The 56,468-nt window shown below is 72.5% G+C and carries 56 protein-coding genes and 1 tRNA gene (1 of these 57 running past the window's edge); 26 read left to right on the top strand and 31 right to left on the bottom strand.

The genetic code is table 11. The features are described from left to right. The first annotated feature begins 265 nt into the window (after window positions 1–265). On the top strand, window positions 266–1,249 hold the full coding sequence (locus TOK_RS31620) for a DUF6236 family protein (protein ID WP_141566342.1): 984 nt from the start codon (window positions 266–268) through the stop codon (window positions 1,247–1,249). 97 nt (window positions 1,250–1,346) lie between these two features. Here the strand turns inward: TOK_RS31620 and TOK_RS10535 are convergent. Next, window positions 1,347–1,434 (bottom strand) — tRNA-Ser (locus tag TOK_RS10535). Window positions 1,435–1,444: 10 nt separating this feature from the next. Beyond that, window positions 1,445–1,933 (bottom strand): MarR family winged helix-turn-helix transcriptional regulator, encoded by a 489-nt coding sequence (locus tag TOK_RS10540; protein ID WP_098957647.1) that lies wholly within the window; start codon window positions 1,931–1,933, stop codon window positions 1,445–1,447. A 99-nt stretch (window positions 1,934–2,032) separates the two neighbouring features. Here TOK_RS10540 and TOK_RS10545 point away from each other — a divergent pair, with 99 nt between their 5' ends. Together TOK_RS10545 and TOK_RS10550 are read left to right on the top strand one after the other, a co-directional pair. Continuing rightward, on the top strand, window positions 2,033–2,983 hold the full coding sequence (locus tag TOK_RS10545) for a neutral zinc metallopeptidase (RefSeq protein ID WP_098957648.1): 951 nt from the start codon (window positions 2,033–2,035) through the stop codon (window positions 2,981–2,983). An 89-nt stretch (window positions 2,984–3,072) separates the two neighbouring features. After that, window positions 3,073–3,411, top strand: coding sequence for a hypothetical protein (locus TOK_RS10550; RefSeq protein WP_098957649.1), 339 nt, complete (start codon window positions 3,073–3,075; stop codon window positions 3,409–3,411). On the opposite strand, the gene TOK_RS10555 is transcribed toward TOK_RS10550, so the two are convergent. Further along, entirely contained in the window at window positions 3,366–4,034 is a 669-nt protein-coding gene (locus TOK_RS10555; protein WP_098957650.1) for a GNAT family N-acetyltransferase, read from the bottom strand. The genes TOK_RS10550 and TOK_RS10555 overlap by 46 nt on opposite strands. A gap of 45 nt (window positions 4,035–4,079) precedes the next feature. On the opposite strand from TOK_RS10555, the gene TOK_RS10560 reads away from it, so the two are divergent. From TOK_RS10560 to TOK_RS10580, 5 genes are all read left to right on the top strand, one after another. Continuing rightward, window positions 4,080–5,063, top strand: a complete 984-nt coding sequence (locus TOK_RS10560; RefSeq protein ID WP_098957651.1) for an NAD(P)H-quinone oxidoreductase — start codon at window positions 4,080–4,082, stop codon at window positions 5,061–5,063. 192 nt (window positions 5,064–5,255) lie between these two features. After that, on the top strand, window positions 5,256–5,810 hold the full coding sequence (locus TOK_RS10565; RefSeq protein ID WP_098957694.1) for a bacterial proteasome activator family protein: 555 nt from the start codon (window positions 5,256–5,258) through the stop codon (window positions 5,808–5,810). A gap of 126 nt (window positions 5,811–5,936) precedes the next feature. Further along, window positions 5,937–6,806 carry an ABC transporter permease gene (locus TOK_RS10570; protein WP_374754883.1) on the top strand — a complete coding sequence of 290 codons (870 nt, stop codon included), beginning with the start codon at window positions 5,937–5,939 and terminating at the stop codon, window positions 6,804–6,806. 4 nt (window positions 6,807–6,810) lie between these two features. Continuing rightward, entirely contained in the window at window positions 6,811–7,581 is a 771-nt protein-coding gene (locus TOK_RS10575) for an ABC transporter ATP-binding protein (RefSeq protein ID WP_098957652.1), read from the top strand. Continuing rightward, complete coding sequence (locus TOK_RS10580) at window positions 7,578–8,492, top strand: glycosyltransferase (RefSeq protein WP_098957653.1); 915 nt, start codon at window positions 7,578–7,580, stop codon at window positions 8,490–8,492. Before TOK_RS10575 ends, TOK_RS10580 begins: the two co-directional genes overlap by 4 nt. A 3-nt stretch (window positions 8,493–8,495) precedes the next feature. On the opposite strand, the gene TOK_RS10585 is transcribed toward TOK_RS10580, so the two are convergent. Next, the gene (locus tag TOK_RS10585; protein WP_098957696.1) at window positions 8,496–8,900 is read right to left on the bottom strand and encodes a GtrA family protein; all 405 of its coding nucleotides are present in this window, start codon (window positions 8,898–8,900) and stop codon (window positions 8,496–8,498) included. Between the two features lie 306 nt (window positions 8,901–9,206). On the opposite strand from TOK_RS10585, the gene TOK_RS10590 reads away from it, so the two are divergent. From TOK_RS10590 to TOK_RS10605, 4 genes are read left to right on the top strand one after another with little or no spacing between them, the layout of a single operon-like run. Beyond that, window positions 9,207–9,821, top strand: a complete 615-nt coding sequence (locus TOK_RS10590) for a hypothetical protein (RefSeq protein ID WP_098957654.1) — start codon at window positions 9,207–9,209, stop codon at window positions 9,819–9,821. Further along, complete coding sequence (locus TOK_RS10595; protein ID WP_098957655.1) at window positions 9,818–10,180, top strand: transcriptional regulator; 363 nt, start codon at window positions 9,818–9,820, stop codon at window positions 10,178–10,180. The genes TOK_RS10590 and TOK_RS10595 overlap by 4 nt, the downstream gene beginning before the upstream one ends. Continuing rightward, a complete protein-coding gene (locus TOK_RS10600) occupies window positions 10,177–11,085 on the top strand; it encodes an ABC transporter ATP-binding protein (protein ID WP_098957656.1) in 909 nt (302 codons plus the stop codon). Before TOK_RS10595 ends, TOK_RS10600 begins: the two co-directional genes overlap by 4 nt. Beyond that, window positions 11,082–11,831 carry an ABC transporter permease gene (locus tag TOK_RS10605; RefSeq protein ID WP_098957657.1) on the top strand — a complete coding sequence of 250 codons (750 nt, stop codon included), beginning with the start codon at window positions 11,082–11,084 and terminating at the stop codon, window positions 11,829–11,831. The genes TOK_RS10600 and TOK_RS10605 overlap by 4 nt, the downstream gene beginning before the upstream one ends. A gap of 47 nt (window positions 11,832–11,878) precedes the next feature. On the opposite strand, the gene TOK_RS10610 is transcribed toward TOK_RS10605, so the two are convergent. Both TOK_RS10610 and TOK_RS10615 read right to left on the bottom strand, forming a co-directional pair. After that, entirely contained in the window at window positions 11,879–12,487 is a 609-nt protein-coding gene (locus TOK_RS10610) for a DUF1707 domain-containing protein (RefSeq protein WP_098957658.1), read from the bottom strand. A 153-nt stretch (window positions 12,488–12,640) separates the two neighbouring features. Further along, entirely contained in the window at window positions 12,641–14,395 is a 1,755-nt protein-coding gene (locus tag TOK_RS10615) for a hypothetical protein (RefSeq protein ID WP_098957659.1), read from the bottom strand. A 262-nt stretch (window positions 14,396–14,657) separates the two neighbouring features. Here TOK_RS10615 and TOK_RS10620 point away from each other — a divergent pair, with 262 nt between their 5' ends. Continuing rightward, the gene (locus TOK_RS10620) at window positions 14,658–16,031 is read left to right on the top strand and encodes an FAD-binding oxidoreductase (RefSeq protein WP_098957660.1); all 1,374 of its coding nucleotides are present in this window, start codon (window positions 14,658–14,660) and stop codon (window positions 16,029–16,031) included. A 3-nt stretch (window positions 16,032–16,034) separates the two neighbouring features. Then, window positions 16,035–16,790 carry a decaprenylphospho-beta-D-erythro-pentofuranosid-2-ulose 2-reductase gene (locus tag TOK_RS10625; RefSeq protein ID WP_098957661.1) on the top strand — a complete coding sequence of 252 codons (756 nt, stop codon included), beginning with the start codon at window positions 16,035–16,037 and terminating at the stop codon, window positions 16,788–16,790. Between the two features lie 19 nt (window positions 16,791–16,809). Here the strand turns inward: TOK_RS10625 and TOK_RS10630 are convergent, their stop codons facing one another. The 4 genes from TOK_RS10630 to TOK_RS10645 all read right to left on the bottom strand — a co-directional run bounded on the left by TOK_RS10630 (window position 16,810) and on the right by TOK_RS10645 (window position 21,692). Next, on the bottom strand, window positions 16,810–18,819 hold the full coding sequence (locus TOK_RS10630; protein ID WP_098957662.1) for a hypothetical protein: 2,010 nt from the start codon (window positions 18,817–18,819) through the stop codon (window positions 16,810–16,812). A 101-nt stretch (window positions 18,820–18,920) separates the two neighbouring features. Next, the gene (locus tag TOK_RS10635) at window positions 18,921–19,574 is read right to left on the bottom strand and encodes a nitroreductase family protein (protein ID WP_098957663.1); all 654 of its coding nucleotides are present in this window, start codon (window positions 19,572–19,574) and stop codon (window positions 18,921–18,923) included. A gap of 7 nt (window positions 19,575–19,581) precedes the next feature. After that, window positions 19,582–20,235, bottom strand: a complete 654-nt coding sequence (locus tag TOK_RS10640) for a class I SAM-dependent methyltransferase (RefSeq protein ID WP_141566343.1) — start codon at window positions 20,233–20,235, stop codon at window positions 19,582–19,584. 50 nt (window positions 20,236–20,285) lie between these two features. Further along, window positions 20,286–21,692, bottom strand: coding sequence for an acyltransferase (locus TOK_RS10645; RefSeq protein ID WP_172457515.1), 1,407 nt, complete (start codon window positions 21,690–21,692; stop codon window positions 20,286–20,288). Window positions 21,693–21,909: 217 nt separating this feature from the next. On the opposite strand from TOK_RS10645, the gene TOK_RS10650 reads away from it, so the two are divergent. Both TOK_RS10650 and TOK_RS10655 read left to right on the top strand, forming a co-directional pair. Next, the gene (locus tag TOK_RS10650) at window positions 21,910–24,906 is read left to right on the top strand and encodes an arabinosyltransferase domain-containing protein (protein ID WP_098957666.1); all 2,997 of its coding nucleotides are present in this window, start codon (window positions 21,910–21,912) and stop codon (window positions 24,904–24,906) included. 61 nt (window positions 24,907–24,967) lie between these two features. Beyond that, complete coding sequence (locus TOK_RS10655) at window positions 24,968–26,908, top strand: glycosyltransferase (protein WP_253258308.1); 1,941 nt, start codon at window positions 24,968–24,970, stop codon at window positions 26,906–26,908. 76 nt (window positions 26,909–26,984) lie between these two features. Here the strand turns inward: TOK_RS10655 and TOK_RS10660 are convergent, their stop codons facing one another. From TOK_RS10660 to glf, 3 genes are all read right to left on the bottom strand, one after another. After that, the gene (locus tag TOK_RS10660; RefSeq protein ID WP_098957667.1) at window positions 26,985–28,973 is read right to left on the bottom strand and encodes a glycosyltransferase; all 1,989 of its coding nucleotides are present in this window, start codon (window positions 28,971–28,973) and stop codon (window positions 26,985–26,987) included. 120 nt (window positions 28,974–29,093) lie between these two features. After that, a complete protein-coding gene (locus tag TOK_RS10665) occupies window positions 29,094–30,812 on the bottom strand; it encodes a hypothetical protein (protein ID WP_098957668.1) in 1,719 nt (572 codons plus the stop codon). Window positions 30,813–30,966: 154 nt separating this feature from the next. Further along, window positions 30,967–32,160, bottom strand: a complete 1,194-nt coding sequence (gene glf, locus TOK_RS10670; protein ID WP_098957669.1) for a UDP-galactopyranose mutase — start codon at window positions 32,158–32,160, stop codon at window positions 30,967–30,969. 146 nt (window positions 32,161–32,306) lie between these two features. Between glf and TOK_RS32515 the strand changes: the two genes are divergently transcribed. From TOK_RS32515 to TOK_RS10680, 3 genes are read left to right on the top strand one after another with little or no spacing between them, the layout of a single operon-like run. Further along, window positions 32,307–34,367 carry a DUF6541 family protein gene (locus tag TOK_RS32515; protein ID WP_098957670.1) on the top strand — a complete coding sequence of 687 codons (2,061 nt, stop codon included), beginning with the start codon at window positions 32,307–32,309 and terminating at the stop codon, window positions 34,365–34,367. Between the two features lie 53 nt (window positions 34,368–34,420). Further along, a complete protein-coding gene (locus TOK_RS32520) occupies window positions 34,421–35,707 on the top strand; it encodes a hypothetical protein (RefSeq protein WP_172457516.1) in 1,287 nt (428 codons plus the stop codon). Then, window positions 35,704–36,714, top strand: coding sequence for a glycosyltransferase family 2 protein (locus TOK_RS10680; protein WP_172457517.1), 1,011 nt, complete (start codon window positions 35,704–35,706; stop codon window positions 36,712–36,714). The genes TOK_RS32520 and TOK_RS10680 overlap by 4 nt, the downstream gene beginning before the upstream one ends. A 9-nt stretch (window positions 36,715–36,723) precedes the next feature. Here TOK_RS10680 and TOK_RS10685 read toward each other — a convergent pair whose 3' ends face one another. From TOK_RS10685 to TOK_RS10695, 3 genes are read right to left on the bottom strand one after another with little or no spacing between them, the layout of a single operon-like run. Next, on the bottom strand, window positions 36,724–37,143 hold the full coding sequence (locus tag TOK_RS10685) for a DUF2304 domain-containing protein (RefSeq protein WP_098957672.1): 420 nt from the start codon (window positions 37,141–37,143) through the stop codon (window positions 36,724–36,726). Continuing rightward, window positions 37,143–37,877, bottom strand: a complete 735-nt coding sequence (locus tag TOK_RS10690; protein ID WP_098957698.1) for a glycosyltransferase family 2 protein — start codon at window positions 37,875–37,877, stop codon at window positions 37,143–37,145. Before TOK_RS10690 ends, TOK_RS10685 begins: the two co-directional genes overlap by 1 nt. Before the next feature lie 32 nt (window positions 37,878–37,909). Then, the gene (locus TOK_RS10695) at window positions 37,910–38,521 is read right to left on the bottom strand and encodes a bifunctional 2-polyprenyl-6-hydroxyphenol methylase/3-demethylubiquinol 3-O-methyltransferase UbiG (protein WP_253258310.1); all 612 of its coding nucleotides are present in this window, start codon (window positions 38,519–38,521) and stop codon (window positions 37,910–37,912) included. 180 nt (window positions 38,522–38,701) lie between these two features. Between TOK_RS10695 and TOK_RS33330 the strand changes: the two genes are divergently transcribed. Both TOK_RS33330 and TOK_RS33335 read left to right on the top strand, forming a co-directional pair. Then, on the top strand, window positions 38,702–39,241 hold the full coding sequence (locus tag TOK_RS33330; protein ID WP_216361931.1) for a dTDP-4-dehydrorhamnose 3,5-epimerase family protein: 540 nt from the start codon (window positions 38,702–38,704) through the stop codon (window positions 39,239–39,241). Further along, on the top strand, window positions 39,238–40,074 hold the full coding sequence (locus TOK_RS33335) for an NAD(P)-dependent oxidoreductase (protein WP_216361932.1): 837 nt from the start codon (window positions 39,238–39,240) through the stop codon (window positions 40,072–40,074). Before TOK_RS33330 ends, TOK_RS33335 begins: the two co-directional genes overlap by 4 nt. Here TOK_RS33335 and rfbB read toward each other — a convergent pair. From rfbB to TOK_RS10740, 8 genes are all read right to left on the bottom strand, one after another. After that, on the bottom strand, window positions 40,061–41,035 hold the full coding sequence (gene rfbB, locus TOK_RS10705; RefSeq protein WP_098957674.1) for a dTDP-glucose 4,6-dehydratase: 975 nt from the start codon (window positions 41,033–41,035) through the stop codon (window positions 40,061–40,063). The two genes, TOK_RS33335 and rfbB, sit on opposite strands and share 14 nt — an antisense overlap. Beyond that, complete coding sequence (gene rfbA / locus TOK_RS10710; protein ID WP_098957675.1) at window positions 41,032–41,928, bottom strand: glucose-1-phosphate thymidylyltransferase RfbA; 897 nt, start codon at window positions 41,926–41,928, stop codon at window positions 41,032–41,034. The genes rfbB and rfbA overlap by 4 nt, the downstream gene beginning before the upstream one ends. Window positions 41,929–41,944: 16 nt before the next feature. After that, on the bottom strand, window positions 41,945–42,865 hold the full coding sequence (locus TOK_RS10715) for a decaprenyl-phosphate phosphoribosyltransferase (RefSeq protein ID WP_098957676.1): 921 nt from the start codon (window positions 42,863–42,865) through the stop codon (window positions 41,945–41,947). Beyond that, window positions 42,862–43,353, bottom strand: a complete 492-nt coding sequence (locus TOK_RS10720) for a phosphatase PAP2 family protein (RefSeq protein WP_098957699.1) — start codon at window positions 43,351–43,353, stop codon at window positions 42,862–42,864. Before TOK_RS10720 ends, TOK_RS10715 begins: the two co-directional genes overlap by 4 nt. 204 nt (window positions 43,354–43,557) lie before the next feature. Next, window positions 43,558–44,421 carry an HAD family hydrolase gene (locus TOK_RS10725; RefSeq protein ID WP_098957677.1) on the bottom strand — a complete coding sequence of 288 codons (864 nt, stop codon included), beginning with the start codon at window positions 44,419–44,421 and terminating at the stop codon, window positions 43,558–43,560. A 54-nt stretch (window positions 44,422–44,475) separates the two neighbouring features. Next, entirely contained in the window at window positions 44,476–44,928 is a 453-nt protein-coding gene (locus TOK_RS10730) for a DUF350 domain-containing protein (RefSeq protein ID WP_098957678.1), read from the bottom strand. Between the two features lie 50 nt (window positions 44,929–44,978). Then, a complete protein-coding gene (locus tag TOK_RS10735; protein WP_098957679.1) occupies window positions 44,979–46,145 on the bottom strand; it encodes a glutathionylspermidine synthase family protein in 1,167 nt (388 codons plus the stop codon). Further along, window positions 46,146–46,691 (bottom strand): hypothetical protein, encoded by a 546-nt coding sequence (locus TOK_RS10740; RefSeq protein ID WP_098957680.1) that lies wholly within the window; start codon window positions 46,689–46,691, stop codon window positions 46,146–46,148. 244 nt (window positions 46,692–46,935) lie between these two features. Here TOK_RS10740 and TOK_RS10745 point away from each other — a divergent pair, with 244 nt between their 5' ends. Both TOK_RS10745 and TOK_RS10750 read left to right on the top strand, forming a co-directional pair. Further along, complete coding sequence (locus tag TOK_RS10745) at window positions 46,936–48,159, top strand: septum formation family protein (RefSeq protein ID WP_141566344.1); 1,224 nt, start codon at window positions 46,936–46,938, stop codon at window positions 48,157–48,159. A gap of 4 nt (window positions 48,160–48,163) precedes the next feature. Beyond that, window positions 48,164–48,514, top strand: coding sequence for a metallopeptidase family protein (locus TOK_RS10750; protein WP_098957682.1), 351 nt, complete (start codon window positions 48,164–48,166; stop codon window positions 48,512–48,514). A 29-nt stretch (window positions 48,515–48,543) separates the two neighbouring features. Here TOK_RS10750 and TOK_RS10755 read toward each other — a convergent pair whose 3' ends face one another. From TOK_RS10755 to TOK_RS10765, 3 genes are all read right to left on the bottom strand, one after another. Next, the gene (locus TOK_RS10755) at window positions 48,544–49,260 is read right to left on the bottom strand and encodes a histidine phosphatase family protein (protein ID WP_098957683.1); all 717 of its coding nucleotides are present in this window, start codon (window positions 49,258–49,260) and stop codon (window positions 48,544–48,546) included. Further along, window positions 49,257–50,210 carry a prephenate dehydratase gene (pheA, locus tag TOK_RS10760; RefSeq protein ID WP_098957684.1) on the bottom strand — a complete coding sequence of 318 codons (954 nt, stop codon included), beginning with the start codon at window positions 50,208–50,210 and terminating at the stop codon, window positions 49,257–49,259. Before pheA ends, TOK_RS10755 begins: the two co-directional genes overlap by 4 nt. A 267-nt stretch (window positions 50,211–50,477) precedes the next feature. Continuing rightward, window positions 50,478–51,353: a hypothetical protein gene (locus tag TOK_RS10765; RefSeq protein ID WP_098957685.1), complete on the bottom strand. Its 876-nt coding sequence runs from the start codon at window positions 51,351–51,353 to the stop codon at window positions 50,478–50,480. 118 nt (window positions 51,354–51,471) lie between these two features. Here TOK_RS10765 and TOK_RS10770 point away from each other — a divergent pair, with 118 nt between their 5' ends. Further along, the gene (locus TOK_RS10770) at window positions 51,472–52,302 is read left to right on the top strand and encodes a DUF2470 domain-containing protein (RefSeq protein ID WP_098957686.1); all 831 of its coding nucleotides are present in this window, start codon (window positions 51,472–51,474) and stop codon (window positions 52,300–52,302) included. Window positions 52,303–52,375: 73 nt separating this feature from the next. On the opposite strand, the gene TOK_RS10775 is transcribed toward TOK_RS10770, so the two are convergent. Next, window positions 52,376–52,732 (bottom strand): DUF3817 domain-containing protein, encoded by a 357-nt coding sequence (locus tag TOK_RS10775; protein ID WP_098957687.1) that lies wholly within the window; start codon window positions 52,730–52,732, stop codon window positions 52,376–52,378. A 47-nt stretch (window positions 52,733–52,779) separates the two neighbouring features. Next, the gene (locus tag TOK_RS10780) at window positions 52,780–53,310 is read right to left on the bottom strand and encodes a hypothetical protein (RefSeq protein WP_098957700.1); all 531 of its coding nucleotides are present in this window, start codon (window positions 53,308–53,310) and stop codon (window positions 52,780–52,782) included. Between the two features lie 37 nt (window positions 53,311–53,347). Here TOK_RS10780 and TOK_RS10785 point away from each other — a divergent pair, with 37 nt between their 5' ends. Continuing rightward, a complete protein-coding gene (locus tag TOK_RS10785) occupies window positions 53,348–54,166 on the top strand; it encodes a CPBP family intramembrane glutamic endopeptidase (protein WP_098957688.1) in 819 nt (272 codons plus the stop codon). 181 nt (window positions 54,167–54,347) lie between these two features. Here TOK_RS10785 and TOK_RS10790 read toward each other — a convergent pair whose 3' ends face one another. Continuing rightward, window positions 54,348–55,262 carry an SDR family NAD(P)-dependent oxidoreductase gene (locus TOK_RS10790; RefSeq protein WP_253258311.1) on the bottom strand — a complete coding sequence of 305 codons (915 nt, stop codon included), beginning with the start codon at window positions 55,260–55,262 and terminating at the stop codon, window positions 54,348–54,350. Between the two features lie 104 nt (window positions 55,263–55,366). Between TOK_RS10790 and TOK_RS10795 the strand changes: the two genes are divergently transcribed. Then, window positions 55,367–55,906 (top strand): ferritin, encoded by a 540-nt coding sequence (locus tag TOK_RS10795; RefSeq protein WP_098957689.1) that lies wholly within the window; start codon window positions 55,367–55,369, stop codon window positions 55,904–55,906. A gap of 33 nt (window positions 55,907–55,939) precedes the next feature. Here TOK_RS10795 and TOK_RS10800 read toward each other — a convergent pair whose 3' ends face one another. Continuing rightward, window positions 55,940–56,468 carry the 3' portion of a DUF5926 family protein gene (locus tag TOK_RS10800; RefSeq protein ID WP_098957690.1) on the bottom strand. The gene runs 419 nt beyond the window's last position, so the window shows 529 of its 948 coding nt (coding positions 420–948); the start codon falls outside the window, past its right edge — the gene reads right to left on this strand; it ends in the stop codon at window positions 55,940–55,942.

Raw genomic sequence — 56,468 nt, forward strand, 5'->3', positions numbered from 1 at the left:
GTCTTCACCCGCACCACGACCGGAGCGATCCGTAATCTCAAAGCCCAGAACCGCACAGTCTCCTAGCCCGGACGTCAACCATCACCCGGGACAGGAACGTCAAGCGTCAGATGAGACCAGACAAGCTTCCGTAGGTGCATCATGCGCTTGGATCGAACAATGAGACGCGCAACGAGGAAGAGTCCAACCGCATTCAAGTGTCCGTGTATCACACCTAGAAGGCCGCCCGATTTATATGGAGCAGATCGCACTATACTACCCATACATGATCCCAGAAGAGTCCTGGGTCAAGCGCAGTCTACTTCTATTTGATAAAGTGTCGACTGTTTATCCAAACTATATAGATGAAGCCGAAGATGACATGCTCCGCTGGCTTCACGATGAAGACCTTTGGACTCCGACGCATCCCGGCTCGTCCATCAGTCCTGAATGCATAGCGGACCTTGAAGCCGCGCTTCTATTCTTTGCCGATCAAGATGAGTATAGAGTACAACCTCACTGGCACCCAGAGGATCCGAGCCTTACGACATTGCGCCTTGGCAAGCTCCCTAGTGAGCTCGAACGCGAGCTCCTCGAGCTACACCTTGCGCGTCGGGACTGGGATATTGAAGGCCTTCTTGCACACGAGGAGACGTCTCACATACTCGTTGCAATCATTGCTCGACACGCCGCCGCGATCCATAGTGGCTTCGACTCTCGGTTCGTGACTTCCACCGACATCGCAGGCAGCCAAAGGTACGCCTACGGTCTCCTGCCAGCCGACAGCCTCGAGGCCGATCAGCCAGCCGGCAATGCTGTTGAGAGCTTCAACTGCGCCGAACTCTTGCTAGACGGCCTCATACCGACGCCCGGACGCCTCACATCAATACCCGATGTCGTTTCATTCCTTAAAGACCACCGCAATGAAGTCTTGCAATTTCGGTGCGAACTCGATCGCCTCGTGGCTGCAGCAATTCAAAGCCCGGATCCCCTCGACGCCGTCCGGAGTGGACGCCAGCAGATTGAATCAGCTCTAAGCGATCTAGAGCGCGCCGGTCGAGGCAGACTGCGGTTTCTGCTCGGCTCGGCCAGCATCATGCTCGGGACTGCATTTGCCGCTCACAATCTCGATGCCGACACGGTGAAGTGGGTCTTCGACGGCTTCGGGGTCTCAGCGGTCGGAGCCATGATCGGTAGCCGAATTGTGCGAGGGCGCCCGCAAAGCAGTCCGTACACATACCTTCTGCGGGCTCGACGAACGTTCGCCTAGCCACAACCCAACGGCTGCCCGCCGCAGGTTGCTGTCACCGGTTGCTGTCAACCCCGCTCGAACGGCCGAACGAAGATCAGTGAACGACGCTCTGACCTGGCGGAAGCGGAGGGATTCGAACCCCCGGACCCTTTCGGGACTCTCGCTTTCAAGGCGAGTGCATTCGGCCGCTCTGCCACGCTTCCGCGGAGCAGCCTAGCTGGCGGCTGCGACCTCGTCGTCGCCGCTCAGGCCACGCTGGATCCGCTCCAGGGCGTCGGCAAAGGCGGTCTGCTCGGCCCTGCTCAGCCGGGAGATCACGTGCCTACGGACGCCGGTGACGTGCGTGGGGGCCGCTCGCTCCAGCAGCTCACGACCCTCGGGGAGCATGACGGCGAGGACGCCGCGACCGTCGGAGTCGCACTCCTGGCGCGTGACGAGGCCGGCCTTCTCCATCCGCGCGACCTGGTGGGAGAGCCTCGACTTCGAGGAGGCCATGAGCTCGGCCAGAGTGCTCATCCGCAGCTTCTGGTCCGGCGCCTCGGAGAGGAAGACGAGGATCGTGTAGTCGCTGTGCGAGATGCCCTGCGTCTCGTTGAGGTCGTGGTTCAGACGGGACTCGAGCAGCGTGGCCGTGATCACGAAAGTCCGCCAGAACCGCATCTCGTCGTCGTCGAGCCACTGAGTGGTCCCGCCATCCGACATGTCCGCAGCTTACTCAACGACGTCGGCGTCGACCGGCGGTCCCACTTGTGGTGGGATCAGCGCGCTGGGCGGCACGGGGTCGCAGGGAGGCAGCGGGGCATGCGGTTCGACGAGAACGCCGATCTCGACACGTCGACGATCGAGGACCGCCGCGGCGGTGGCGGTGGCGGTGGTGGCGGACTGGGCGGCCGCGTCGCTGTCGGCGGTGGCGGCCTGGGCATCATCGGGCTGATCCTGTTCTTCATCGTGTCCGCGCTCGGCGGCGGCGGTGGGACGTCGGGCGGCGCGCTGCCGTTGCCGACGGGCCTGAACGGGTTGTCGAGCGGCCAGCAGGCAGACGGGCAGGCCATCGCGTCGAGCTGCCGTACCGGCGCCGACGCGAACAACAACCTCGACTGCGAAGTCGTCGCCGTCGTCAACTCGCTCAACGGGTACTGGTCGGACACGTTCGCCCGGTCGGGTCAGACCTACCGGGCACCGAACCTCGTGTTCTTCAACGGCAGCGTCAACACGGGTGGCTGCGGCGGCGCGACGTCGGACGTCGGACCCTTCTACTGTCCGGCCGACGCGAAGGTCTACATCGACCTGTCGTTCTTCAAGGAGCTGGAGACGCGCTTCGGCGCGCAGGGCGGGCCCTACGCGCGGGCCTACGTGATCGCGCACGAGTACGGCCACCACATCCAGAACCTGCTGGGCACGAGCAGCCGCGTCCAGGCGGGCGACTCCGGTCCGACGTCGGGCTCGGTACGCCTGGAGCTGCAGGCCGACTGCTACGCCGGCTCGTGGGGCAACCACGCGACGCAGGTGCCGACGTCGTCGGGCCGGCCGTTGATCACCGACGTGACACAGGCTGACGTGAACGCGGCGCTCGACACGGCGTCGCGGATCGGTGACGACTACATCCAGTCGAACCTGGGCGGCGGCCGGGTGAACGAGAGCCAGTTCACCCACGGTAGCTCGGCGCAGCGCGAGAAGTGGTACTCGACGGGCTACCAGACCGGTAACCCGGCGCAGTGCGACACCTTCGCGCGTGGCGTCAGCCTGGGCTGAGGGCGACGCCACACGGCCGGGTGACGATCCGCCGTCGGAGCAGTGGCCGTCATAGCCTGCACCTCTCGTCCGATCTTCGGGAGGTCACGATGCCGTTCGTCCGACGTGTTCTCGTCCCGCTCGCAGCGGCGGGAGGGCTGATCGCGGCCGGTGCAGGGGGCGCGTCCGCTGCCGAGGCCCACTCGTCCGACGGCACCTGCGACGTCACCGGCAAGGCGACGTACACCTACAACGGCGTGCAGCACACCTACGTCGCGGAGCCGGGGCCGGCGGGCTGCCAGTGGGTGGAGCAGCCGCCGGGTGCGCCGCAGCCGCCGCTCGACCCGCAGCAGGAGGCGGCGGCGCGCGCGTTCGCCGCGCAGATGGCGCAGCAGGCTCTCGGCTACGCCGGCGCGCCGGCGCCGAGCAGCCCCGCGCAGGCCGGGTAGCCCTCGACGGCCAGGGACCACGGGGGCCGGACGAACTCGCTCGCCGTGATCGCGACCTGCACTTCCTCGAACGGCTCGCCCCGTCGGACGACGGTGGCGGTCCCGGTGCGTCGGTAACCGAGCTTGTCCGACACGCGCAGGGACGCCCCGTTGTCGGCGAACGCGGCCGATGTCGCGCGGGTGGCGCCGAGGTGGTCGAACGCGAAGGCGAGGACGGCCGCCCGCATCTCGGTGCCGATGCCGCGGCCCTGGACCTCCATGCCGAGCCAGGAGCCGGAGTCGACGGTGCGGCGCGCGGCGAATTCCTTGCCGCGCAGCGTCTGCACGCCGACGACGCGGCCCTCGACGCGCACGAGGAAGTGCAGCGCCCAGTTCTCGGGGGCGAGCACGGACCGCTGCTGCCAGAAGTGTTGCAGCATGCCGCGGCCCAGGTAGCGGGGATCGGCGTCGGTCCACGGGACGTGGAAGGGCATCTGTTCGGGCGGGTGCACGCCGCGGTGGGCGACGGCGACGAGGTCGTCGAGGCCCGAGTCGTCGTCGGGGCGCAGGTCGAGGCGCGGGGTGCGCAGCACGAGGTGCCGCAGCGGCCACGGGTCGGGCGGCGCGTCCGTCTCCAGAGCCATCCCGCGAGCGTGCCCTATCGCCGCAACCGCAATACCGTCGACGACATGTACGCGATCACGTTGCAGGAGCCGGGCGCGCCGGACGTCATGGAGTGGACCGAGGTCCCGGATCCGCAGGCCGGGCCGGGCGAGGTCGTCATCGACGTCGTCGCGGCCGGGGTGAACCGGGCCGACGTCATGCAGCGGCAGGGCAACTACCCGCCGCCGCCGGGGGCGTCCGACATCATCGGCCTCGAGTGTTCGGGGCGGATCTCGGCGGTGGGCGAGGGTGTCGTCGGCCTCGGGGTGGGTGACGAGGTGTGTGCGCTGCTCTCGGGCGGCGGCTACGCCGAGAAGGTCCTGGTCCCGGCGACACAGGTGCTGCAGCTCCCCGACGGCGTCGACGTGGTGACGGCGGCCGCGCTGCCGGAGGTGGCGTGCACGGTGTGGTCGAACGTCGTCGACACCGCGGGGTTGACGGCGGGCGACACGTTCCTGGTGCAGGGCGGCAGCAGCGGCATCGGGACGCACGCGATCCAGCTGGCCAAGGCGCTGGGCGCCAGGGTGGCGGCGACGGCGGGCAACCCGGAGCGGCTGGAACGCTGCCGTGAGCTGGGCGCCGACATCGCCATCGACTACCACGACGACATCGCCGCGGCCCTGCTCGACGCCACCGACGGCCACGGCGCCGACATCATCCTCGACAACATGGGCGCCAAGGGCCTGTCGAACAACGTGAAGGCGCTCGCGACCGACGGCCGGCTCATGATCATCGGGTTTCAGGGCGGGGTGAAGGGCGAGCTCAACCTCGCGGCGCTGCTGGCCAAGCGGGCGAGCGTGACGTCGCTGGGGCTGCGGGGCCGGCCGGTCGACGGGCCGAAGGGCAAGGCGCGCATCGTCGACGGGGTGCGTGAGCAGGTGTGGCCGCTGGTCGCCGCCGGGCGGGTCCAGCCGGTCGTACACGCCACGCTGCCTCTGCGCGACGCCGCCGAGGCGCATCGCGTGCTGGAGGCCGGAGGTGTCGTCGGCAAGCTCCTGCTGACGACGTGAGGCCCCGACGTTTCTGCAGGAACGGCATCTTCCCGCAACCGGGCGGCGGGATAGTGCCGTTCCTGCAGCTGGGGCAACCGAGGCGCGAGCGCCCGGCGGGAGCGGGGGGCGCACCGCCCGGCAGGCGCGGGGCACGCACGAACCGGTGGGCGCGGGCGGCGCCGACGCGGCAGGCGCGCAATGATGGGCGGCATGAGTCAGCCGTCTGAGCCCAGCGAGCAGGAGAGCCCCGAGCAGGTCATGGTGGTCGGGCCCGACGGGCGCCCGGTCGGGATGGCCCGCGTGCCGCAGGACGACGAGGAGGTCGAGGAGCCCGGCCTCTCCTCGATGGTCGAGCAGCCCGCCAAGGTCATGCGCATCGGAACGATGATCAAGCAGCTCCTCGAGGAGGTGCGGGCCGCACCGCTGGACGAGGCGTCGCGGGCCCGGCTCAAGGAGATCCACGAGAACTCCATCAAGGAGCTCGAGGAGGGCCTCGCCCCGGAGCTGCGCGAGGAGCTGGAGCGGCTGACGCTGCCGTTCACCGACGAGGGAGTGCCCTCGGAGGGCGAGCTGCGGATCGCGCAGGCGCAGCTCGTCGGCTGGCTCGAAGGCCTGTTCCACGGCATCCAGACGGCGCTGTTCGCCCAGCAGATGGCCGCGCGTGCGCAGCTCGAGCAGATGCGTCGCGGCCTGCCGCCCGGCGCGATGCCGCAGGGACAGCAGATGCCGGAGGGCATGGGCCGGGGCACCGGGCAGTACCTCTGAGCTGTACGACGAACGGCTCTCCGGCCTGCTCAACCGCAGGTCGGGGCCGTTCGTCGCGTCCCGGACGGACCTCGGCCCACCGCGCGTCGGACCCAGGTCACCCGCAGGTACCCTCGGCGCGTGGCTGTGACCGTGAGCGCTGAAGGGGGCCCTGCCGAGCAGGCCCGCCCCCTCGAGGACGAGCCCGGTCCCCGCAGCTGGGCCCGTGCGTTCAACGACCTGAGCCAGGGTTGGCGGCAGCGGCCGCTCTGGGGCTACCTGGGCTGGCAGGACATCAAGCAGCGCTACCGGCGCTCGATCCTCGGCCCGCTGTGGATCAGCATCAGCATGGCTGTCATCGCCACGGCGATGGGCATCCTCTACGGCGCGCTGTTCAACGAGGACATCAAGACGTTCCTGCCCTACGTCGCCACCGGGCTGCTGATCTGGAACTTCATCCAGGGCTGCATCCTCGAGGGCAGCGAGGTCTTCATCGCCAACGAGGGCCTGATCCGGTTCCTCCCGGCGCCGCTGAGCCTGCACGTCTACCGCCTGGTGTGGCGGCAGACGTTGTTCTTCGCGCACAACGTGATCATCTGGGTGGCCCTGATGATCATCTTCCCGCACCCGCTTGGCTGGGCCTCCCTGATGGCCATCCCGGCGTTCGTACTGCTGGTCCTCAACGGCGGCTGGATCACGATCCTCTCGGGCATCGTCGCGACCCGGTTCCGAGACATCCCGCCGATCGTCGCCAGCCTGACGCAGCTCGTGTTCTTCATGACGCCGATCGTCTGGTCCTACGACCGGCTGCGCGACAACCCCGCCGTCGCCGAGCGTGCGCAGATCGCCGAGCTCAACCCCGTCATGCACTTCGTGGAGATCCTGCGCCAGCCCATGCTGGGCGACACGATCGTCTGGCGGCACTGGCTGATCGTCGGGATCATCACCGTCGTCGGCTGGGGTGCCGCCCTGGTCTGCATGCGCAACTACCGCGCCCGCGTGGCGTACTGGGTGTGACGAGATGACCGAGCCCAGCATCGACATCCGCGGCGCCGCCGTCGACTTCCCGATCTTCGACGCCAAGTCCCGCTCGCTCAAGAAGGCCGTCCTCGGCAAGGCCGGCGGCCGGATCGGGACCGACAGCAAGGTCCCGATCATCGAGGCCCTGCACGACATCAACATCTCACTGCGCAAGGGCGACCGCGTCGCGCTGGTCGGGCACAACGGCGCCGGCAAGTCGACGTTGCTGCGCCTCATGTCGGGCATCTACGAGCCGACGCGCGGCCGGGCCGTCGTGCGCGGCAAGGTGGCCCCGGTGTTCGACCTCGCGGTCGGGATGGACCCCGAGATCACCGGTCTCGACAACATCCTGATCCGCGGCCTGTTCCTGGGCATGACGAAGAAGCAGATGGAGTCGAAGGTCGACGACATCGCGGAGTTCACCGAGCTCGGCGACTACCTCGAGATGCCGCTGCGCACCTACTCCACCGGCATGCGGGTGCGGCTCGCGCTGGGCGTCGTGACCAGCATCGACCCCGAGATCCTGCTCCTCGACGAAGGCATCGGCGCCGTCGACGCCGCGTTCCTCGCCAAGGCGCGCGACCGGCTCAACGAGCTCGTCGAGCGCTCCGGCATCCTCGTGTTCGCCTCGCACTCCGACGAGTTCCTCGCCGACCTGTGCGACACCGCGATCTGGATGGAGCACGGCTCGATCCGTGAACACGGCTCGCTGCGCGACGTGCTGCACCACTACAAGGGCCACGACGTCCTCGCCGACCTCGGCCGAGCGTGAGTCCTCTCCCCGCCGGGTCGGTCGTCGCGGTCGTCGTCACCCGGCACCGCGCCGGGATGCTGGTCGACTCGCTCGCCGCGATGGCGAAGCAGACGCACCCGATCGCGCATCTCGTCGTCGTCGACAACGGCCCGGACCAGCCCGCGCGTGACGTCGTCGAGAGCTGCGGGATCCCCGCCACGTACCTGCCGTCGTACCGCAACCTCGGCGGCGCCGGCGGGTTCGCGCTCGGCATCCTGCACGCTCTCGCGCTCGGCGCCGACTGGGTGTGGCTCGGTGACGACGACGGGTTCGCCGCCGACGACAAGGTGCTCGCCACCCTCGTCGACCTGGCCGAACGTCGCGAGCTGGCCGCCGTGTCCCCCACCGTCGCCGACCGGGACGACTCCGACCGGCTCGCCTTCCCGGTACGCCGCGGCCTGACCTGGCACGCGACCCGGTCCGGGCTGCTCGCCGAGGAGTCGGCCGACGCCGAGCTGCTGCCCGGCATCGCCGCCCTGTTCAACGGGGCGCTGTTCCGGGCGTCGACGCTCGAACGCGTCGGCGTGCCCGACCTGCGGCTGTTCGTGCGGGGCGACGAGGTCGACGTGCACCGCCGGCTCGTCCGCTCCGGACTGCCCTTCGGCACCGCGCTGCAGGCCGCCTACCTGCACCCCGCGGCGCAGGGCGAGGACAAGCCGATGCTCGGCGGCCGGATGCACGCCCGCGACCCCGACGACCCGGTGAAGCGCTTCTACACCTACCGCAACCGCGGCTACCTGATCGCGCAGCCCGGCATGCGCCGCGTCGGCATCCTCGACCTGCCGCGCTACGCCTGGTACTTCCTGGTCACCAAGCGCAGCCCCGCGCAGTTCCGGGAATGGGTGCGGCTGGTCCGCGCCGGCGCCGCGGAGCGGTTCGACCGGGTCTGAGGCTCAGGCCTCGGGGGCGTGCTTCGGGGCGCGGAAGACGACCGTCCGCAGCATCACGAAGTTGATCACTGTCGCGCATCCTTGCGCGATCACCCACGCCACCGACGTGCGCAGCGACATCTGCGGCAGGTAGGCCAGGGCCAGGGCGTTGACGCCGACGTTGATCGCGAACGTCGTGGCGTAGAGCAGCACGAAGCCCGCGAACCGGCCCTTGCCCCCACCGGCGTCGGTGAAGGTGAAGCGGCGGTTGAGCAGATAGGCCGTCGTCGTGCCGAGGATGAAGCTGATCCCCTTGGCGACGTGCGGGTCCGTGCCGACGGCGAGCAGCAGCTGGTAGACGCCGTAGTCGACCGCGGCGGAGGCGACGCCCACGGCGACGAAACGGGTGAGCTGGCCGACCAGGCTCATCCCGGCACGCTCCTGCGTCGCGGTCACCGGGCCAGGCTAGCGACCCCGCCGGCCACGGCGTCGCCCGGTGCCCGGCGTGGCACCCTGCCGCCTCCGCGCACCCGTCCCGCACCCGCGCGGCGGCCGCCGCCTGACCGCTCCTCGCGGGCACGTCGACTGCGATGAGGGTGCGCCCGGGATGCCAGGGCTTGCGTTCATCAACAGCTTTGCTCTACAAAGTAGCCATCGCTTCAAACTGCTTTGGGGGTCGGGATGACGGAACGTCGCACGAGCGGAGCCGCCGCCGGTAGCGAGGACGAACCCCGCGTGCAGGAGGGCGACGACGCGCCCTCGGCCGCCGACGCGCTGGCGATCATCCAGCAGGCGCAGTCGCACGCGTCGTCACGGCTCTCCCCCAGCATCGGACTGTTCTACGTCGTGTGGGGTGTGTCGTGGGTGCTGATCGGGCTGGCCTGGTTCCTGGCAGGGATCGACGTCGTCAGCCCCGCCGTCGCCGGCTGGGTGACCGGGGTGGCCGTCGTGGGCGCCGCCGTGGTCAGCGCGACCGTCGGCATCCGGACCGGACGCGGGGTCAGCGGCCCCTCGTCGCAGCAGGGGCTCTGGTATGGCCTGAGCTGGCCGATCTCGATGACGCTGCTGGGTGTGCTGATCGGCGTCCTCGGCTCCCGGGACCTGCCGGGCGACACGATGTCGGTCGTCGCCCCGGCGCTCTACGTCTTCCTCGCCGGTGCTCTCTACATGCTGTCCGGCGCGGTGTGGTCGAGCCGCGTCGACTACGTCCTCGGAATCTGGATCATGGTCGTCGCGGTGGTGTCGGCGGTGGTCGGGCTGCCCGTGAGCCCGTTGATCATCGGTCTCGGCGGGGGCGGCGGCCTGTTGTTCGCCGGGGTGCGGGCGCTGGTGCGGCGGAGCGCGCAGTGACCGCGATTCCCGAGCTCGACCCGGTGATCCACGCCCAGGCCCGGCTGCGGGTGACGGCCAGTCTGGCCTCGCTCTGCGAGGGCGACAAGATCACGTTCCCGCGGCTGCAGGAGCTGCTCGACATGACCGCGGGCAATCTCTCCACGCACCTGCGCAAGCTCGAGGACGCAGGCTACGTCGAGATCACGAAGGCCCATCAGCGGCGCACGCCCGTCACCTACGTGGAGCTGACGCGCCAGGGGCGACGCGCCTTCGAGGACTACACGGCGGCGCTGCGGGCGCTGCTCGACCCGACCAACGGCGCGGCCGCGGTGAGCATGCCGGCCGACGACGACACGGACAGGAGCACGACGCCATGACCAGTACCGGAGCGGACATCCACCGGCTTCCCGACCGGCACGTCGCACGGGCCCGCGGGGTGAGCCGGCGGTTCGGCACGACGGTCGCCCTCGACGGGGTCGACCTCGATGTCGCCGCCGGCACCGTCACCGGTCTGCTCGGCCCGAACGGCGCCGGGAAGTCGACGCTGCTGAGCCTGCTGACGGGGCTGCGCCGGACCGACTCGGGGGTCGTGCAGCTGTTCGGCGGCGACCCGACCGACCCGGCCCGGCGGCGGCGCCTCGGCGTCACCCCGCAGGAGACGGGGCTGCCCGACACGTTGCGCGTCGGCGAGGTGCTCGGCTTCGTCTCCCGGCACTACCCGCAGCCCCGCCCGGCAGGCGAGGTGCTGGAGAAGTTCGGCCTGTCGGGGCTGGCCCGCCGGCAGTGCGGCGGGCTGTCGGGTGGACAGAAGCGGCGGCTCGCGGTGGCGCTGGCGTTCGTCGGCGACCCGGCGCTCGTGGTGCTCGACGAGCCGACGACGGGGCTCGACGTGGAGGCCCGCCGCGCGTTGTGGGACGGCGTCCGCGAGTTCCACCGCGGCGGCGGCACCGTGCTGCTGACCAGCCACTACCTCGACGAGATCGAGGAGCTGGCGCAGCGGGTCGTCGTCATCGGCGGCGGGAAGGTGCTGACCGAGGGCGACACGGCGTCGATCCGCCGGGTCGTCGGGTTGTCGCTGGTGGAGCTGCGTGCCCGGACGTTGCCGGCGTTGCCCGGCGTGGTGCGGACCGAGACCGAGGGCGAACGCCACCGGCTCCACACACCCGACGCCGACCAGCTCGTCCGCGACCTGGTCCGCAGCGGGGCGGCGTTCCACGACCTGCAGGTCCGCACGGCCTCCCTCGAAGAAGCGTTCCTCACCCTCACGGAGGTGGCGGCATGACCACGCTCGCCCTGACCCGTACGCATTTCCGGTTCCTGTTGCTGGAGAACCTGCGGGTTCCGATCGCGGTCGGATCGGCGGCGATCTTCCCGGCGCTGTCGTTGCTGTTCTTCGTCGTCCCCTTCGGTTTCGGCGACGACGTCGTGGCAGCGACGTCGGCGGTGATCCAGCTGGCGGTGTTCGGCGTGCTGTCGAGCTTCCTGTTCACCTTCGGCGTCGGGGTGGCCGACGACCGGGAGAAGGCCTGGGACCCGTACGTGCGGACGCTGCCGGCGGCGGCGACACCGCGGATCGTCGGCCGGTTGCTGACCGGGTTCGTGTTCGCGCTGATCGCGATCGTGCCGGTGACGATCGTCGGTGCGGCACTGACGTCGGCGAGCGTGACGCCACTGCGGTTCGTGGCCGGGTTGGTCGCGATGCTCGTCGCCGGGCTGCCGTTCCTTCTCGGCGGGCTGGCCGTCGGCTACTCGATGCCGGTGAAGGCCGCGCTGCCCGTCACGCAGCTGATCTTCTTCCCGCTGGCGTTCGCCGGCGGGCTGTTCCTTCCCCCGCAGCTGTTCCCCGGCTGGCTGCAGACGATCTCGGAGCTGCTGCCCTCGCGCGGCGCCCGCGACGTCGTGATCTGGGCGGCGCAGGGCATCGCGCCGAGCGTGCTGACGGTCGTCTCGTTCGTGGTGTGGGTGGTCGCCACGTCGGCACTGGCCGGGTGGGCCTACCGCCGCGACGAGGGCCGGCGTTTCCGCTGACCGGCGGTCGGGACTGACGCGCTGAATCGCCGGCCCGCCCACGTGAGTCAGAACCAGCGGCCCGCGAGCCGGTAGCGGCGGCGGACGGTCACCGAGCCCATGGTCGCCCGGCCGTAGACGCGGAAGTGCGTCGCTCCCCGCGACGGCGCCGACGGCACCTTCGACTTCACGGTCCCCATGCTCGCGACGAGACCGTCGATGTCGGCTGAGGCGTCGTCGGGCACCAGGACCCGCGCGGAGCCGGCGCCCAGCTCGAACTCGATCTCGACGACCGGGTGCACGATCTGGGCGTCGCAGAAGTCGAGCACGACCGACCCCATCCCGGACTGCACCCGCAGCCGGGCGGGAACCTGCCAGTTCCCGTTGCGCCGCAACGACCCCATTCCGGTCCGCAGCACCACTGGCGGGCCGGCGGGGGTCGAGGGCGGCGGGGCGGGGACAGTGACGTCGAGCGGGTTGCCCGGGAGGTCGGCCAGCGGTGGCATCAGCTCGGCGGCGTAACGGGCCGCGTAGACGACCGCGATCCGCTCCTCCAGCTCCGTGACCGTGATCCGGCCCTCGGACAGCGCCTGGTGCAGACGGTGGGCGGCCCGCTCGCGGTCGGCGTCGGAGATGCGGATCCCCGGGGACTCGCCGGGCGACGGCTGCAGGCTCACCGCCCGGAGCCTAGTCGTCGCAGCCCCGCACGTCAGAGGTGGAACGTCAGGCGGCCTTGCGGGTCACGGTGACGACGCGGCACTGCCGGTCGCGGGCCGGCCCGTCGCCGCGGGTTGCGCACCCGCGCCGCCGAGTCGGCCTCGGCTGACGCCTCAGAGCCGGAACCTCCAGACGTCCTCGACCCGCGACCCCGGGTCGCCGGTGACGGTCGCCGTCCACGACAGCACCGCGCCGGTGTCGACGCCCGTCTCCGGCACCACCACGACGACCGTCACCCCCGAGGCGCGCAGGGAGGCCGCGGCGTCGGCGGGGGCGACCGCGGTCGGGTTGCCGGCCCCGACGTCGACGACGCCCTGCTGGTACGCCGAGACGGGCGCCTCGATGAGGACCGGATGCGTCGGGTCGGAGCCGATGAAGTAGCCGCCGGGAATCTTGTAGAGCATGTCGGCCTGCGCCTGCCAGCGCATCGGCCGGGCGCCGCCGTCCCACACGCTCGTCACGGCCGGGACCGTCTCGACGACGTCGCCGGACATCAGATGCCGGTCCGCATGGGCGAAGAACGCGGGTGTCGACGCCTCGCGCGCCCCGTAGGCGTCGGCCGGGAGCCAGGTCAGCACCGCGAAGGCCGTCGCGAGCGTCGCGAGGCCGACGCCGGGCAGCCACCGGATCGACGGGATGTGGTCGACCCACACGGCCAGCACGACCGCCAGGCACAGCGTCGTGACGACCTGCAGCCGCACCGGCTCCGCCTCGCCCAGCAGGTGCACGTCCGTGAGCAGCGCCCACGGCATCGGGAACCCGGTCACGTGGTCGGCCACCACGATCGCCGGGCCGAGCGACAGCACCAGCGAGACCAGCCCGACGGCGGCGGCGAGCCGCAGCAGCGTCGAGCGCACCGTCACGACCAGGACGAGGACCAGCAGCAGCATCGCCGGCCCGAGGTAGCCGCCCTGCTCGCCGACGTTGGCGCGCATCGTGTCGGCGATCCCGGTGGGGACGAGCCGAGCCGCGGTCAGGGGCGTCGGCACCACGATGTTGGCCAGGTCGGTGACGCCGTAGAGCGGGTCGCGGATCGTCGACAGCGGACGTTGCGGGCCAGCGAGGATCAGCCACAGCGGGTACGCGCACACCACCGCGTAGACGCCGACGCACGCCGCCCCTGCCCGCACGAGCCCCGGCAGCCGCTCCCGCACGCGCGACGGGAACCGCACCGCCAGCGCAGCCCCCGTCACGACGAGCATCAGCGCGCCCAGCGCCAGCGTCTGCGTGTAGAGGAACGTCTGCGCGGCGAACACCAGCCCGACCAGCGCACCCGTCCGGTACGGCCGCTGCGTGCCCCGCACGAACAGCACGTGCACCAGGTACAGCAGGACCGGCGGGAACACCGCCCACACGATGTTGAGGTGCCCGGCCGAGGCGTGCGCCAGCTGGAACGGGCCGAACGCGTAGACGACGGCCGCGACCGTCCGGGCCGACCACCGCCGCACGAACGGCCCCAGCGCCGCCACCATCGCGATCCCGGACGCCACCGGCCCGAGGATCATGCCGACGTTGTAGGCCGCCACCGGGCCCGCCGTCAGCGTGACCGGCGAGAGCACGACGCCCAGCAGCGGGACGGTCGTGTTCCACATGGCGTTGACGCCGAGCGGGTGGTGCATCCAGTCGGTGACCAGTGGGTTCTCGCCGTGCAGGATCGCCCACGGGGTCCAGGTCAGCCACCAGCCGAACAGGTCGGGGTCACCGGTGACGTCGCCGATCGTCGACGTCGTGAACGCGCCGAGGACGCGGTGCTGCAGCCCCAGCGAGATCACCAGCAGCCCGAGCCCGACCAGCAGGAGGGGCGGCGGCCGCCACCTGGTCCGCTGCAGCGGACCGCCCACGGGGGCGACCGCGGGCACGTCGAGCACGCCGTCACCCTGACACACGGCCCCCTGACGTACGGCGCCCTGCCCCCGATGCCGCGGCCCCGACCTGCATGAACGGCCCTTTCCTGCAACTGAGTGGCGCGACTGTGCCGTTCGTTCCGCGGGGGCGGGCCGCGTGCCGGAGTGCAGGAACGGCGCTTCCCCGCAGCCCGGTTGTGGGAAAGCGCCGTTCCTGCACGATCCGCGGGCCGACCCGTACGGGCGCGCGGAGGGCGGATCGGCGACCCGCGTAGCCTGGCCCGCGATGTCGAGCCAGCCCACTCCCCCGCGGGAGCCGCGCCGCCTGCACGGATGGGGCCGCACCGCGCCCTCGGTCGCCGAGGTCGTGACGCCGCGCGACCCCGACGAGGTCGCCATCGCGATCCTGGGCGCCGGCCCACGGGGCGTCATCGCCCGGGGCCTCGGCCGCTCCTACGGCGACCCGGCCCAGAACGCGGGCGGGCGCGTCGTCGACATGACGGGGCTGTCGCGCATCCACTCGATCGACGGGGAGACCGGGCTGGTCGACGTCGACGCCGGCGTCAGCCTCGACACCCTGATGCGCGCTGCGCTGCCGTTCGGGCTGTGGCTGCCCGTCCTGCCCGGCACCCGGCAGGTCACGATCGGCGGCGCGATCGGGGCCGACATCCACGGCAAGGCACACCACGTGGTCGGCAGCTTCGGCAACCACATCGAGTCGATGGTGCTGGTCACCGCCGACGGCGCGGTCCGCGAGCTCACCCCCGACGGCGACGAGTCCGAGCTGTTCTGGGCGACCGTCGGCGGCATGGGGCTCACCGGCATCGTGGTGCGGGCGCGGCTGCGGCTGCACCACGTCGAGACCGCGTACTTCGTGGTCGACACCGACCAGATCGACAACCTCGACGACCTGATGGACCGCCAGACCCGCGACGACGAGAAGTATGCGGAGTCGGTGTCCTGGTTCGACGCGGTCACCACCGGCGCGCACTTCGGCCGCGGCATCCTCACCCGCGCCAACCACGCCCACCTCGACGACCTGCCGGAGAAGCTGCGCGACAAGCCGCTCAAGTTCGACGCGCCGCAGCTGCTCACGGTGCCCGACGTCTTCCCGCCGGGGATGCTCAACAAGCTGACCGGGAGGGTCTTCAGCGAGCTCTGGTACCGGAAGTCGCCGACGAAGCACGGTGCCGTCCAGAACATCACGCAGTTCCTGCACCCGCTCGACATCATCGGCGAGTGGAACCGCGGCTACGGACCCAACGGGTTCCTGCAGTACCAGTTCGTGGTCCCGCCTTCACGAGGCGACGTCGTGCGTACCGTCCTGGAGCGCGTCACGGCGGCCGGGAAGGTCTCGGCGCTCAACGTCCTCAAGCGGTTCGGCGAGGGCAACCGGGCGCCGCTGTCGTTCCCGAAGCCCGGCTGGACGCTGTGCCTCGACATCCCCGTCGGCCGCGGCCTCGGCGAGCTGTGCGACGAGCTCGACGCCATCGTCCTCGACGCCGGCGGCCGGCACTACCTGGCCAAGGAGTCGCGGACCTCCGCCGAGGCGATCCGCCGCGGCTACCCCCGCCTGGACGAGTGGCGCAAGGTCCGCGCCGCTGTCGACCCCGAGGGCGTGTTCGCCTCGGACATGTCACGACGACTGGAGCTCGTGTAACCGATGATCGACGCCGTGGGCAACCCCCAGAGCATCCTGCTGCTCGGTGGCACCTCCGAGATCGGCCTCGCGGTCGTCGAGGCCTTCGCCTCCGACCGGCCGATGCGCGTGGTGCTCGCCGCCCGCCCCTCCCCCCGCCTCGATGCGGCCCGGGCCCGGCTCGAGGGCCGCGGCTGCGCCGTCGAGACCGTGGAGTTCGACGCCGTCGACCTCACCTCGCACACCGACGTCGTGCAGAAGGCGTTCGCGGGCGGTGACATCGACGTCGCCGTCGTCGCGTTCGGGCTGCTGGGCGACAACGAGCAGCTGTGGACGGACGCGGCCGCCGCCGTCGAGATCGCGCAGGTCAACTACACCGCCGCCGTCTCGGTCGGGGTGCTCGTCGGGGACCGGATGAAGGAGCAGGGCCATGGCTCCCTGGTCGCTCTCTCGTCGGTCGCGGGTGAGCGGGCGCGGCGCTCGAACTTCGTCTACGGCTCCACCAAGGCAGGTCTCGACGCGTTCTACTCCGGCCTGACCGAGGCACTGCGCCCGCACGGCGTGGTGGTCACCGTCGTCCGGCCCGGGTTCGTGCACTCGAAGATGACCGAGGGTCTGAAGCCCGCCCCGCTGGCGACGACCCCCGAGGCCGTCGCCGCCGTGATCGCCGACGCGGTGCGCACCCGCAAGGAGCTCGTCTGGGCGCCCGCGGCCTGGCGGTTCGTGATGAGCGCGCTGCGTCACGTGCCGCGCCCGATCTTCCGCCGCCTGCCGATCTGACCGGTTCCGCCGGCAGGACTCAGAGGTCGACGACCCGGCCGGCCAGCCGGGTGGGCAGCAGCGCCCGCAGCTGCGCGGCCTCCGCGGGCCGGACCGCGACGTAGACGTCGTCGCGCGTGCGCAGCAGTCGTTCGGCGACGCCCGCCCAGGCCTCGGGCGAGCGTCCGCGCAACTGGATGTCGCCTGCGAGCGCGTTGCCCTCGAGGGTCCAGCTGTCGGTGAGGGCGAAGAACCACTGGGCAGCCATCGTCGGGTCGACGGGGTAGCCGTCGGTGACGTCGAGGAACACGAGGTCGCCGGGGACGGCGGGCACCCCGGCGGCCACGTAGGTCGTGAGGTCGGAGGTGCTCGGCGGGCTCGCGATGAGCCGGTACTCGAGCTCACGGCTGACGAGGCCCGCGGGTGCGGCGGTGTCGAGGCCGCCGGTCGGCCCCTGCGGGATCGTCGCGAAGGTCCAGCCGAACATCTGCGTGGCCGACGCGGCGACGGCGAGTGAGAGCAGGGCCGCGGGTGGTGCCAGCAGCCGACGCCGCCGGGTGATGCGCCGTCCGAGATGGGCGAGCGGCACCGTCAGCACGCACAGCGCGACGATCTCGACGGCAGTCATGAACTTGAAGCCGTAGTAGGTGACCGCGCCGCTCGCGGCGAGCTGCATGATGATCAGGACGACCGAGCACACGACCCCGGCGAGCGGCACCGCGACGAGCGCGACCAGCCGTGGCCGTTCGGGCCGCCGCGTCGCCCAGCGCGCCACGATCGCGGCGACGATCGCCGCGGCAGTGACCCCGATGGTCAGCGCGTAGTTCGGTTCGCTCGCTCCCCCGGCGACGACGAGCGGGTTCTCGGCGCTGACGGCGGACAGGACGACGGCCGTCCGGACGAGACAGCCCGCCGCCGCCGCGAGGACGAGCAGGGACAGCAGCAGCGGGATCGGCCGGGTCCGGAACCGGCTGCGCCGCAACGGGAGCAGCGCCGCAAGCGCGGCCGGTGCGGCGAGCACCCCGAGCAGCGCCCAGCCCTGCGCGACGCCGACGACCGCACCCGCGAGCGCGAGCAGGTGCAGGGGCATGAGAACGCGGGGCATCGGCACGGCCACGAGCACGACGGCGACGACCATCGCGCACGCGAGCACGAAGTTGCCGAAGCCGTCGTAGAACGCGAGCGCGCCCGGCCCGAGGAGGAACACCGTCGCGACGAGCGTGGCGAGCGGAAGGGCGAGCAGCGGCCGGCGCCGCAGGGCGGGCAGCGCGCAGAGGCCCGCGACGAGCAGCGCCGTCGCGGTGATGACCAGCAGCGCGACGCCACGGGTGTAGCTGAGCAGCTCCCCACCCACGGACGCGACCTGCGGCCCGTCGACGATCTCGACGATCGCCGCCACCAGCGTGTGGAAGCCCTGCGGGTAGCTCGCGAACTGCCACGTCCCGCCCGCCGGCGGGGCCAGCGTGTCGACGGTGACCCCGGTCGTGCGGATCATGTGGAACATGCTGAAGTGCGCCGAGTTGTCCCAGCTCAACAGGAGCATGCCGAGCGACTGCGTCGGCGTCTTGACCTGCAGCCAGGGCGCGAGGACGACGAACCCGAGTCCGACGGCGAGCGCCGGGTAGGCGTCGACGACGCGGAAGCGGGGCAGCAGCCGGCGGGCGCGCCCCCCACCGTCCTCGCCGGCGGCGACCCAGGCCGCGAGCACTGCCGCCGTCGCGGTGAGCGCCACGGTCATCCGGCCCAGGCCGTCGAACGGCAGATCGGTCCACCAGAGGACGGGCAGCCAGCCGGCCAGGACGCAGCCCACGAGCAGGACCCGCCGGGAGAACTCGCGCGACGTCGGGATCAGCAGGACGAGCGCGATCGCCACGAGCAGGCCGGGGCCGCCGTGGAGCAGCCCGGTGACGCGGCCGACGAGGACCAGGCCCCCGGCGGCGAGGCCGGCGAGGACCGCGCGGACCCAGCGGCGGTGCGGGGTCGCCCGGTTCCGCTGCGGCAGTACGACGCCCGGCCCGATGGCCGCGCCCGCCCCGGTTACCGTCGCCACGGCGGGAACTCCATCCGATCAGGACCTCGAGGCTCCGACCCCGGACCTCGACGCCATGATATTGCGGTTGCGGCCCCCGGGCCGGGAGCACTGTCAGCGTGTCACCAACCGTCCACGTGCAGGACGGTCTCGAGGGGCTCGCGGTGGGCGGGCTTGAAGTCGGTTCCCTTGGTCCACGCGACGGGGAGCAGGACGCCCTGCCGGACGTTCGGCGGGATGCCGAGGATCTCGGCGATCTCCTTCTCGTAGGTGAGGTGCAGCGTCGTCCAGGCGCTGCCCAGGCCGCGGGCGCGCAGCGCGAGCTGCAGGCTCCAGGCGGCGGGGAGCAGCGAGCCCCACAGGCCGGCCTGGTTGCTCGCGGGAAGGTCGGCGCCGGCGTGGATCGCGGCGATGACCAGCACCGGGACCTCGGCCATGTGGTCGGCGAGGTAGTCGGCGCTGGTGCCGACGCGGGCCTGGGTGGACTGGCGTTCCGTGCTGTGCGAGGGGTCGTCGGAACCGGCGTAGGTGGGGCTGTCGCGGTAGGCACGGTAGGACCGCGTGTAGAGGTCGGCGACGGACTTCCGCAGCGCCGGATCGGTGATGACGATCCAGTGCCAGCCCTGCCGGTTGCTGCCCGTCGGCGCCTGCAGCGCGACCTCCAGGCACTCCTTGACGACGTCGAGCGGCACCGGTCGTTCGAGGTCGAGGCGCTTGCGCACCGAGCGGGTCGAGGTGAGGAGCTGGTCGGGGTCGAGCGGGAGCAGTTCCGTCATGCCCCGATCATGGCCCCGCGATCTCCGCGATGAACACCGCGGACTCGCCACCGCCCGGCGGCAGGTACAGCCGGCCGGACGCGTACTGCATCGCCGATGCCACCGCCCGCAGCTCCAGACCTGCGGGGACACGGCCGTAGGGCGGGCGGGTGAGGCCGTCGGTGCCGCCGAGGACGATGCGCAGGCCACCCTCCTCGAGCAGCTCGGCCCAGCGGGCGTGGTCTCGGTCACCCGGGGTCCGGGGCTGTTCGCGCAGGGTCGCGCCGCGGCCGCCGGCGTCGGGTCCCTGCAGCAGGATCCGGCCGCCGGGGCGCAGGACGCGTCGCCACACCGTGATCGTGTCGAGGACCGCGTGGTCGTCGAGGGCACCGGTCCCGTCGACGGCGACGATGCCGTGGAACGCGTCGTCGCCGAGCTCGGCGGGATCGGTGACGACGGGGCAGCCGGGGGCCTCCTCGCGGGCGAGGGCGGCCACCTCGGCGTCGGCGGTGAACCCGGTCGCCGGTCCGTGCTGCGCGAGCCGCCGCAGCCTGCGCCCCCCGGCGCACCGGTGGTCGAGGTACGGCCCGGCGCCGAGGTAGCGGCGCACGAGCTTGAGATGCCACGCCAGCTCGGGGTCCTCGGACTGGAGCGGCAGGTCGGGGGCGGGGGCGTCACTCATGGCGACGTCCATCATCCCCGCCGGGACACGCGCGGGAACGGGTGGGAGGTTCAGGCGATGGCGCCCGGGCCGCGGCGAGCGTGCCGCGCGACCCCGGACGAGACGAGCGCGGGCCGGCCGACGGTGCCGGCGGCATGCCGCGGGGTGCGCTGCTGCGGCGGGCCGTAGGTGACCGGTCGCGGCATCGGCGGGACGGCGCCGAGCAGCGGTCCACGGCCGCGCGAGGGACCGCTGCTCGGCCGTACCGGCGGCGTCGTCCCGGGGTCGCGAGTTGTCGAGTGGTCGCGGGTCGTCAACGGCTCGCGGAGGAACGACGGCAGGTGGGAGCGCACAGCGCGGCTGCCGGGCACCTCGACGACGCGGTGCAGCAGGGCCGCGACGGGGAACGTCGCCAGCAGGACGAGCCCGCCGATCACGTGCGCCACGACGGTCGGTCCGGTCAGCGTCGGGAAGTACGCCATCGCGAGCCAGTAGACCTCGAACATCGGGATGTGGACGAGGTAGAGGCTGTAGGAGGCGCGGCCGCCGTAGCCGAAGGCGCGCGTCGACAGCAGCCGGGCGAGGCCGCCGTCGGCGATCGCGAGCGCTCCGACCAGCACCGGGAAGAGCACGATGACGGCGCCGCCGCGGCCGGGCCCGGCGAGCTCCCCGACGCAGAGCCCGACGACGATCAGCACCGCCGACGCGTCGGCGATCCGGGAGGCGACCCAGCGGGTGCGGGTGGTGGCACGGATCCGGCGGACCACGAGGAACACGAGAACCCCGGCACCGAACCCGCACAGGATGCGGACGAGCCAGCTCCACGGGAAGTACGGGCTGCCGATGACGAGGTAGGACGCCGCGATGGGTGCCATCAGCGCGACCGTGCCGAGCGCGAGGACGGGGCGCGGAAGCCGGCGCAGCCGGTGGAAGAACAGCGCGGCCGGCGGGAAGAGCAGGTAGGCGAGCCATTCGGCGCTGATCGACCACGTCGGGCCGACCCAGGACGCGCCGTCGAAGTAGGGCCGGTCCCACAGCTGGACGAGCAGGAGCTGGCGGACCCAGGCGCCGACGGTGACGTCGGGCTGCACGGCCTGGAACGCGACGGGACCGCCACCGCCGAGGACGTGCCGGGCGATGACCCAGGCGCCGAACAGGGTGAGGACGACGACGTAGGCGGGCCAGAGCCGCGCGGCTCTGGCCCACACGAAGCGGCCGGCGGCGCGGGCACGCAGCCGCGGACCGAGGACGTCGAGGTAGGTGTAGGCGATCACGAAGCCGCTGAGGACGAAGAACATGTCGACGCCGAGCGAGCCGGCGGTGAGGATCGGGCCGGTCGCGGCGACGACGTCGGCCACCCCGCCGAGGGCGGTGAAGTGGAAGTGGAAGACGACGACCCATGCCGCGGCGACGATCCGCAGACCGGTGAGTGCCCGCACCTCGGGCTGGCGGGTCTCGCGCGGCGCGGTGATCGTCACATCGGACTGAACGAGCAACGGGATTACCCGTAACGGGCGTCCCCCGAGAGCGCCCGAACAGCCCAATCGACTACTCACAGTCGGTGACCATGTCTGGGGTGACTCGGGCGATCGTCACGTACCGTCACCCAATGCGGAGCACGAGCACGGAAAGTGATCGGCCGCCTCACCGGCCGCGTCGCGTCGGCGCCGGTCCGCCCGGCGCTAGCCTGGCGCCGTGCTCTCGCCGGTCCATGCCCACGAGGCCGGCGAGGCCACATCGGACGCCGGACCGCCGGGCGGGACCCGCCGCATCGGTCCCGCGCACTGGGCTCTCGTCCTCGGCCTGCTCACCGTGCTCTGCGCCGTCGCGTTCCCCCTCGCACCCGTCACACAGACCGAGGCCACCTACACATGGGACGCCGCGGCCGGGCCCGCCGCGATCCCCCTCATGCCCTACCAACCGACGTCGTTGCAGGTCACGGTCGGTTGCGCGGCGGTGCGCACCGCGTCGCCCGGCACCGCACTGCTCAGGACGGTCCCTGCGCGCACCGACCCGGGCGCCGAGCCGCTCGCCGGCCTCGAGCTGACGGCTGGCCCCGGTCTCACGGTGCGGTCAGCAGGGGTGGACGTCGGCACCGTCGACGTCCCGGCAGGTGACTGCGCCGTCACCGTCACCTCCGACGGCACCGCGACACAGGTCCTCGTGGACGGGCGCCCGGTACTGACCGCCGAGGGCGACCTCCGGCCCGCGGTGGCCGGCGCGTTCGCCGACGTCGACGCCGGGCAGTCGATGCTGCTGGTGGCCGACACCCGCTGGGAGACGGCGATCTCGCCGCTCAAGGCCGCGATCGGAGCCGTCTGCCTCGCGGCGCTCGTCGGCACACTCGTCGCGCTCGGCCGCTGCGACCGGGCCGCGCGGCCGAGGGTCCGGCTGGTCGCCCGGCCCGGGCGGCCGCGGATCGTCGACGCCGCCGTGACGGTGCTGCTGCTCGGATGGTGGTGGATCGGGCCCGTCACCGTCGACGACGGCTACATCGCCGGGATCGTCCGTGGCACCGACCCGAACGGCTTCGTGGGCAACGGCTACCGCTGGCTCAACGCCCCCGAGGCCCCCTTCAGCTGGTTCTACGAGCTCTACGCGCCCTGGGCGGCGGTCTCGGCGTCGACGCTGTGGATGCGGCTGCCGTCGACGCTGCTGGGGATCGGCTGCTGGCTGCTGCTGTCGCGGGCCGTCCTGCCCAGACTGGGGGCCGCCGCCCGCAGACGGGCCGTGCCGTGGATCGCGGCGGTCGCGTTCGCGTCGTGGTGGCTGCCGTTCAACCTGGGGATGCGGCCGGAGCCGTGGGTGGCCGTCGGCACCCTGGCCGTCCTGGTGGCGGTCGAGCGGGCCGTGGCCCGCCGCGCAGTGCTGCCGCTTGCCGTCGCGTTGCTGCTCGCGGGCATGACGACGGCGGTCACCCCGGGCGGGATCATCGCGTTCGCCCCGGTCCTCGCAGCCGTGCTGCCGCTGCTGCGGCTCCTGCGGGCCCGCCGCGACCTGCACGTCCTGCCACTGGTCGCCGGCCTGCTGGGCGCCGCCGCGGCCCCGATACTGCTGATGTTCGCCGACCAGGGCCTCGCCGCGGTCCTGGAATCGGTGCGGGTCCGCCGCGAGATCGGCGGCGGGGTGCCGTGGTCACAGGAGTACGAGCGCTACTCCCTGCTGCTGGACGCCGACGACTTCCAGGGCGCCATCGGCAAACGCACCCCGGTGCTGCTGACGTTCCTCGCCGCGGCGGGTGCGGCGTGGTCGGTGGCCGGCCGCAACCGGGCCGGGCTCGCTGCCGGGCCGGTCCGGCGCCTCGTCGTGGCGTTCGCGGTGAGCGTCGTGTGCCTGACGGCGACGCCCACGAAATGGACCCAGCAGTTCGGCGTCCTCGCCGGGCTCGGCGCGGCCGTGCTGACCGTCGCTGCCGTGGGCTGGACGACGTCGGCACTGCGCGTCCGCACCCGGGGCCGGACCCTGGTGCCGGTGCTGGCCGGGACCGCGGCGCTGGCCGCCGCCGGCTCGCTCGTGCTGGCAGGCCGGGACCTGTGGCCGTACGTCTCCGGCTGGTTCCCGACCGAATGGGGGCTGCACCCGCCGGCTCTCGCCGGACGCTCGATCTCCTCGTTGTGGCTGGTCGTCGGGGTGCTGGCCGTCGTGGTCGTCGGCGGTGTCGCCGCCTGGCGGGCCGCCGCGCCCGGACCCGGCCGCCCGGCCGCAAGGTCCGGCGCACCGCGGCTGTTCCCGGCACCCGCCTGGATCGCGCTCGGCCTGGCCGTCGCGATCCTGCTCGTGCAGATCGGTGGCTTCACCCGCTCGGCCGTCGCGCACCCCGGCTCCTACACCCTCGCCTCCGACGCCGCCGCCACCCTGAGCGGCGACCCGTGCGGGCTCGAGGCGCGCCTGCTCGTCGAGACCGACCCCGCCGCGGGCCAGCTCCCGTCCGTCGGGCCGCTGACCACGACGGCACCGACCGTGGCCGCCGACGTCGGCGGCCGGCTCGTGCCCGGGCTCGCCGTCAGCGGTGGCGGGGTGACTCCGTGGTTCGCGCTCGACCCCGCGCAGCGCTCCGGCGACCTCCCGGTCGTCGTGACCCTCAGCGGCACGCCGGGCGCCGCGTCCCTGGTCGCGGAGTTCGCCGCGGCACCCGGCCAGCCCGCCGGGGCCCGCCAGGACGTCACCACCGACGTCGCCCGTCCCGCCGACGTCCGGCTCGTCGCACCCGCAGGCGCCGCGGTGGTGCGGCTCGTCGTCGAGCCCGGCGACGGGCCCGCCGGCACCGAGGTCGCCTCGCTCCCCCGCGTCCCCCGCCTCACCCCGATGACGACGCTGCTGCCCCGCGGTACGGCCGCGATCCTCGACTGGCCCGTCGCGTTCACCTTCGCCTGTCTGGACCCGGCACCGTTGCGTGACGGATCGGCCGGCCTCCCGGAGTGGCGCGTCGCACCCCCGGTGACCGACGCGTCGGCCGGAATCACCTACTCGCCCACGTCCGGCGGGCCGTTCGCCGCGCCCCGGCTGCTGGTCACCGAGGAGCGGCTGCCCGTCTACCTCGCGGGCGCCCCCACCGCCGAGCCCGTCCGGCTGTACCGATGGGTTGCGGCACAGGGCTTCACGACACTCGCACCCGTGGTCACCGACCGTGATGCATGGGGATGGCATTCTGACGGGAGAGTTCGGACGGCGTCGGCCCGGACGACCGGTTGATCCCGGCCCCGGCGTCCGCACGACCGCGTGTCCACCGACGAGGCAAAGGACGTTCGCCCGCATGCCAGCTCCTGCCGGCACCACCGAGATCCCGCGCACGGCCGCGACCGGCATGGACGCCGATCCCGCCGCCGACCCGTCGGCATCCGACGAACCGGGCGCCACGCGCAGGCTGCTGATCCAGCGCGGCCTGTTCGACGGTCCGTCGCCGCTCGTCCCGGAGGACCTCTACTCGGTCGTCGAGCGTGGCAACGCACGTCGTGAACGCGGCCGGGTCGTGCTCACCCCCGACAGCCTGCTGACCACGAACGCCTACTTCGGCCGGGTCCACGCCACCTACTGGCAGCGCTGGACCGACGTCACCGAACTGCAGGTCTCGCTCGTCGTGAGCGGGTCCGGCCGGGTTCGGGTCATGGCCTCGGACACCAACCGCATCCCGCGCATCGCCGCGGCCCAGGACGTCGCCGAGGCGCAGGCCGTCACGTTGCGCTTCGACGTGAAGCTCGATCGGTTCATGGACGGCGGCGGTCTCTGGCTGGAGCTGTCCACCGGTGGGGCCGAGCTGACGGTCTCCGACGTCCGCTGGTCGGTCGCCGAGGTGGCGGCGCCGCGGCCTGCGTCGATGGTGATCTGCACGTTCAACCGGGTCGACGACTGCCTCAACACCCTCGAGGCGCTGGCCGACGATCCTGTGGCGCTCGCCGCGATCCGCACGGTCTACGTCGTCGACCAGGGCAGCGACCCGGTCGAGTCGCGGCCCCGCTTCGAGACGATCGCGGCCCGGTTCGGCGATCAGCTCACCTACCTGCGCCAGCCCAACCTCGGCGGCGCGGGCGGCTTCACCCGTGGCCTGTTCGAGGTGGCCGGCAGCGGTGACGCGGACGCCGACACCGTCTTCATGGACGACGACGTGCTGCTCGAGCCGGAGATCCTGATCCGGCTGACCGCGTTCGCCAACCGCACCCGCAACCCGATGATCGTCGGCGGCCAGATGCTCAACCTGCTCCACCCCAGCAGGCTGCACATCAGCGCCGAGTACGCGGTGCCGGAGAAGCTGCTCGCCGGCCAGCCCGTCGGGGACGGCATGCACGACGCGATGCTCCTCGGTGTCGACGAGGAGGGGCTGCCGCACGTCGTGGAGCGCCGCGTCGACACCGAGTACAACGGCTGGTGGTCGTGTCTGATCCCGGCCGAGGTCGTCCGACGGATCGGCTACCCGCTGCCGATGTTCTTCCAGTGGGACGACGTCGAGTACGGCTACCGCGGCCGCGCCCACGGCATCCCCACCGTCTCCCTCCCGGGTGCGGCGGTGTGGCACGCCGACTTCGGGTGGAAGGACTGGGACGAGTGGCACCGGTACTTCAACATCCGCAACGCGCTGGTCACCGCAGCGCTGCACACCGGCTTCTCGACCCGCACGGTCGCGCTGCAGCTGACGAAGATGCTGTCGCAGTACCTCGTCGGCATGCAGTACGGTCTCGCCGCGACGCTGCTGCAGGCCGTCGAGGACTTCCTGCGCGGCCCCGAGATCATGGCCGACGGGTCGGCCGCCGCCGCGTCGGAGATCCGCCGGATCCGGGCGCAGTACCCCGAGACCGTCATGCACTCCGTCGACGAGGTGGAGAAGGACTTCCGCGAGCTGCAGGTCGTCCGGCCCACCGGTGAGCCCGGCCTGCCGCGTGCGACGTGGTTCAAGCGGGCGGCCTACCTGGCGCTGGACCGGTCGAAGGACCGTACCGGGTACGTCACGGCAGGCGACGCGCACTGGTGGCACACCTCGACGTTCGCGAAGGCGTACGTCACCGACATGTCCGAGGGCGGCGTGCGCGTCCGCACCCGGGACCGGGCGCTGGCCGCCGAGCTCGCGAAGCGGGGTGCCCGGACGCTGCGCAGGCTGCAGAAGGAGGCGCCGTCGGTGGTCGAGCGCTACCGGGCGGCGATGCCGGAGCTGACGAGCCGGGCGAACTGGGCCCGCCTGTACGGCCTGGACGACAAAGCCTGACCCTGGTTTCACGAACGGCACAGTGGCGCAACCGAGTTGCGCGACTGTGCCGTTCGTTCGATCGGAGCGGGTGCCGTCAGCCCTCGAAGATCTTCTTCCAGCTCTCGCGGCTGGTCAGCGTCGGCTGCGCCTCCCGGTAGCGACGCTGCAGCTCCGGCCACCGGCGGCCGATCTCGCGAAGCTGCTGCCCCGACCGCTTGAGCTGCGTGGCGAACAGGGCGCGGTCGCGGCGGCGGAAGGTGACGCCGCGGCCGTCGGGGGTCGAGACGGTCGCCGAGTCGAGGTGTGCCAGCACGTACCAGTGAGCCTTGCGTGAGGGAACGTTCCGCTGCGGGACGTCGTGGTGCGCCGGGTTCGGCGGGCGCAGGTTCGCGACAACGGCCCGGCCCAGCATCTTCACGGCCGTCGTCGCGTCGCGCGGGGCCTCCGGGAACGCCTGCGCGGCCAGCTCGTCGAGCTCCGAGAGCGGGACCTGCGTGGCGGAGTCGAGCGGGCGGCCATCGTCGAACTCCGCGCGCTTGGCCCGGATCTCGGGCAGCACCGTCGGCAGCTTGGGGAACAGCGCCTCGGGGCCGGCGAGGAAGTCCCGCAACGCCATCTCCTGCAGCGCCATCGCCGAGTACTCCATCAGGAGCAGGTGGCGCAGGCTGCGCTTGAAGGTGTCGAGCAGCAGGGCCCGGGGGTTGGCCGGACCGTGCAGCGCAGCGGCGACGTAGCGGTTGCGGTAGTGGAAGTAGGCCTGCCAGTCGCTGGTGTCGTCCTTCTCCAGGAACGACATGTGCCAGATCGCGATGCCCGGCACCGTCGCCGTGCGGTAGCCCTTCGAGCGGGCCCGCAGGCCGTACTCGGCGTCGTCCCACTTGATGAACAGCGGCAGCGGCAGGCCCAGGTCCTCCGCGACCGCGCGCGGGATCAGGCACATCCACCAGGCGTTGTAGTCGACGTCGGTGCGCGAGTGCAGCCACGGCGTCTGCCGCAGCGACTGGTCGGCCAGGTCGTGGTGCGGCTCGGTGCCCGGCGCGTTGCGCCACAGGAACGCGTTGCGGTCGACGACCTCGCCCATCGTCGAGAGCTGCGACCGGGACTGCAGCGACAGCATCTGCCCGCCGACGAGCATCGGGCTGCGCGCGAACCGCGAGAACGCGACGGCCCGGAGCACCGAGTCGGGCTCGAGCAGGATGTCGTCGTCCATGAACAGGATCTGCTCGCAGTCGGTCGACCCGAGCGCCTCGTACATGACGCGGGCGTAGCCGCCGGAACCGCCGAGGTTGGGCTGGTCGATGATGCGCAGCCGGTCGCCGAGGCGGGCCGCCGCGGTCGCGAATCCGTCGGCGTCGCGGACCTTCTGCGTGCCCTGGTCGGGCAGGATCACGGCCGTGACCTCGGCCAGGACGGCCGGGTCCTCACCGATCGCGGTGAGGGTGGCGACGCAGTCGGCGGGCCGGTTGAACGTCGGCATCCCGATCGTGACGGCGGCCCGGCCCGGCGCGGGCCGGTCGGCGAACCAGCCGCCCTCGACCAGGGTGAGCCCGCTGTCATCGGTGACGAGGTCGAACCAGTACCAGCCGCCGTCCTCGAACGGCTTGAGGTCGAGCGTCATGTCGACGTCACGGCGGCCCTCGATCACCTCGCCGCCCACGTAGATCTGGGTGCCGTCGGGCTTGGTGCGGTAGACCTCGACCCGGCCGCTGCCCTCGAGCGTCAGCCGCAGGTGGACCTCGGTGAGGATCGACCAGCGACGCCAGTAGCCGGCCGCGAACGCGTTGAAGTACGCCCCGAAGGAGACCTCCGAGCGGGCCGGCACCTCGGCCGAGGTCCGCGACACCACCCGGAGTCGGCGGCGGCCCCGCTGACCGAGGGTGAGCGTCACGGGCTGGGACGTGTCGCCCGGCTCCGGGTCCTCGGTGGCGACCTTGCTGCCCGAACCCTCGTCGACGTACAGCGCGCGGACCCGGGTCGGGTCGGCCGCGCGGGGCAGGATCACCCGCTGGAGCAGGCCGGGCGCGCTGCCGGCGGCCTCGTCGGACACGGGGCGCGTGGTCGGGTCGGTGGCGAGCTCGGTCATCAGGGGTGAGCCTCGGTCCTCTGCTGCTCGACGTCGGACGAACGCGGCTGCCGGTGGCGGTCGCGACACCGAGGGTAGCGACGGACGCCGGTCACCCCGGCCCGGGGCGCGCCGCCGGGGTCAGGCCGCCGACGTCTCGCCCTGCACGATGCGGTCGCCGCACGACGCGCGGGGCGTCGCCCGCTGCGCAGCGTCGGCGGCCTCGGCCTGCACGGCCCACGCCCGTAGCCGGGCCATCGTGGCCTCGTCGGGCACCAGCTCGCGGCGCACCCAGTTGCCGCCGCCGTTGGGGGACGGCCCGATCAGCACGTAGTCGGCCTGGAAGCGCGGGTCGTCGTCGAAGGCCATCTGGGTGCGGAACTCGCCGTGCGCGCGGAAGAACGTCGGCTTCACGTCGTCGAGGACGTAGTCGCGCACGCCCGCCCAGTCCTTCGTGGGCCAGAGCTTCGCGATCGTCGGCTCGGCGAGACCCGCGCCGTCGACGAGCAGCGACCTGCCGGCGAGTGCGCCGCCGCCGATCTCGGGCGCGAAGAACGTCGCCCTCTGCAGGCCCAGGATGTCGGCGTAGCCGTTGAACTCCCACCCGGTGTTCACGACGATCAGGCACATCGGCGCGGTCGGCGCGGCGCGGAAGGTCTGCGCGGAGCCGGCCCATCCCACACCGGAGAACACCGCGGCCACGACGGCGACGAGCGCGACCGTCAGCCTGCCGCGCACCCGTAGCCCGCCGAGGACCTCGGCACCCGCGAGGGTCACGACGAGCGCGCCCAGTGCCCACACCGGCGTGGCGAAGCGGTACTGCTCCATCCAGTCGGGGACGAGCACGCCGAACGCGACGACCCCCAGCCCGAGCGGTACCAGCAGCGCGACGACCGCCGTCCGGACGGGGGTGGCGCGCATCAGCGACGCGCCGACCAGCACCGCTCCGACCAGCACGCCGAGCCAGCCGGCGTACGACACGAGCTCGGTGACCTTGCCGAAGCCCGCGACCGTGGGCAGGCCCTGGGACTTCGCGACGGCGGTCGTCGGCAGCAGCTCGTGGAAGGTGGCCCACCGCCAGCGGAGGTACAGCGCGACCGGGATCAGGAACACCACCCCGGACAGCGCGGCGGCCGCGAGAGAGCGCAGGACCCCGCCCCGCCGGACGAGGACGAGCGCCACCAGCGGGAACGCGGCGCCGTAGATCAGCCCCTCGGGCCGGGTGAGGCCGGCCAGCGCCGCGAGCAGACCGCACGCGACGGCCGGGAACACCGACGAGAGCCGGTCCCGGGCCGACGCCCTGACCAGCAGTGCGCCGATCCACGCCACCGCGAGGGCGAGCAGCGAGTTCTCCAGCCCCGACACGCACCAGATGACGAACGACGGGATCGCCGACGCGATCGCCCCGGCGACGACCGTGACCACGACCGGCCTGCGCGACACGGCCGAGGCGGCGGCGTGGAAGGCGGCGAAGACACCGGCGACGCACAGCAGCGCGAGGAACTTCGGGTAGGCGACGTAGTCCGGGACGCCGAACCAGGCGCCGTGGTCGAACAGCCCCAGCCAGTGCCCGACGACGAGCAGCCCCAGCCACGCCGGGTTGGACCAGCCCTCGACCGGCGGCAGCCCCGCCTGCAGCACCGGCCCGGCGCCCGTGGCGACCGAACGGGCGTAGGCGAACGTGATGCCGGCGTCGTCGACCTCCCACTGCCCGTAGACGAGGGCGTGCAGGCCGAACAGCACCGTCGGGACCAGGACGGCCGGGACACCCCACCACCAGCGGCGCCCGCGGCGCGGCGGCTCGGGTTCGGGTCCGGTGTCCTCGAGCGGCCGAGCAACAACCTCGGCGGTGTCCGTCATGCCGGGAGTCTGGCAGGTGCCCGGCCACCGGCGTGGGACGCCGGACCAGGGCGTCGGCCGCGACCTCACGGTTGTCCCCGCGCGTCCGGACAGCGGTGAGGGTGCGGCCGGTCTCCCGCGGACAACGTCAGCGCGCCGCCGATGCGCCGGGGGGTCAGTCCTCGGACTCGGTCCCGGACAGCGGCCTGCCGTCGACGAGGAAGGGGCGGAGCCGGTTGTCGAACATCGTCAGCGCCGAGCCGATGGCCATGTGCATGTCGAGGTACTTGTAGGTGCCCAGCCGGCCGCCGAAGAGCACGTTGTGCTCGGCGGTCTCCTTGCGGGCGCGCTCCCGGTACCGCTCCAGCTTCGCCCGGTCGTCGGGGGTGTTGATCGGGTAGTAGGGCTCGTCGCCCTCCTCCGCGAACCGCGAGAACTCCCGGACGATGACGGTCTTGTCGGTCGGGTAGTCGCGCTCCGGGTGGAAGTGCCGGAACTCGTGGATGCGGGTGTAGGGGACCTCGGCGTCGTTGTAGTTCATGACCGACGTGCCCTGGAAGTCGCCCGTGTCGTGCAGGACCTCCTGCTCGAAGTCGAGCGTCCGCCAGCCCAGGTCGCCCTCGGCGAAGTCGAAGTAGCGGTCGATCGGCCCGGTGTAGACGACGGGCACGCCCGCAGGCAGCTCGTCGCGGATCTCGAAGAAGTCGGTGTCGAGGCGGACCGTGATGTTGGGGTGGTCGGCCATCTTCTGCAGCCACGCGGTGTACCCGTCGACGGGCAGGCCCTCGTAGGTGTCGTTGAAGTAGCGGTTCTCGAACGTGTACCGCACCGGGAGCCGGGTGATGATCGACGCGGACAGCTCGGTCGGGTCGGTCTGCCACTGCTTCGCGGTGTAGCCCTTGACGAACGCCTCGTAGAGCGGCCGCCCGATCAGCGAGATCGCCTTGTCCTCGAGGTTCGCCACGGCGGCGGAGTCGACCTCCGACGACTGCTCCTTGATCAGCGCGCGCGCCTCGTCGGGCGTGTGTGACTTCCCGAAGAACTGGTTGATCAGCGCCAGGTTCATCGGGAACGCGTAGACCTGGCCCTGGTACTTCGCGAAGACGCGGTGCCGGTAGCCGGTGAACTCGGTGAACCTGTTGACGTACTCCCACACCCGCTTGTTGGACGTGTGGAACAGGTGGGCGCCGTAGCGGTGGATCTCGATCCCCGTCTCCGGCTCGGCCTCCGAGTAGGCGTTGCCGCCGATGTGGGAGCGCCGGTCGAGCACCAGGACCTTCTTGTCCAGCTCGGCGGCGGCCCGCTCGGCGATGGTCAGCCCGAAGAACCCGGAACCGACGACGACCAGATCGAAGCCCGTGTCATCCACGGCGACCGAGGGTAGCGGCGGCCGCCGGACCCACCCGGTCCGGGTGTTCCGGCACCGCTGTCCAGGGCGGCGCCGTGGGCTCCCGGGCGGACCTGGCTAGCATGCGGCAGGAGGATGCACCACCCCCCGACACGAAGAAGAGGCTCGTGATCATCCCGCAGTTCGGTGTGGCCGACGGCGTGGTCGTGATCGCGTACGTGGCGGCCTTGCTGGTGCCCGGAGGCCTGGTCGGGTTCGTCGGCGGCCTGCGCGGCTGGACGCTCGTCGCCTCCGCGCCGCTGTTCACCTACGCCGTGTCCGGCATCGCCGGCCCGTTGCACTCGGCGATGGGCATCCGCTGGTCACCGGTGTCGTGGGCGGTGGCCTTCGTCGTGGTGGTCGTCGTCGTGGGCGGGCTCCGGCTGGTCGTCCGTCGCCGGCGCGGGGCGCCCGAGCCGGGTCCGACGATGCCGCCGTGGAGCCTGGCCGCGCAGCTCGCCGTCGTGGCCGCGACGGTCGTCGCCACCCTGGTGGGGATCGTCGTGATCCTCGGCGGCATCCGGACACTCGGCGCGATCCCGCAGGACTGGGACGCCGTGTTCCACGCCAACGGCATCCGCTACATCGCCACGACCGGCGACGGGTCGCTCTACGGGATGGGCCTCATCAACTGGTACGAGCCCGGCGCGCCGCCGATCTTCTACCCGAACGCCTACCACCTCCTCGGGACGGTCGTCTACGAGCTGACCGGCGCGACCGTCCCGACGGTCCTCAACGCCCACACCGTCCTGATCCCGGGGCTGATCGGGCTGTCGCTGGTGGCACTGGTGCGTCGCTACGGGGGCCGCCCGATCGTCGCGGCCGGCGCGGCGCTCGCCGTCGTCGCCGTCTCCTCGGTCTACGACCTGCTGTGGCGCGGCCCGCTGCTCCCCTTCGCCACCGGCGTCGCGCTCACCCCGGTCCTGGTCGTGCTGGTCGTCGACATGCTCGACGCGCAGGCCCTGCGGTCGACCCTGCGGCCCGCGCTGCTCTTCGCGCTCGGCATGGCGGGCCTGCTGTGCCTGCACCCCGCGATCCTCATCGGCGCCGTCCTGTTCACCCTGCCCGCGCTGGTGCAGCGCTGGTGGACCGCACCGGCCCGGGCGCCGCGCGAGATCGGGCTGCTCGTGGTCGCCGGGGTGCTGGCCGCCATCGCGTGTACCGCGCAGCTCGCCGGCACATTGAGCAGTGCCGGCAACCTCGCCGCGATCAGCTGGCCCGCCGACCTCTCGACGTCGACGGCCGTCGGCCAGGTCCTGACGTTCGGCCACGGCAGCGACACCATCCAGCTGTGGCTGACGGCGTTCCTGCTGGTCGGCGTGCTCACCTATCGCCGGCTCGGGTCCCTGCGCTGGGTCGGCTTCACCGCCGCGATCTTCGCCGCACTGTTCGTCGTCGCCGCGGCGTCGAGCGCGCCGTGGGCGAAGACGATCACGAGCCTGTGGTGGAACGACCGCTGGCGGCTCATCGCGCTGACCGCGGTGCCGCTGTGCATCGTCGTCGGGCACGGCCTCGGCGAGCTGCAGCGCCTGCTCGTGACGGCACTGTCCCGCATCGCCGACGCGGCCAGGCACCGCCCCCCGGAGGCTCTGCCGTCGCAGAGCCCGACGACGCAGCGCGTGCTGGCCGTCGCAACGTCCGTCGTCGTCCTGCTGGCCTTCGTGGTGCTCACCCGCGGCCTGTACACCGCCCGCGACCAGGCCCGGATGATGCAGAACAGCGGCAACGGCCCGGCCGTGTCCGGGCTGGAGATCGTCGGGATGGAGGAGATCGCCAGGATCGTCCCGCCCGGCGAACGCGTCCTCAACGACCGCGGTGACGGCTCGACCTGGCTCTACGCCCTGACCGGCCTGCAGCCGGTCGCCGGCCACTACGACGGCTTCCGCACCGGCCCGGACGCCGGCCTGCTCGCGCAGCGCTTCAACCAGTATCCCGACGACCCCGCCGTGCGCACGGCCGTCCAGCAGCTCGACATCGAGTACGTGCAGCTCGACGCCGGGTTCCTGCGCAGCGACGCGGCCCGCGCACCCGGGCTGACCGGCCTCGCCGGCGCCGACTGGCTCACGGTCGTCTACCGCAACCCAGACGTGGTCCTCTACCGGATCGACCCGCCCGGCACCGAGCGGACGTCGGCGGAGTCCCGGGCCGGTGTCCCCGCAGGTCCGCTGCTCTCCGACGGCTCCGGGTGACCGGGCGTCACGGTGGGCGCAGAGCCGGTCACGACGACGACTAGCCTGGCGCGGTGACCAGCCGCGCCGAGCCGGGCAACCGCGTCCGACGCACCGGCGTCGCGGTGCAGGTCGCGGGCAGCCAGATCGGGCTGGCCCTGTCGAACTATCTGGTACTGGCCATCGCCGCGCGCCACCTCGACACCGCCGGCTTCGCGGCACTGAGCTCGTACTACCTCCTGATCAACACCGTCGGCCGCGGCCTGTTCGCGGCGGTGGAGCTGGAGGCGACGCGCGCGGTCGCCGACGCCGTGGCCCGCGGCCACGACACCGCCCCGGCCGTGCGTGCGGCCCGCCGCGACACGCTCCGGCTGCTCGTCGCCGCGCTGGCCCTGACGGCGCTGGCCGGTCCCCTCCTCGCCCATGCCCTCGGTTCGACCCCGCTCGCGATCGGGCTGCTCGCCGCGGGTGCGGTGACGATGGCCGCGTCGTACCTGCTGCGCGGGCCGCTCGCCGGGCGCCGTCGCTACGGTCTCTACGCCGCGACCTTCTGGATCGAGGCGGTGGTCGGGCTCGTCGCCGCTGCTGTGTTCGTGCTGGCAGATGTGCAGGGCACCGCGTCGTGGATCGCGATCCTGGCGGTCGCGCCGATCGTGTCCGCGCTGGTCCTGGCCCGCCCGGCGACGCGCGTCCCGGCCACTCCCGGTGCCCCCGCGGCCGCTGACGCCCCGGTCCCCGCCGCCGCCCGGGGCGGTGTGTTCTGGTCGGCCGCGCTGCTGCTCGCGGGCCAGGGTGTCTGGAACCTCGCCGCCGTCTTCGTGACGTCGCGCCTCGCCGACACCCCTGCGATCGCCGCCGGTTTCGTCACCGTCGCGGTGATCCTGCGGGCGCCGGTCCTGCTGTTCCCCGCCGTCCAGGCGATCCTGCTGCCGGCGTTCGCCGCGATGCTCGGCGACGGCGACCACTCCGGGGTGCGGACGATCGTGCGCCGCCTCGGCGTCGTCCTCGCCGGGGGCGGCGTCGTCTGGCTGGTCCTCGCGGTGTTCGTCGTGCCCTGGGCCGCGCGGCTGCTGTTCGGCGCCACCGTTGTCCCGCCCCCGTGGGTGCTCGCGGTGCTCGCGGTGTCGACGGTCGTCGGGGCCGCGGCGCAGATCGGCCAGACCCGGCTCGTCGCCGAACGCAGGCCGGCGACCGTCGCCGTGGCATGGATCGCGGGCCTCGCGCTGCTCGTCGTCATCGCGTTCCTCGCCTCCCCGCCCGTCACCGCCGCCGCGGTCGGTCAGCTCGCGGCCGCCGTCGCCGTGTTCGTGGCGCTCGCCCTGGCCGCCCGCCGTCCCGCAGACCCCGGAGCCACACCGTGACCCTCCCCTCCGTCGGCGTCGTCGTCCTTGCATGGCGTGCCGAGCCCCTGCTCGCCGAGTGCATCTCCTCGGTACTGGCGTCACGCGACGTCGACGTCCGGATCGTGCTGGTGGACAACGGGTGCCAGCCCGGCGACCTCGCCGCGGTCGCCCCCGACGACCGGGTCTCGCTGCTCACCCCGGGCGAGAACACCGGCTTCGCGGGCGGCTGCAACCTGGGCGTCGGGAAGCTCGGCACCGACTTCGTGACCCTGGTGAACTCCGACTGTGTGCTGGAGCCGGACACGCTCGCGCTGCTCGCCGCCGAGGCCGCCCGCCCCGACGTCGGGCCCGTCATGGCCGGCATCCGGCTGGCCGAGCCGCCCGGGCTGATCAACAGCGCCGGCAACCCGGTGCACCTCGTCGGGCTGTCCTGGGCGGGCGACATGAACAAGCCCGAGACCCGCACCGAACCGTTCGACGTGACCGGGGCCAGCGGGGCGTGCGTGATGCTGCGACGCAGGCTGTGGGACGACCTGGGCGGCTTCGACGACGCCTACTTCGCGTACCTGGAGGACACCGAGCTGAGCCTGCGGTCGTGGCGTCGCGGCCTGCCTGCGCGGTGCGTCCCGCAGGCGGTCGCCGTGCACCACTACGAGTTCTCCCGCAACAGCCACAAGATGCACCTGCTCGAACGCAACCGGCTCATGATGATCTCGACGTTGTGGAGCACCCGCGCGCTCGTCGTCCTCGCGCCGGTGCTGCTCGTCACCGAGGTCCTGCTCACCGGCTACGCGTTCGCGTCGGGCTGGGGGAAGCAGAAGGTGACGGGCTGGGTGTGGCTGTGGCGCAACCGCGGCCACATCGCCGAGCGCCGCCGCCGGCTGCAGGCCGAGCGGACCACACCCGACACCGAGTGGATGCGACGGCTGACCCCGAACCTGGACCCGCAGGCGTTCGGCCGGGCCACCACGGTGGCGAACGCGTTCTTCCGGACGTACTGGGCTCTCGCCCGCCGCCTCGTCTGACGGCCGCGGTCAGCCGCGCTGGTCGATCTCGGCCGGCGTGACGACGGGCTCGGCGATCGCCTTCGCGTCGGAGGCGTTCTTCTTCTCCAGCGCGTCGACGCGCAGCCGCAGCGCGCCGACCTCCTCGGCGAGGCGCCGGGACTGCTCCTCGAGCAGGCCGACCTCCCGCGAGAGCTGCAGCGACACCGCGAACAGCACCAGCAGCGAGCCGAAGAACAGCAGGTTGCTGGGCGTCTGGATGCCGATCGCCCGGGCGACCCCGAGCAGCAGCGACGGGAAGATCGCCAGCACCAGGGTGCAGATCGAGATGACGACCCAGATGACGGCGTACTTCTCGCGCAGCCGGCGCCGCCGCAGCAGCTCGACGACCAGCACGAGCGCCGCCACCGCGACGACGACGGAGAAGATCGTGAGACGGAGGTCGGTCACTACCGGTGCTCGCTCTCCGGACGACGGCGGATCAGGGCCAGCCCGACGGCGACGACGACCCTGACCAGGTACACCGCGGAGCGGACGGGGTTGGTGCTGGCGACGCCCGTCTCCCGGGCGCGCATGATGACCGGCACCTGCGCGACGGACAGCCCGGCGCGGTGCGCGATGACCAGCGACTCGACGGTGTCGCCGAGGTACTCCTCCGGATAGTGCTCGGCGAAGAGCGCGAGCGCCCGCGCGTGCACGAGCCGGAAACCGGAGGTGGGGTCGGTGAGCGGGACGCCGATGATCCGGCTGAGCACCGCCGACAGCAGCCGCATCGCCCAGCGTCGCGGCCCCTTGACGACGTAGTCGCCGCGGCCGGCGAACCGGGCCCCGATGACGACGTCGATGTCGCGGACCGCGAGCAGGTGCTCGATCTCGCGCGGGTCGTGCTGGCCGTCGGCGTCGACCTGGACGACGGAGGTGAACCCGGCCTCGTGGGCGTAGCGGTAGGCGGCGCGCATGGCGCCACCGACACCGAGGTTGAACGGCAGCCGCATGACCAGCGCGCCGGCGGCGTCGGCACGCTCGGCGGTGCGGTCGGTCGAGCCGTCGTCGACGACGAGGATGTGCGCGTCGGGGCGGCCCGCCCGGATCTCGCCGATGACCTTGGCGACGGACTCCTGCTCGTTGAGCGCGGGCAGCACGACGAGCAGCCGCTGAGCGGGTGCCGGGGTGGAGCCGTTCATCGAGATCTCGACGCGCTCGAGGCCTTCCGTGGTCACGGCCTGCTCGCCGTCGCAGCCACGGTCACGAACTCGTTGTAGGTGAAGACCTTGCCGGTGAACCGCGGCAGCGGGAACGAGAACTCGCGGCGGAAGGTCAGGCCGAGCTCGCCGACCAGCGCGCGAAGGGCGGCGTGGTCGGTGAAGACGGTGTGCGTCGAGTCGGAGGCGAACCCGCGCTCCTGGGGGCAGATCAGCACGACGGGCGAGCCGGGCCGGACGTAGCCGAGGTAGGGCCGGATGACGTCGGCGGCCGCACCCGCGTCGAGGTGCTCGACGACGTGCGCGACGAGCATCGCGTCGAACGGCTCGGTCTCCTCCGGGGGCGTGCCGAGGAACTGCGTGCTGGTCCAGGCCTGGAACCCGTTGCGCTTGCACAGCTGCACGGAGGTCTCGTTGTGGTCGACGCCGACGCTGCCCGCGGGCAGGTTGGCCAGGTTGCGGCCGATGCCGCACCCGACGTCGAGCGTGCGCCGGTCCCCGATCAGCCGGCGCAGGTTCCACCGGTAGGGCCGCTGCACGTCCACGAGATGCTTCCAGCGGGCTCCGGACAGCATCGCAAGCCGCTCGGAGTACGCCGTCGACGCCGTATCTCCCTCTCCAGCCACGGCGCGCACCCTACCGGCCGTGCCGTGACGGTCGCCCACCGACAGGCCGCGAGCCGGACACGGCACCATCACGTCGAGTGACCGTCGTCGTCGGGGCGGCGGGCGCCGTCGGGGGGCGGGCACGCCGGGTGCGAGGATTCGCGGGACCCCGGCCCCGGCCTTCCGAAGGACCCCGCCACCGTGGCAGAACTCAGTGTCGACGAGACGACGATTCCCGGCCTCCTGCACGTCACCCTGCCGGTGCACGGCGACAACCGTGGCTGGTTCAAGGAGGCCTACCAGCAGGCCAAGCTGCGGGCCGCGGGCTTCCCCGCGTTCGACATCGTGCAGAGCAACGTGTCGTTCAACGCCGAGAAGGGTGTCACGCGCGGTGTCCACGCCGAGCCGTGGGACAAGTACATCTCGCTGGCGCACGGCGAGGCGTTCGCGGCGATCGTCGACCTGCGCCACGGCCCGACGTTCGGCGTCGTCGAGACCTTCGACCTCACGCCGGGCAACGCGATCTTCGTGCCCCGCGGCTGCGGGAACTCCTACCAGACGCTGACGCCCGACGTCGTCTACACGTACCTGGTCAACGACCACTGGTCGCCGGACGCGCAGTACACGCTGATCAACGCCTACGACCCGGAGCTGGGGATCGACTGGCCGATCGCGGAGGCCGACGCGATCCGGTCGCAGAAGGACATCGACCACCCGCCGCTGGCGGCGATCGTCCCGTGAAGGTCCTGATCCTGGGCGCGGGCGGTCAGGTCGGGCGCGCGCTCGCCGCCGCGCTCCCGTCCGCTGTCGCGCTGAGCAGAGCGGACTTCGACATCACCGGGACCGGGCCCGAGCCCGACTGGGCCGGGTTCGACGTCGTCGTCAACGCCGCGGCGCACACCGACGTCGACGGCGCCCAGACCCCCGACGGCCGGGTCGCGACGTGGCGGGCCAACGCCGTCGGCCCCGCGACGCTGGCCGACCGGGCCCGCCGGCACGGGTTCACCCTCGTCCACTTCTCGACCGAGTACGTGTTCGACGGCGGCAAGGCGGCGCCCTACGTCGAGGACGACCCGGTCGCGCCGCTCTCGGCCTACGGCGCGGCCAAGGCGGCGGGCGACCTCGCGGTCGCGGGCGCCGGGAGGCACTACCTCCTGCGTCCGACGTGGGTCGTCGGCGAGGGCCGCAACTTCGTCGCGACGATGCTGGGGCTGGCCGGCCGCGGGATCGCGCCGACGGTGGTGGCCGACCAGATCGGCCGGCCGACGTTCGCGCCCGACCTGGCTTCGGCGGTCCTGCACCTGCTGAGCACCGATGCGCCGCACGGGACCTACCACGTCACCGGCGGCGGCGATCCCGCGTCGTGGGCCGACGTCGCCCGCGCGGTGTTCGCCGCGGCCGGGCGCGACGACCTGGCCGTCACCGACACGACGACCGCGGAGTACTTCGCCGGCAAGCCCGACGTGGCGCCACGGCCGCTCAACAGCGTCCTGGACCTCGCGAAGGCGCACGCGGTGGGTGTCGCCACCCCGGACTGGAATTCGCGACTGGCCCGGTACGTCAGCCGTTCTTGAGCGGTTCCCACCAGTCGCGGCGGTCGCGGTAGAACGCCACCGTCGCGGCGAGCCCCTCGGCGAAGGGCACCTGCGGCGCGTAGCCGAGCTCGTCGGCGATCTTCGACCAGTCGACGGAGTAGCGACGGTCGTGGCCGAGCCTGTCTGCGACCGGCCGGATCATCGACTCGTCGGCGCCGACGGCGTCGAGCAGCAGGTGGGTGAGCTCCCGGTTGCTCAGCTCCGTGCCGCCGCCGATGTTGTAGACCTCGCCCTCGCGGCCCTTCTCGGCGACCAGCTGGATGCCGCGGCAGTGGTCGTCGACATGGAGCCAGTCGCGCACGTTGGCGCCGTCGCCGTAGAGCGGCACCTTCTTCCCGTCGAGCAGGTTCGAGACGAACAGCGGGATGACCTTCTCCGGGAACTGGTACGGCCCGTAGTTGTTGGAGCAGCGCGTGATGCACACCGGCAGCCCGTGGGTGCGGTGGTAGGCGCGCGCCAGCAGGTCCGACCCGGCCTTCGACGCCGAGTACGGCGAGTTGGGCTCCAGCGGATGGGTCTCGGCCCAGGAGCCCTCGTCGATCGAGCCGTAGACCTCGTCGGTGGACACGTGCACGAACCGGCCGACGCCGGCGTCGAGCGCACCCTGCAGCAGCACCTGGGTGCCGACGACGTTGGTCGACACGAAGTCGCCCGCCCCGGTGATGGACCGGTCGACGTGGGACTCTGCCGCGAAGTGCACCACGACGTCGGTGCCGGACATGACGTCGGCGACCGCAGTGGCGTCGCGGATGTCGCCCCGGACGAACCGGTAGCGCGGCGAGTCGGCGACCTCGGTGAGGTTGCTCAGCGTCCCGGCGTAGGTGAGCAGGTCGAACACGACGACCTCGGCGTCGGCAAAGGCCGGATGGGCACCCGTCAGCAGCTTGCGGACGTAGTTCGACCCGATGAACCCGGCCCCGCCGGTGACCAGCACCTTCACCGCGCCTGTGCTCCTCGCGCTCGCGCCACGTTCATGACGTACTCCCCGTAGCCCGACTTGCCCTGCGCCGCACCGAGGGCGAGGCAGGCGTCGGCGTCGATCCAGCCGCGGTCGAGCGCGATCTCCTCGAGACACGCGATCCGCACACCCTGGCGGTGCTCGAGGATCTGGACGTACTGGCCCGCCTCGACGAGCGAGTCGTGCGTGCCGGTGTCGAGCCACGCGAACCCACGGCCCAGGTCGACGAGGCGGGCCTGGTCGCGCTCGAGGTACTCGCGGTTGACGTCGGTGATCTCCAGCTCGCCGCGCGCCGACGGGGTCAGCCCGCGCGCGATGTCGACGACCTGGCCGTCGTAGAGGTAGAGCCCGGTGATCGCCCGGTTGGACCGGGGCGCGACGGGCTTCTCCTCGATGTCGACGAGACGCCCGGACTCGTCGGCGACACCGACGCCGTAGCGCTCGGGGTCGCGCACCGGGTAGCCGAAGAGCACGGCACCGTCGTCGCCGCGTTCGAGCCGGGCGATGCAGTCGCGCAGCACCGTCGCGAAGCCCTGGCCGTGGAAGATGTTGTCGCCCAGCACGAGCGCGCACGCCTCGTCGCCGATGTGGTCGGCGCCGATGAGGAACGCCTGCGCGATGCCGTTGGGCTCGGCCTGAGCGGCGTAGTCGAGCCGCAGCCCCAGCTCCGAGCCGTCGCCGAGCAGGCGCCGGAACAGCGGCTGCTCCTCCGGCGTCGTGATGACGAGGATGTCCCGGATCCCGGCCAGCATCAGCACCGAGAGCGGGTAGTAGATCATCGGCTTGTCGAACACCGGGAGCAGCTGCTTCGACACCGCGCGGGTGATCGGGTGCAGCCGGGTGCCGGCGCCGCCGGCGAGGATGATGCCTTTCACTGCGTGCGGTGTCCGATCAGCTGTAGACGGCAAGGGTCAATGTTGCGACCCACAGCACGGCGAGGACCTGCAGGACGTGGTCCTTCAGCGCGATCTCGTCCGGGGCGCCGCCGTTGCCGCTGTCGACGTCGACCGAGTACCGCAGGACCGCGACGACGAACGGCACGATGGAGATGATCGACCAGACCGAGTTGTGGTGGGCCTCGCGGATCTCGAAGGCCCACAGGTTGTAGGTCATGATCAGCACCGTGGCCGACAGCGCCCACACGAACCGCAGGTAGGACGACGAGTAGCTCTCCAGCGACTTGCGGATCTTCGCGCCGGTGCGCTCGGCCAGCATCATCTCGGCGTAGCGCTTGCCTGCGACCATGAACAACGAACCGAAGCCCGCCGCGAGCAGGAACCACTGCGACAGCGGGATCGACGCCGCGGCACCGCCGGCGATGGCCCGCAGCAGGAAGCCGGACGCGACGATGCAGATGTCGAGCACGGGCTGGTGCTTGAACCAGAAGCAGTAGCCCAGCTGCACCCCGATGTAGACGCCCAGGACGATGAGCAGCTCCGTCGAGGCGAGGAGGCTCAGCGCGAGCGAACCCAGGATCAGCACGACGGCCAGCACGTACGCCAGCTGCACGGGGACGATCCCGGCGGCGATGGGCCGGTTGCGCTTCGTGGGGTGGGCCCGGTCGGCCTCGACGTCGTTGGCGTCGTTGACCAGGTAGATCGCCGAGGCCGCGAGCGAGAACGCCACGAAGGCGATGGCCAGGTGGTACGCGGAGCGGCCGTCGAACAGGTCACCGGCCGCGAAGGGCGCGGCCAGCACCAGGATGTTCTTGACCCACTGCTTGGGCCGCATGGTGCGCAGCAGGCCCACGCCGACGCCCACCGGCGTACGGACCACCGGCGCGGCGGTGGGTGGGGTGTCGGTGCTGGTCATCGCTTGCCCACCCGCCGGCGCAGCCACGCCCGGACACCGCCCGCGACGCCCGCGCCGAGCGCAGAGCCGACGAGCACGTCCGACGGGTAGTGCACGCCCAGGACCAGCCGCGACAGCGCCATCGGCGGGACCAGGACGGGGACGAGCGGTCGCTCGAGCAGCCCGCCGTAGAGGACCGCGGCCGCGGTGGTGGACGTCGCGTGGGCCGACGGGAAGCTCAGCCGGCTCGGCGTCGACACCAGGACGCGGACCGAGGGATCGTCGGGACGACGGCGGCGCACGACGCGCTTCACCGCGATCGAGGCGCCGTGGGCGGCGGCGACACCGGCGACGGCGCCCAGCCAGTCGCGGCGGCGGCCGCGGTCGACGGCGGCACCGACCAGGCCGAGGAACAGCCAGCCGCCGGCGTGCTCACCGAACAGTGACATGCCGCGGGCCACGCGCACCACGGGCGGCGTCGCGACGGCGGCCTGGACGGCGTTGAGCATCCGGACCTCGACGGCCCGGTCGGCGGCGTCAGGGACGACGACGAGGGGGCGCACGCCCGCGGACGGCTCGGCAGAGGTCGGGGTGGACGTCGGGGAGGACGCGGGGACGCCCGGACGGACGACGGGCTCGGCCACGGTGGTGGGCCTCCTGTGCGCCGGACCTGGGGCGGTGGCGCTGCTCGGCGGTTGTTCCGGCGCCCGATGCTACGCGCGGCGCCCCTCCGCTCCCCGCCCGGCCCGGTCGGCACGGACAGGTGGTGCCCAGCGTTCGAGCACCTGCGCGACGCCGTCGTGGGCATTGGTGGCGGTCACCTCGTCGGCGACGGCGATCAGCGACGGATGCGCGTTCCCCATCGCGACGCCGTGTCCGGCCCAGCGCAGCATCTCGATGTCGTTGGGCATGTCGCCGAAGGCCACGACGTCGCCGGCGGTGAGCCCGGCGGCGGCCGCGACCTCGGCGAGCCCGGTCGCCTTGGTGATCCCCGGCGACGACGCCTCGACGAGGCCGCCGGAGTGGGAGAACGTGAGGTCGACGGCGTCGCCGACGGCGGGCGTGAGCGCGGCGACCATCTCCTCGCTGGTGGCGCCGGGCATCCGGACGAGCAGCTTCACCGCGGGCCGGGCCAGCAGCGCGGCACGTTCGACGCGGCCGCTGTCGTCGGCCTCCCACGCGTGCCGGTAGTGCGGCTCGGCGAGGAACTGGGCGTCGACGTCGTCGAACGCGCCCGCGGTGACGCGCTCGACGGCGATTCCGCAGCCGGGCAGGGCGCGGTGCGCGGCGTCGGCGAGGAAGGCGAGGGTGTCGCGGTCGATCTCGCGGGCCCACAGGACCCGGTCGGCGACGGCGTCGTAGAGGACGGCGCCGTTGGCGCACAACGCGAGCCCCACGGCGGGCAGCTGCGCGGCGACGGGCGGGATCCACCGCGGCGGCCTCCCGGTGACGAGCACGAACCGGCCCCCGCCCGCGACGTAGTCGTCGACGGCACGGGCCGTCCGCGCGGACACCTGCAGCTGCGGGTCGAGCAGCGTCCCGTCGACGTCGGTCGCGACCAGCCGGGGTGCCTGCACCCGATCAGACTACGTGCCGGCCCGCACGTCAGAGGATCGCGACGGCTCCCTGCGTCAGAGGATCGCGACCGCGACGACCAGGCCCAGGCCGATGTGCGCTGCGGCGACGACCCAGGCCTGCGGCTTGAGGTCGGGTGCGGCGAGGACGGCGCCGATGTCGATGCCCGTCACCCACTCCAGCAGCCGCACGGCCAGCACCTGGGCGATGATCCCGACGAGGCCGAAGATCAGCGAGGCCAGCAGGCCCTCGGCGAGGGCACCGGAGACGCTGTAGATCGCGGTCACGACGATGAGCGCCATGCTCACCATGCCCGCGGAGGTGACGACGACGGAGTTGGGCAGCCCGTCACGGACCATGCGGTTGAGCTTGCCGGGCGTCGTCAGGTCGATGGCCCAGAAACCGAGCAGCATCAACAACAGACCGATCAGCGCGTACAGCAGGATCGCGCCGATGCCGCGGCCGACGGTCCCGAAGAATCCCGCCTCGAGGGCCAGCTGGGTGGTCATGGGTGTTCCTTCCGGGGAGCGGGATCAGGCTCGGGGATCGGGGGTGGGGATCAGGACTCGGGGATGCGGTGCGGGACGAATGCGGCGCCGTCGTCGGTGACCAGCCCGACGGTCTCGCGGATACCGAGCCCGGCGGAGGCGTCGCCGACCACCCACGCGCCCAGTGCCGGCCGGAACCCGTCGAACTCCGGCAGGGGGTCGAACAGCTGGTAGACGTATCCTTCCTCGCCGTACACGCCGCCGGTGGACACCTCGCTGCCCGGTGACACGATCGAGACGTTCGCCCCTTCGCGGCCGAGGAGCGGCTTGCGCACGTAGTCGGTCAGCAGGCCGGGGTTCTGCAGGTAGGCGGGCAGCAGGTTCGGGTGCCCCGGGTACATCTCCCAGAGCACGGCGAGCAGCGCCTTGTTGGACAGCAACGACTTCCACAGCGGCTCGAGCCACAGCGTGTCGGGCAGGCTGCGGGCGACGCTCTTGCCGAAGTCGTCCGAGAGCACCCACTCCCACGGGTAGAGCTTGAACACCGCGGCCATCGGCGCTTCGGCGAGGTCGACGAAGCGGTCGAGCGCCGCCTCCCAGCCGATGTCCTCGATCGCGAGGCCGACGGTGTCGATGCCCGCCTCGGCCGCCGTCTCCTGCAGGTAGCCGACGGTGACGTGGTCCTCGCCGGTGGTCTCCGACCCCGACCAGGTGAAGTGCACCTCGGAGCCCGGCAGCCCCGCCTTGATCTCCGTCCAGCGCTCGACGAGCTTCTCGTGCAGCGAGTTCCACTGGTCGTCGTCGGGGTGGGTGTCCTTGAGCCAGTACCACTGCAGCAGCGACGCCTCGAGCAGCGTCGTCGGGGTGTCGGCGTTGTACTCCAGCATCTTCGCCGGGCCGGACCCGTCGTAGCGCAGGTCGAACCGCCCGTAGACGTGCGGGTCGTGCCGCTTCCACGACGCGGCGACGGCCTCCCAGCACCACTCGGGCAGCGCGAAGTCGCGGAACCGCTCGGTGGTGACGACATGGTCGACCGCGTCCAGGCACATCGAGTGCAGGAGCTCGACGTCGGCCTCGAGGGAGAGGATCTCGTCCATCTCGAAGACGTAGTGCACCGACTCGTCCCAGTACGGGCGGGCGGCGCCGCCCTCGCCGCGGCCCGGGGTGCCGTAGACCATGCCCTGCTCGGCGACGATCTTCTCCCAGCCGGGCCGGGGCGTGCTCTTCTCCCTGCGCATCTACGACCCGCTGCTGCTGGAACCGCCGCTGCTGGACGACCCCTTGCTGGAGACGCCGAGCCCGCCGCGGGAGATCGTCTTGCCGGAGGTGCCGCTCTTGACGGTGGCCGAGTCCTTGGGGACGACGGTCGAGCCGCCCGACGCGACCTGCCCGACGTTGCCGGCGCCGCCGTAGTTGTAGTGGTACTGCCGGCCGCCGCCACCGATGAAGATCGGGTAGAGGCCGCCGCCGTAGTAGCCGCCCGAGGCGGTGTTGGCGGGCGTGGCGCAGTTGCTGTCGTCGACCACGACGTTGTTGTCGTCGACGCAGCGGGCCTCGACGTCGTCGCCCGCGTTGGCGATGGCGTAGCCGATCGCGATCACGGCGACGACCCCGACGGTGACGCCGGTGCCGATGAGGATCCGCTTGCGCTTCTTGTTCTTCGCCTGCGCCTCGAGGACTCGTGCGGACGCCTCCTCCCGCTCGCGGCGCTCCGCCTGCTGGCGGGCGCGGCGCTCGGCGAGTGTCGGCTCCCGGGGCGTGGTGCTCTCGTCCTGGAAGCTCATCCGGCCGCGCTGAGCCGGTTCGCCCGGCTGTCCCTGTGGCGGCCGTTCCGGCTGCTCACCGTTCGCGTCCGGCCGCTCGCCGCCGGGTGTTCCCTCGGACATCACTCACCCCCGCGCGCACCCTATAGGCCCTGCCGATCACAGCGGAACGCCGCACGTCCGCCGCACCCGGGCGACCGATGACCGCCCAGTCGCGACGCCCCCTCTCTCACCCGATCCGGGTAACGGCATGATGACGGCCGACATGGCCACGCCCCTCACCGCGCCGGAGCGGCGGTCCCCCACCGCCGCCCGTCGTCGCCCCCCCGGTGGATCCCGGCCCCCGGCCTCCCGCCCGCAGCGGGAGCCCGACCGGGCGTCCAAGCGCGCACTGCACCCGGTGCGGCGCATCGTGATCGGCGTCCTCATCGGCGCTGTGACGATGCTGGCCGTCACCCTGCTCGACCGGTTCGCCGACACGTCGGTGCCGGTGCTGAGCACGTTGGCCACGCTGCCCGACCCGGCCGCGGCCGAGGCCCGCCGGCTCGCCGACCTGCCGCCGCCGCCCGCCGAGGCCGGCACCTGCCTCAACTGGACCCGGGCCGACGCGGCCGACACCGTCGCCGTCCCGTGCACCCAGTCGCACCGGTTCGAGCAGGCCGGCTCGGTGCAGGTCACCGACCAGGCCACGCTTCCCGACGACAGGACGTGGCGCCGGCTCGTCAGCGAGCGCTGCACCCCGATGGTGGCCGCCTATCTGGGTGACAGGTTCGACCAGGACGGCAAGTTCCGGGTCGGGGCGCTCAAGCCGTCGCAGACGAAGTGGGGCGAGGGCGAGCGCTCGATGCGCTGCGGCCTGCAGACCAACACCAAGAGCGGCAGCTTCCTGCCCATCACCGGCAAGGTCGCCGACCAGGACCAGTCCAAGGTCGAGGCCCCGGGCACCTGCCTGGCGATCGACGGCAGGACCGTCGGCGACCCGGTGCCGTGCGCGGGTCCGCATGCGGTCGAGTCCGTCGGCGTCGTCGACCTGGCCGAGCAGTTCAAGGACGGCAAGTACCCGTCGGTCGACGACCAGGACAAGTACCTGCAGACGAAGTGCGGCGAGATCGCGGGGCAGTACGGCGGCGGCGCCGACGCCCTCGCACAGAAGAAGCTGACGGTCTACTGGGACAACGTGGCCGAGCAGTCGTGGCAGGTCGGCTCGCACAAGGTCAACTGCAACCTGGCCGCCCTGCTCCCGGACCGCAGCGGGTTCGCTCCCGTCACCGGCACGGCCAAGGGCCCGGTCACCGTCGCCGGTACCCCGGCCCCGCCCACACAGCCGGGAACTCCGGCGTCCCCGGGTGCCCCCACCGAGGGCTCGACCGCACCGCCCACCAGCGCCGTCGACGCCCCACCCGCGGGCACGACCGTGGAGCCGCCGGTCCCGATCCCGACGCAGGTGCTGCCCCTCCCGGGCACCGGCGGCGGGGCCGGCAACACCTGATCCGTTGACCGTCGAGATGAGCCGGCGCCGCTTCGAGGAGCTGGTCGGCGACGCGCTCGACGCCGTCCCCCGGGAGCTGGCGTCGGCGATGGACAACGTCGTCGTCCTCGTCGAGGCGCGCCATCCCGACGACGAGACGCTGCTCGGCCTCTACGAGGGCGTCGCGCTCACCGAGCGCACCACCGACTACGCGGGCGTCCTGCCCGACCGCATCACCCTGTTCCAGGACGCGATCCTCGACATCTGCGAGGACGAGGACGACGTCGTCCACGAGGTCGCGGTCACCGTGGTGCACGAGATCGCGCACCATTTCGGAATCGACGAGGACACCCTGCACCGCCTCGGCTGGGGCTGACCGGCCGCACGCCCCCGGCGTGACGGCGGTCAGCCGGTGGCGCCCGCCGTCACGTCGCCCGGCAGGGTCGGGCCGCTGTCCCACAGCTGCAGCGTCCAGCCCGTGTCGGAGCCCGGGTCACGGACCAGCACGACCCGGCCGGTGTTGGGCACGTACGCGGTCTCGACGGTGTCGCCCAGCAGCGCACCGGCGATGATCCGGATCGTCGCGCCGTGGCTGACCAGCACGATCGCCGATCCGGGCGGCAGGTCGTCCGCGGCACGGGCCAGCTCGTCGACGACGGGCAACGCCCGATCCCGGACGTCCGCGGCCGACTCGCCGCCCGGCATGCTGCGGCCGAGATCGCCACCCCACCAGGCGTCGTAGACGTCCTCGAAGATGCGCCGGGACCGCGCGTCAGCGGCACCCTCCAGTTCGCCGACCGAGATCTCGTGCACGCCGTCCAGAACCGTCACGGGCAGCCCGTGGGCCTCCGCGACGGGTGCGGCCGTCTCCTGCGCGCGGGTCGCCTTGGAGGCGAACACGGCGCGGACCGGCCAGTCGGCCAGCACCCCGGCGACGCCGAGGGCCTGTTCCTGCCCCAGCGGGTTGAGCGGGTACCCGGGCAGTGCGGTGTCGAGGACGTGCCCGGCGTTGGCGTCGGTCTGTCCGTGCCGCACCAGGACGAGCCGCAGCCCGTCGACGGGGACCTCCAGCGGCTCGTCGTCGGTGCCCGTGTCGGTCCCGGCGTCGATCGTGCCCGTCATCCCTGTCCTCCAGACCGCAGCGCTGCGAGCCACTCCTGGGCCGCCGTGAACTCCCGCTCACCGGCCGTGCTCATCGGCACGGCCGGGGCGCCCGGGCCACGGTGCGACCCGTTGCCCTCGAGCCCCGCCGCCCGAGGGTACGAGCCGAGGTAGCGGACCTCGTCGCAGCGGCGGTGGAGTGCGGCCAACGCCTCGCCCATCGCCGGCTCCGCGACGTGGCCGGTGCAGTCGAGATGGAACCAGTACTCGGAGTGGCGGTGCTTGATGGGACGCGACTCGATGCGCGTCAGGTCGATCCCGCGGACCGCGAGCTCCGTGAGCAGCCCCAGCAGCGACCCGGGACGGTTCTCCGTCGTCGCGGCCAGGGTGGTGCGGTCGTTGCCCGTCGGCGGCGGGGGCGCCGACGGCGGTGCGACCAGCACGAACCGGGTGACCGCACCCTGGTTGTCGGCGATGTCCTCCGCGAACACCTCCAGCCCGTGCTCGATCGCCGCGACCGGCGCGGACGCGGCCGCGTCGACCTCGCCGCGCGCGACCTGCGCGGCGGCCTCGGCCGTCGACGTCGAGGTGCGGACGTCGGCATCGGGCAGGTTCGCCGCGATCCAGCCCCGGGTCTGGGCGATGCCGTGTGAGTGCGAGGACACGGTGCGGATGTCGGCCGCCCTCGTGCCCGGGCGCACCAGTAGCACGAAGCTGACCGGGATCACGACCTCGCGGACGATGACGAGCGGCGGATCGCCCACCAGCCCGTCGAGCACCGGCGGCACCGCGCCCTCGACGGAGTTCTCGATCGGGACGCAGCCTGCGTCGGCGCGGCCCTCGCGGACCGCGGCGAGGACGGCGGGGTTGCCCGGGCAGGGCAGCAGCTCGGCGCCGACGGCTTCGGGAAGGAGGCGCAGCGCCTGCTCGGTGAAGGTCCCGGCCGGGCCCAGGAACGCGAGTCGGGGCACGTCGCGACCTTATCCGCGGGTCGTGGGCCGGCCTCGACCGGTGTCGTCACCCGCCTGTCGTCCGTTCGGCGGCACCGGGCGCCCCGTTCGACGCAACCGTCGAACCGGACGTCGCGCCCAGTCGTAAATCCCCACGAGGCGGCGTCGTCGCGACGGAGGAAGGGGGTCCGTCGCGGCGGGGCCGCCTCACTCCGTCGCGGCCGTCGAACAGGGAGCGCGACTCTCTCGCGGCCGTTCAGGCAGCGAGCCCGACTCCCTCGCGGCCGTTCAGGCAGCCAGCGCCCCGAGCGCGGCCACCTCGTCACGACCGGCGCCGCAGCGCGCCAGCACGCGGCGCACGGTCTCGCTGTCGGCGCCGCCCAGCTCACGCGTCGCGGCGACCAGCTCGTCGGGGTCCGTCGACGTCAGCGCCGCCGCGACGTCGCCCCCGCCGGCGGCGCGCGCGGCCGCGACCAGCAGGTTCAGGATGCCGTGCTGCATGGTGCCCGCGTCGTCGGCGGAGCGGACGAGCCTGCTCAGCCCGGCGACAGCGGCGGCGCGCCCCGTCTCGGCGGCGACGGCGAGGAAGCGGTGCACCTCGTCGACGGCCGGGACGTCGGAGGCGCGGGGGCCGCCGCAGCGCAGCTTGGGCTCACACCCGTGCTCGGCGACCCGGCGGACCGCGTCGAGCCAGACCGCGACGTCGTCCCGGTCGCCCGTGATGGGCCGGCTCGGCTCGACGACCGCCGTCACGTCGTCGGGCACGAACTCCGCGACCCGCTCCAGCCACACCGGGTCGAGGTCGACCGGCGCCGACGTCTCGACCGTGCGCGGGGTGAGCAGCGTGGCGCGGGAGAACACCGTCGACAGCGCCTTGGGGACGGCGCCCAGGCCGCTGTCGACGACGAGTGCCAGCTCGACCGGCTCTGCAGGCGCGGAGCGCGCGAGCTCGGTGACCAGCGGCGAGAGCCGGGAGACGGGGCAGACCAGGCGTCCCAGCAGGTCACCGTGGTCGCCGTCGCGGGTGTCGAGGTAGCCCTCGACCACGGCGTCGACCCCTTGGCCGCCGGCCGGCCTGCACAGGCTCGCATCGTCGACGAACGAGGCGAACAGCGGCGGGACCGACCCGTGAGCGGCTGAGCTGCCCGATGGCACGGTCGTCACGACTCGACACGCTAACGCGCGCCTCCCGGCCCTCACGCAAGGGGGCGGCCGTCCCGGCCTCTGGACACCTGCCGATCGCCAAGATAACTTAGGCTCACCTAACACAGAGGAGAACGACGTGGGGACGACCAGGCTCCGGCGACCGCCGACGCCCACGGACGCAGATCGCGCCCGCAGCCTCACCACGCGGGGTGGGCGAGCCGCACTCGTGGGCACCGGCGGACCCGAGCCCGTGGTCCCCGTCTACCACCATGTGCTGGCCGACGGCTCCGCGATCCTGCTCCTCGACGAACACTCCGCGATCGTCGAACAGGCCCGCCTCGATCCGCGCGGCGAAATCCCCGTGATGCTCGAACTGGCCGACTACGCGGCCGTCGACCTGCGCGAACCAGTCCGCGCACTGCTCTGGATCACCGGCTGGCTGCGCGTCCCCACCGAGGAGGAGGCCCGGCACGCGGCACTGCACGCCGCCGACGCCCGCCCCCATCACCGGCTGCTCGACCTCGGCCACGGAGCCACGCTCGTCCGCATCGAGCCCGGCTCCGCCGTCCTCGCCGACGCAGAGGGCACCGCCTCCCTCGCCCCCGTCGAGCTCGCCGCCGCCTACCCCGACCCGTTCTGCCTCCTCGAGGAACGCTGGCTCGGCCACCTCGAACAGGCCCACCCCGAGGTCTTCGTCTCCCTCGCCCGGCACCTGCCGGCCCCGCTGCGCGCCACCCCCGGCGCCCGCGTCCGCCCCCTCGGGGTCGACCGCTGTGGCATCCGGCTGCGCGTCGAGACGCCCACCGGCGACCACGACGTCCGGCTGGCCTGGCCGCAGGAGGCCACGACCGTCCGGGAGCTGCGCACGCAGCTGACCGCGCTCGTCGGCTGCGGATACGGCAGGCACACCGTCGCACACGACGAGGAACTCGACGCCAGCTACGCCGGCGAGGAGCAGCCGGGCTGACCCGCCACTCCGCGGAAGCGGACACCACACCACCGACCAGGGGGTCGGACGCGGCAGGCCGCCGCCGGGAACGTCAGCCGGCGGCGGCCTGACGGCTCTCGATCTCCTTCGTCACCTTGCGCTCGGCGACGAACGACGCGATCGGGATCGTCCCGGCCAGCAGGATCAGCAGGGCCCGCACCGGCTTCCACCGGACGCGCTCGGCGAGCACCAGCGTGCACACGATGTAGATCATGTACAGCCAACCGTGGATGATGCCGACGACCGTCGTCGGTTCGGGGATGTCCCAGATGTACTTGAGCGGCAACGCCACGAACGTCAGCACGAGCAGGCCCACACCCGTCACCCACGCTGCGATCCGGTAGGCGATCAGCCGCGGACCGACCGGCCGAAGGGGAGCGTGCTTACTGGCGTCGGCGGGCGAGCTCACCTCACCGAGTGTACGGGCGGCCGGTGCAGTGCCCGCTCCGGCCGGGCTCAGCTGCTCCGGTCGTGTTCGGCGAGCATCGCGAGCATCCGGTTGTACGCGGCGAGCTGCGGGTCGTCGTCCTCGGCGGCCGGCTGCCCATCCGGGCTGCGCCGTACCCCGAACGGCGACTCGCCGTCCGCCTCGTCGAGCCGGGCCGCGACGGGTTCGGCCTGCTCCGCGGCGGTCTTCTCCAGCGCGGCCTGCTCCGGTGCGGCCTGCCCTGCTGCGGCGGCCGGGACGTCCCCGTCGTGGAGATGGACCTCCTGGACCGGGGCCGACTCGCTGGGCGGCGGGGCGACCTCGTCGGCGTCCTGTCCCGCGATCCGGCGGGCCTCCAGGCGCAGGAACCGCCACCACATCACGCCGAAGAAGATCGCGAACAACGGCCACTGCAGCCCGTAGCCGACGTTGAGCGCCGACCCCATCGCCGAGCCTGCCCGACCCCACTGCCACGCCGCGAGGAACGCGCACCCGGCCATCGCACCGAGGGTCAGGACGTGCCAGACCCACCACTTGGGCGACAACGCGAGGCGGAGCACGTAGGCCAGGATACGTGGCCCGGTAGCGTCGGCTCCCGTGCCCGACGGCCTCCGCAGCTGGCTCGCCCCGACCACGCCGACCGGCCCGTCGTCGGGGGTGATCGAGGACCCTGCCCGCCGCCGGCTGATCGTCACCGAGATCCTCGTCGTCCTCGCCGTCACGCTCGGGCTGTCGGCCCTGCGGTCGGCGCTGTCGCTGATCGACTCCCTGCTCGCCACCACTCCCCTGTCCCAGCAGCAGGTGGCGCTCAACGCGCCCGCCGCCGCGGCCACCCTCGTCGACCTCGCGCTGCAGCTCGCCCGGGTCCTGCAGCTCGTCGGCTGGGGCGCGCTCGGCGCGTACCTGTTGCTGCGCGCCGGGTTCGCGATGCGCGACGTCGGTCTCGACGCCCGCCGCCCCGGCCGCGACGCCGCCGCCACCGCCGGCCTCGCCGCCGTCATCGGCATCCCCGGCCTCGGCCTCTACCTGATCGCGCACGCCATCGGCGTCAGCCTCACCATCGCGCCGACGACGCTCACCGACACCTGGTGGCGTATCCCCGTACTGATCCTCTCCGCCGCGGGCAACGCCTGGGCCGAGGAGATCGTCATGATCGGCTACCTGCTGACCCGGCTGCGGCAGCTGGGCTGGTCGCCGAACCGCGCCCTGCTCGCCGCCGCCGTGCTGCGCGGGGCCTACCACCTCTACCAGGGCTTCGGCGGGTTCGTCGGCAACCTGATCATGGGGCTGGTGTTCGGACGCTACTGGCAGCGCACCGGCCGCCTGTGGCCCCTGGTCGGCGCCCACACCCTGATCGACGTCGTCGCGTTCGTCGGTTACGGCCTGCTGAAAGGCCGCGTCGGCTGGCTCCCGTGACGTCGCACTGAGCTTCCCCGCTGCACCCCTCGTCCGGGTGCTGCAGGCGGGGCAAGGGGGGTGCAGCACCACCGACGGACGCCGGTCGGGGTGCACCGACCCGGCGCTGCGCGGGTGTCCGAGCAGGCCACCGGGCCCTTCCGACGCCCACGCGCAGACGGGGGCCGGCGTCGGGTGCGCGTCACAGGTCGAGGATCTGGTACCGCATGCGCGCCATCATGTTCTCGGCACCGGCCTGCACACCCGTGCCGGAGAACAGCTCGTCGATGCGGCCCGGGAGGTCCTCCGGGTCCCAGCGCTTGCCGCCGTTGGTGATCTCGGCGACCGAGGTGAACGGCTGGAAGATCTCGACGCTGTCGCCCTGCACCCCGAACACCTTGCCGCTGATGTGGTTCGACGCGTCCGAGCACAGATACGCCACGAGCGGGGCGATGTTCTCCGGCGCGAAGAAGTCGAACTCGCCGCGGGCCAGGGCCTCGTCGCGGCTGTCGCGGAACTCCTGCGGCATCAGGTCGAGCGTCATGCGGGTCAGGGCCGTCGGCGCGATCGCGTTGCTGGTGATCCCGGCGCGGGCGCCCTCCTGGGCGACGATCGTCGAGAACGCGGCGATGCCGGCCTTCGCGGCGCCGTAGTTGGTCTGGCCGAAGTTGCCCAGCAGCCCGGACGTCGACGCCGTGTGCACCAGGTGTCCGCCGCGCTTGTTCTCCCGCCAGTACTGCACGGCGGCGCGCGTCGGCAGGAAGTGGCCGCGCAGGTGCACGCGGATCACGGCGTCCCAGTCCTCGTCGCTCAGCTTGGCGACGGTCCGGTCGCGCAGGATGCCCGCGTTGTTGACGACGGCGTCCAGCCCGCCGAACTCCTCGACCGCAGCGCGCACGAGCGAGTCGGCGACGGCTGCGTCGGCGACGTCCCCGCCGACGGCGACGGCCCGGCCACCCGCGGACTCGATCTCCTTGGCGACGGCCTCCCCCGCCTCGGGGTCGAACTCGGCGACGACGACGGCGGCACCCTGCGCGGCGCACTCCAGTGCCTCACCGCGGCCGATCCCCCGGCCCGCTCCGGTGACGATGACGACCTTGGCATCGAGAAGTCCCATGGTCGGGATACTAAGCGTCACGGTCAGGGCTGACCGGGTGCGGATGCTCACACGCTTTTGCCTGGTAGAGCCCTGATCGACAGGGGTCAGATTACCCTTACCGGGTGTCCGGCGAGCTGAAGTTCCAGGTCCTGCTCCGCGACCAGATCCGCAACGAGTTCACCGCCAGCCAGCAGTACACGGCGGTCGCGGTGTTCCTCGACGACGAGGACCTGCCGCAGCTGGCCGCGCACTTCTACGCGCAGGCGCTGGAGGAGCGCAACCACGCGATGGCGATCGTGCAGTACCTCCTCGACTCGGGACAGCGCGTCGTGATTCCCGGGATCGGTGAGGTGCGCAACGACTTCTCGACGGTCGAGGACGTCGTCTCGCTCGCGCTGTCGCAGGAGCAGGAGGTGACCGCGCAGGTCACCACGCTCGCCCGGACGGCCCGCGACGAGGGCGACTACCTCGGCGAGCAGTTCATGCAGTGGTTCCTCAGGGAGCAGGTGGAGGAGGTGGCGTCGATGACGACGCTGCTCACAGTCGTCCGGCGGGCCGGCGACAACCTCTTCCACATCGAGGACTTCGTGGCGCGCGAGATGGCGCGTACCGCCCAGGCCACCGACGCCTCCGCACCCCCGGTCGCGGGCGGCCGCGTCTGAGCGGACGCCCCGACCGGGGGACGGAGAACCCGCTCAGCGCAGGGTGACCTGCTTGCCGGCGAGGGCGTCGCGGGCGCGGCGCTCGGTGTCGGTCGGCGGGGTGTCGTCGAGGCCGGCGAGGGCTTCGTCGAGGCGTGCGGCGAACGCGGCGACCGGCGCCGTCCACTCCTTGGGGTGCATGTCCGTGTCGAGGTCCCAGACCGGCACCAGCAGCCCGTGCGCGCGGAACGACCCCAGGTAGCGGGCGTCCTCGGACAGGGCGAGGCCGTCGCCTGCCTGCAGCCGGGCCATGGCGGCGAGCAGCCGGTCCTCCTGTTCCGGGCGCACCCAGCGGATGTGTGCCTTCGACCCGGTGTCGACCCAGTACGCGGCGCGCACCCCCTCGGCGACGACGGGCTCCGTCGGCATGATCACCGAGTTGGCGCGCTCCAGCATCGCCGCGAGCTCGGGGGCGAGCTCGCCGTCCTGCTCGGGAACCCACCAGGCGAAGTCCTGGTGCATCGTGAGGTCGAGCGTCGCGGCAGGGTCGAGCAGGTCCTGCAGGCGGACCGTCTCACCACCG

Origin of the sequence: Pseudonocardia sp. N23 (assembly GCF_002583555.1) — a bacterium.
Taxonomy (GTDB): Bacteria; Actinomycetota; Actinomycetes; order Mycobacteriales; family Pseudonocardiaceae; genus Pseudonocardia.

Excerpts from the sequence above, each read along its gene's own strand:
- TOK_RS10665 (WP_098957668.1), bottom strand. The coding sequence starts at position 30,812 with ATGACGGACACCGCCGAGGTTGTTGCTCGGCCGCTCGAGGACACCGGA.
- TOK_RS10600 (WP_098957656.1), top strand. The coding sequence starts at position 10,177 with ATGACCAGTACCGGAGCGGACATCCACCGGCTTCCCGACCGGCACGTC.
- TOK_RS10545 (WP_098957648.1), top strand. The coding sequence starts at position 2,033 with ATGCGGTTCGACGAGAACGCCGATCTCGACACGTCGACGATCGAGGAC.
- TOK_RS10605 (WP_098957657.1), top strand. The coding sequence starts at position 11,082 with ATGACCACGCTCGCCCTGACCCGTACGCATTTCCGGTTCCTGTTGCTG.
- TOK_RS10740 (WP_098957680.1), bottom strand. The coding sequence starts at position 46,691 with ATGAGCTTCCAGGACGAGAGCACCACGCCCCGGGAGCCGACACTCGCC.
- TOK_RS10730 (WP_098957678.1), bottom strand. The coding sequence starts at position 44,928 with ATGACCACCCAGCTGGCCCTCGAGGCGGGATTCTTCGGGACCGTCGGC.
- TOK_RS10555 (WP_098957650.1), bottom strand. The coding sequence starts at position 4,034 with ATGGCTCTGGAGACGGACGCGCCGCCCGACCCGTGGCCGCTGCGGCAC.
- TOK_RS10755 (WP_098957683.1), bottom strand. The coding sequence starts at position 49,260 with ATGACGGGCACGATCGACGCCGGGACCGACACGGGCACCGACGACGAG.
- TOK_RS10560 (WP_098957651.1), top strand. The coding sequence starts at position 4,080 with ATGTACGCGATCACGTTGCAGGAGCCGGGCGCGCCGGACGTCATGGAG.
- TOK_RS10585 (WP_098957696.1), bottom strand. The coding sequence starts at position 8,900 with ATGAGCCTGGTCGGCCAGCTCACCCGTTTCGTCGCCGTGGGCGTCGCC.
- TOK_RS10690 (WP_098957698.1), bottom strand. The coding sequence starts at position 37,877 with ATGAACGGCTCCACCCCGGCACCCGCTCAGCGGCTGCTCGTCGTGCTG.
- TOK_RS10720 (WP_098957699.1), bottom strand. The coding sequence starts at position 43,353 with ATGCTCAACGCCGTCCAGGCCGCCGTCGCGACGCCGCCCGTGGTGCGC.
- TOK_RS10635 (WP_098957663.1), bottom strand. The coding sequence starts at position 19,574 with ATGACGGAACTGCTCCCGCTCGACCCCGACCAGCTCCTCACCTCGACC.
- TOK_RS31620 (WP_141566342.1), top strand. The coding sequence starts at position 266 with ATGATCCCAGAAGAGTCCTGGGTCAAGCGCAGTCTACTTCTATTTGAT.
- TOK_RS10625 (WP_098957661.1), top strand. The coding sequence starts at position 16,035 with ATGATCGACGCCGTGGGCAACCCCCAGAGCATCCTGCTGCTCGGTGGC.
- TOK_RS10620 (WP_098957660.1), top strand. The coding sequence starts at position 14,658 with ATGTCGAGCCAGCCCACTCCCCCGCGGGAGCCGCGCCGCCTGCACGGA.
- TOK_RS10735 (WP_098957679.1), bottom strand. The coding sequence starts at position 46,145 with ATGCGCAGGGAGAAGAGCACGCCCCGGCCCGGCTGGGAGAAGATCGTC.
- TOK_RS10715 (WP_098957676.1), bottom strand. The coding sequence starts at position 42,865 with ATGACCAGCACCGACACCCCACCCACCGCCGCGCCGGTGGTCCGTACG.
- TOK_RS10575 (WP_098957652.1), top strand. The coding sequence starts at position 6,811 with ATGACCGAGCCCAGCATCGACATCCGCGGCGCCGCCGTCGACTTCCCG.
- TOK_RS10655 (WP_253258308.1), top strand. The coding sequence starts at position 24,968 with ATGCCAGCTCCTGCCGGCACCACCGAGATCCCGCGCACGGCCGCGACC.
- TOK_RS10790 (WP_253258311.1), bottom strand. The coding sequence starts at position 55,262 with ATGGGACTTCTCGATGCCAAGGTCGTCATCGTCACCGGAGCGGGCCGG.
- TOK_RS10745 (WP_141566344.1), top strand. The coding sequence starts at position 46,936 with ATGGCCACGCCCCTCACCGCGCCGGAGCGGCGGTCCCCCACCGCCGCC.
- TOK_RS10540 (WP_098957647.1), bottom strand. The coding sequence starts at position 1,933 with ATGTCGGATGGCGGGACCACTCAGTGGCTCGACGACGACGAGATGCGG.
- TOK_RS10565 (WP_098957694.1), top strand. The coding sequence starts at position 5,256 with ATGAGTCAGCCGTCTGAGCCCAGCGAGCAGGAGAGCCCCGAGCAGGTC.
- TOK_RS10550 (WP_098957649.1), top strand. The coding sequence starts at position 3,073 with ATGCCGTTCGTCCGACGTGTTCTCGTCCCGCTCGCAGCGGCGGGAGGG.
- TOK_RS10640 (WP_141566343.1), bottom strand. The coding sequence starts at position 20,235 with ATGAGTGACGCCCCCGCCCCCGACCTGCCGCTCCAGTCCGAGGACCCC.
- TOK_RS10660 (WP_098957667.1), bottom strand. The coding sequence starts at position 28,973 with ATGACCGAGCTCGCCACCGACCCGACCACGCGCCCCGTGTCCGACGAG.